Source organism: Rhodococcus sp. BP-241, assembly GCF_019836145.1.
In the GTDB taxonomy this organism is placed as follows: Bacteria; Actinomycetota; Actinomycetes; order Mycobacteriales; family Mycobacteriaceae; genus Rhodococcoides.
On the sequence record NZ_JABUEI010000004.1, the window covers coordinates 511,150 to 564,592 of the forward strand.

Below are 53,443 nucleotides of genomic sequence, written 5' to 3' on the forward strand. Positions count from 1 at the left end.
ATCCGCATCATCCACTGGCGCAGGTTCTTCCGGAACACCGGGAAATTGCCGCGGTCGCTGCGACCGTCGGCGGTGACCTCCTCGTTGGCCAGCACGGTGCCCAGACCGGGGCACCAGTTGACCAGCGAGTTGGACTGGTAGACCAGACGATGACCGTCGATGACGTCGCGACGCTCGGAGACCGAGAGATCGGCCCACGCACGCCCGTCGTCCAGAGTCCGAGCACCGGAGGTGAATTCCTCCTCGAGCTCGACGATCCGTCGTGCTTTACCGGCCTCGGTGTCGTACCAGGAATCGAAGATCTGCAGGAAGATCCACTGCGTCCAGTGATAGAAGTCGACGTCCGTCGTGGCGAGCGAGCGGCGGGTGTCGTGACCGAGTCCCAGCCGCCCCAGCTGCCGGCGCATGTTGGCGATGTTCGCCTCGGTGGTGGTGCGCGGGTGCGTGCCCGTCTGCACCGCGTACTGCTCGGCGGGCAGGCCGAAGGCGTCGTAACCCAGCGTGTGCAGCACGTTGCGGCCCTGCATGCGGTGGTAGCGGGCGAACACGTCCGTCGCGATGTAACCGAGCGGGTGGCCGACGTGCAGACCGCTGCCGGACGGGTACGGGAACATGTCCTGCACGAACAACTTGTCGGTCGGAACCGGATCGCCGGTGCTGAGCTCGCCCACCGGATTGGGTGCGTCGAACGTGCCCTCGGCGGCCCACCGCTCCTGCCAGCGCGACTCGAGGGAACCCGCCAGATCCGCCGTGTAGCGGTGGCCGGGGGTCGTGTCGGGGGAGATGTCGCCGTGTTCACTCACCCGACCAGCGTAAAGCGTGACGATCCGCACGCGGACGCCCGGCCACGACGCCGTAAAGTGGTGCTCGTGATTGTCGTGTCCGTGATCCTTCTGCTCGTACTCCTCGTCGGCGCCGTGGCGCTGGGCGCGGTGGCGTTCCTCGGTCTGACCGGCCGCTTGAAGCGCAACTCCGTCGCCGGAGTCCGAACGGAAGCGAGCATGCGCTCGGACGAGACGTTCACCGTCGCCAACCGAGTCGCCGGCCCGACGACGGCCGCCGCCGCGGTCTTCCTGCTGGTCGGCGCAGTGGCGACTCTCGCGCCGGGCGGCATCTTCGGCGTGGTCGCCGCTGTGCTGACCACCGTCGCCGCGCTCGTCACCGCTGCGTACGGCGGTGCCATGGGCACCCGCGCCGCGGCCGCAGTGCCGGTCGAGGAGACCGGTGGATGCGGCCACAGCTGCATCTCGTGCAGCCTCAAGGACGCGTGCCAGCCGTCCTGACGTGGCGTTCTCCCTGACAGGCACCATCAGAGCGCTCGACGGCTTCGTCCTCGCGATCTTCGCTGCTGCCATCGCGGCCACCGTGTTCCCGGTCTCCGGCACCGCAGCGGACGTCCTGTCGTGGGTCACCACGATCGGCATCGCCCTGCTGTTCTTCCTGTACGGAATCAGACTGTCTCCGCGTGACGCCATGGACGGAGTCCGGCACTGGCGACTGCACGGGGTCGTTCTGGCCTGCACGTACCTGCTGTTCCCGGTCCTCGGGCTCGGAGTACGGGTGCTCGCGCCGGGGCTGCTGACCGACGACCTCTACACCGGGATGCTCTACCTCTGCCTCGTTCCGTCCACGATCCAGTCGTCGATCGCCTTCACCTCGATCGCCCGCGGCAACGTCGCCGGCGCCGTCGTCAGCGCGTCGCTGTCCAACATCATCGGAGTGTTCGCGACGCCGCTGCTGGTGGTCCTGCTGATGAGCACGACCGGCGGAGCGAGCATCGATGCCGGATCGATCGTCGACATCATGCTCCAACTCCTGCTGCCGTTCGTGGCCGGACAGTGCGCGAGGCGATGGCTCGCAGGACGGGTGGCGCGGCACCGGTCCACCACGCTGCTCGTCGACCGCGGATCGATCCTCCTGATCGTCTACGCCGCGTTCAGCGCGTCGCGCGTCGACGGAGTCTGGGCTGCCACCACGCCGTGGCAGATCGTGGCGGTGGTACTCCTGTGCGGCGCCCTGCTCGTTATCGTCCTCGCCGCGACTGCCGGGATCGCGCGCGCGCTCCGCATGACGCGTGACGACCGCATCGTCGTGGTGTTCTGTGGCTCGAAGAAGAGCCTGGCCAGCGGCATCGCGATCGCCTCCGTGCTCTTCGTCGGGCAACCCGTGGGAGTGATCGTGCTTCCCCTGCTGATCTTCCACCAGATCCAACTCGTGGTGTGCGCAGTCCTGGCGGGCCGCTACGAGCGCGAGGCGATCAGGGACGCTGCATCGACTTCCTGATCTCGTCGAGGCGCGCCTTGCCGGCCCGCTCCCGCTCGGCGAACTTCTCCGCCTCGGTGCGTCCGACCGCGCTCTCGGCGTCCAGCTCGGTGGAACCCACCGCGCGCCCCGAACGCCCGTCGATGCGTTCGCGCACCGCGTCGAAGGTGGGCACTCCGGCGTCGGTGAACCCCGGGTCCGTCGGAACCTGGGGGATGTCGGTCACCGACGGCGTGCGCGGCACGATGTCGGGATCGACGGACGCTTCCGGGGTGAGGCCCAGCGCGGCGTCGTACACCGCCCGCAGCGCCGGGCGAGCACTCGTGAGTGCGACGACGAGATCGAGTACCTCCGCATCGGGCAACGACGCGGCCTGGTCGGACGAGAAGTCGGTCATGTCACCAGGGTAGGCCTGAGGGCTCCGGAGATCGTGGACTCCCGACCCCGGAATGCGGGGCCGGAAGTCCACGATCGGGCGACTACGGCGTCGGCATGCCGCCGTTGACGTTCAGCGTGTCGCCGGTGACGTACCCGGACTCGGCCGACGAGAGGTACACGTAGGCACCGGCCAACTCGGCGGGCTGACCCGCACGACCGAGCGGCGTCTCCTGGCCGAACTCGGGCAGCGCCGACGTGGGCTGTCCACCGGACGCCTGCAGGGGCGTCCAGAACGGGCCGGGAGCAACGACGTTGACGCGGATCCCACGAGGAGCGAGTTGCTGCGCCAGCGCCTTGCTCATCGTGTTGATCGCCATCTTGGTCGTCGCGTAGTCCACGAGTCCCGGTGACGGCGTGTACGCCTGGATCGAACTGGTGTTGACGATGGTCGATCCTGCCGGCATGTGCGGAACCGCTTCCTGGATGATCCAGAACAGCGCGTACACGTTGGTCTTGAACGTGGCGTCGAACTGCTCCGGGCTCAGATCCTCGAGCTTCTCGACGTACTGCTGCTTGCCGGCGACGTTCACGAGAAGGTCTATGCCACCGAACTTCTCGACGGTGGTGCGCACGATGCCGCGAGCCGCGGACTCGTCCGTGAGGTCGGCGGGAGCGAGTACCGCGGTCCTCCCGGCGGTGCGCACCAGGTCGGCCACCTCCTGCGCGTCCTTCTCCTCCGACGGCAGGTAGTTGAGAACGACGTCGGCGCCCTCGCGGGCCAGCGCGATGGCGACGGCGCGGCCGATGCCGCTGTCCGCACCGGTGACCAGTGCCTTGCGCCCGGTCAGCCGGCCGGTGCCGCGGTAGCTGCCCTCACCGTGGTCGGCCTTGGGCTCGAGTTCCGCGGCGAGGCCCGGCGGATCCTGGTGCTGCTCGGGGTACCCGTCCTGTCGGTACTGGGTGACGGGATCGGTGAACGTGTACTGGTCGGTCATCGCCGTGGCATGCCCCGGCCGTGGGGGGTGCCAAACAGGTGTCACCGGGTCCGTGGCGGGTACCACCGAAGACATGGCCCCGAAGTTTCCCGGCGCAGGCACCTTCGTGCCCGAGTCCGACGATCTCCGCGTTCTCGCCGACGCCGCCCGCAGTTGCCGGGGATGCGACCTGTGGGAGCCCGCGGAGAACACGGTGTTCGGAGCCGGTACCCCGTCCGCTCGCATGATGCTCATCGGCGAGCAACCGGGGGATCAGGAGGATCGACGGGCACAGCCCTTCGTCGGCCCGGCGGGTGCGCTCCTGAATCGTGCTCTGGCGCAGGCGGACATCGACCGGGAGCTGACCTACGTCACCAACGCGGTCAAGCACTTCAAATTCACGCGTGCCGACCGCGGCCCGCGGCGCATCCACAAGAAGCCGCTGCGCTCGGAGGTCGTCGCGTGTCACCCGTGGCTCGAGGCGGAGATCCGCGCCGTCGACCCGTCCGTCGTGGTCCTCCTCGGCGCGACGGCGGCACAGGCGATGCTGGGGACCTCGTTCCGGATCGGTGTCGACCGGGGGCGCGTCCTCGAGGTGGGCGAGGCGAGAGCTGTTGCCACCGCGCACCCGTCGGCCGTCCTCCGAGCGCCGGACGACGAACGCGATGCCGCGTTCGACGCACTCGTCGCCGATCTGCGAGTGGCCGCATCACTTCTGGAATGACACCGGAAGTTCACAGGCACCGCCCCGGTCACCGCAGTAGCGTGGCGTCGTGACGAGAATCCCGCGCGACGGAACGATCTCTCCTGCCTACACCGGGCGCTTGGCCAACGATCCCGTTCCGGCGCTGCGACTGCCGGACGACCGCATGGATCCCGACGTCACCTACCGCTTCATCCACGACGAGCTGATGCTCGACGGCAGTTCCCGCCTCAACCTCGCCACGTTCGTCACCACGTGGATGGAGCCCGAGGCCGAGAAGCTGATGGCCGAGACGTTCGACAAGAACATGATCGACAAGGACGAGTACCCGGCCACCGCGGCGATCGAGGAGCGGTGCGTCAACATGGTGGCGGATCTCTGGAACGCGCCCGGGCTCGACCCGACCGATCCGTCCAGCGCGACGGGCGTCTCGACGATCGGTTCGTCCGAGGCCGTCATGCTCGCCGGTCTGGCACTGAAATGGCGGTGGCGCGCACGTCGGACCGCGGCCGGTGCGGACACCGGTCGGCCCAACCTCGTGTTGGGGACGAACGTCCAGGTAGTCTGGGAGAAGTTCTGTCGCTACTTCGACGTGGAGCCGAAGTACCTCGACATGGAGCCGGGCCGCTACGTCGTCACGGCCGACCAGGTGCGCGACGCCGTCGACGAGAACACCATCGGCGTGCTCGCGATCCTCGGGACCACGTTCACCGGCGAACTCGAACCGGTCGAGGAGATCTCGGCCGTGCTCGACGAGATCGCCGCGGCCGGCGGGCCGGACGTCCCCATCCACGTGGACGGTGCCAGCGGCGGTTTCGTGGTCCCGTTCCTGAACCCGGATCTGGTGTGGGACTTCCGGTTGCCGCGCGTGAAGTCCGTCAACGCCAGTGGTCACAAGTACGGACTGACCTACCCCGGCCTGGGATTCGTCGTGTGGCGCGAGAAGGAGGACCTCCCCGAGGACCTCGTGTTCCGCGTCAACTACCTCGGCGGTGACATGCCGACGTTCACCCTGAACTTCTCACGCCCGGGCAATCAGGTGATCGGTCAGTACTACAACTTCCTCCGCCTCGGCCGCGCCGGCTACACGGATGTCATGACCTCGCTGCGCTCGACCGCGACCCGCGTCGCCGACCACCTGCGCGAGCACGGCGACGTCGACGTCATCTCCGACGGGTCCGACATCCCGGTGGTGGCATTCGCGCTGCGGGAGAACTGCGGCTTCACCGTCTTCGACGTCTCTCACGAACTCCGCGCCCGCGGGTGGCAGGTTCCCGCGTACACCATGCCGGCCCGTGCCGAGTCGGTCTCGGTCCTGAGAATCGTTGTGCGAGAGGGCTTCTCGGCAGACCTGGGTAGGATGCTGTGCGAAGCGATCGACGCCGTCCTGGCGTCGCTCTCCACCGACGGCGACGGGCACTCGCACGCTCGGCACTTCGCCCACTGACGAGAACTTCGGTCTCAGTTCCGGTCGACGTCGATCGGGTGGGTCGCCAGCATCGCCAGCGGCAGCGGCTGACGGCGCAACACCTGCGCCCACAGATCGACGCGCGGCGGGCCCACGACGTCGGACGGCAGCGCGGACACCACCATCCAGTCGTCCCGCTCGAGTTCTCCCTCGAGCTGTCCGAGCGTCCATCCCGAGTAGCCGGCGAAGATGCGCATGCCCTCCACCAGCGGGGCGATCGCAGCCGGGTCGGAGTCCAGGTCGACCATCACGACACGGCCGTCCACTCGACGGATGCCCCGCACGTCGTCGACGTCCACGCCGGACCGCAGCGTGGCCAGACACAGTGCGGAGTCGCGTTTGACGGGTCCGCCCACGTAGAGCGCTTTCGGGGACGCCGCGAGATCCGACCACTGCGGGAGCACGTTGTGCACAGCGGTCTCGCTCGGCCGATTGATGACGACGCCCAGGCTGCCGGCGTCGTTGTGCTCGATGATGTAGACCACGGTGCGACGGAACGTCGGTTCGACGAGTTCCGTGGACGAGACCAGCAGCGATCCCGGCCGCACCACCTGATCGGCCGACGCGGTCCGGTCCTCCGGTTCTTCTGCGTGTGCCACCTCCTCATCATGGCACCGGCAGCCTCGACAGTGCGAGAGATGACGCGCCGAGGCGGCGGTTAGTGTCACCCGCGTGACCCGAACGGAGCGGACCGGCGCCGTCGACGCGCTGCGATCCGTCCGACACGAGCCCGGAGCACCTCGTCTGGTCGCGCTGCGTGTCGCCTCTCAGTTCGGCGACGGCATGTTCCAGGCCGCCCTCGGAGGCGCGATTCTCTTCGACCCACAGCGCGGTGGTGATCCCGCTGCGATCGCCGCCGGCTTCGCGGTGCTCTTGTTGCCGTACTCGCTGATCGGCCCGTTCGCCGCGCGGATCCTCGACCGCGTCGATCGAGCGACCGTGCTCGCCCGCGCAGGCATCGTGAAGTCGCTCCTCATCCTCTGCGCCACCGGGCAACTCGTCGCGGGCGCCTCGACGACGGCCGTCCTGATCACGGCCCTCGCCGTCGTCGGAGTGAGCCGGTTCGTCCTCGCAGGCCTGTCCGCGTCGCTACCGCACGTCGTTCCGGTGCGATCGCTCGTCGCGACCAACGCCGCCCTGGTCACCGTCGGCGCAGTCGTCTCCGCCGTCGGCGCGTCGGTGGCGGTCCTGGTGCTCGGACTCGTCGGGCCGTCGGATCGGGCCACGGCCCTCGCGACGGCCGTGTCCGCCGTGGGTGCCGTCGCGGCGACTCTCCTCGCGCGCGGCTTCGCTTCCGGACGGCTGGGTCCCGGCGCCGCCTCGGTGTCCGCCCCGACCCGCCGCGTTCTCGCCGACTGGGTGTCCGGCTTCGTCGCGGTGCGCCGTACCCCGTCCGTCGCCGCCGCGCTGGTGGGAGTGGGTGCCCACCGTGTCGCCTTCGGCATCGACACCCTCGTGATGGTGCTGGTGCTGCGCGAGGGCGCGCGCTCGTCCGTCCTGCCCGGCGGTGTGGCGGGCTTCGGGTTGACGGTGGGTGCCGCCGCGGCGGGCATGTTCCTCGCCGCACTCGGCACTCCCGTTCTCCTGCCGCGCCTCGGCCGCACGCGCACAGTGGTCGGTGCGCTGGTCCTGGCCACGCTCACCCAGGCCACCCTGGTCGTCGGGCTGGTGCCGGACCTGCTGATCCTCGCGGCCTTTCTCCTGGGGTTCGCAGGTCAGACGGTCAAGCTGACCGCCGACGCGGCCATGCAGACGGACATCGACGACGACACCCGCGGACGCGTCTTCGGAGTACAGGACACCGTGTTCAACGTGGCGTTCGTCGGCGCCGTGGCGGGCGCGGCCCTCGTGATCGGTCCGGGGTCGACCGCGGTCGACACGTCCGCAGCCATCGTCTGCGTGGTCGCCGGCGTCGTCGCCTACGCGGCGGCAGCGGCGATCGCGCTCCGGATCGGCGTCAGGACCTCGCGGCCCACCACGCCAGGAGCTCCTTCTCCGCATCCTCACGACTGAGCGGCCCGCGGTCGAGACGAAGCTCCTTCAGGAACTTCCACGCCTCTCCCACCTGCGGGCCGGCCGGAATGCCGAGCAGTTCCATGATGGCGTTGCCGTCCAGATCCGGACGCACCCTGGCCAGGTCCTCCTGCTCGGCGAGTGCCGCGATACGCCGCTCGAGATCGTCGTACGTCGCCTGCAGGGACGCTGCACGGCGCTTGTTGCGGGTGGTGCAGTCGGCGCGGACCAGCTTGTGCAGCCGGGGCAGCAGATCGCCGGCGTCGGTGACGTAACGACGCACGGCCGAATCGGTCCACTGACCCTTGCCGTAGCCGTGGAAACGCAGATGAAGGAAGACGAGCTGCGCGATGTCATCGGTCAGCTTCTTCGGGAACTTCAGTGCGCGCAGGCGGCGACGCACCATCTTGGCGCCCACCACCTCGTGGTGGTGGAAGCTCACCCCGCCGCCGGGCTCGTTGCGTTTGGTGTCGGGCTTGCCGATGTCGTGGAGCAGCGCCGCCCATCGGAGCACCAGGTCCGGATCGCCGTCCTCGAGGTCGATCGCCTGCTGCAGAACCGTGAGGGAGTGCTGATAGACGTCCTTGTGCTGGTGATGCTCGTCGATCTCGAGCGTCATCGCCGGCACCTCCGGGAGGATGCGTGCCGCGATCCCCGTCTCGCACAGGGCGTCGATGCCGTCGACGGCGAACTCGCCGAGAATCAGCTTGTCCAGCTCGGCGGTGACGCGTTCGACCGTGATCCGGTCGATCTGCTCCGCCATGTTCTCGATCGCCGCGCGGACCCGCGGCAGCATCGTGAAGCCGAGCTGGGCGACGAACCGCGCAGCGCGCAGCATCCGGAGCGGATCGTCGTCGAAGGACGCCTCCGGGGTGGTCGGCGTGTCAAGGACTCCCTCGAGCAGCGCGTCCAGGCCACCCAGGGGATCGACGAACTCGCCGGCCCCGTCCGGCCCGATCCGCACGGCCATGGCGTTGAGCGTGAAATCGCGCCGGACCAGGTCGTCCTCGAGCGTCGAGCCGTACTGCACGATCGGATTCCGGGACACCCGGTCGTATTTGTCGCTCCGGAACGTCGTGATCTCGATCTGCCGACCGTGCTTGACCGCACTGACGGTGCCGAAGTCGATGCCGGTGTCCCACTGATGGTCGGCCCAGCCCGCCAGCAGCGCCTGCACGTGCTCGGGCAGAGCGTTCGTCGTGAAGTCGAGGTCACTGCTCAAGCGGCCCAGGAGAGCGTCCCGGACGCTCCCGCCGACGAGGTACAACTCGTGGCCCGCCGCAGCGAACAGCGACCCCAGTGGACCGAGGATGTCGTCGTGCGCGCGCAGGGCCACGGCACCCGACGCGAGGAGCCGTGCGCGGCGGTCCGGATCGGTGGCAGGCGGGGGAGGCACGACGTCACACCCTACCGAGGCGCGCACTTCGCGGTGCGTCCCACCGGGAGCAGGGCGGACGGAACTAGTATCGATCGGGTGTCCGGTGCCGAGCGAGCCAAGAGAACACGTCGCGGTGTGCGACGGCGTCCTCGTGCCGCCGCCGACCCCGGAACACGAGGGGCCGACAAACCCACACTGCGCACCGTTCGGGAGACCTCGGCCGGCGGCCTGGTCGTCGACGGACTCGACGGACCCCGCGACGGCCAGTGCGCCGCCCTCATCGGTCGCACTGACCGACGAGGCCGACTGCTGTGGTCGCTGCCCAAGGGTCACATCGAGCAGGGCGAGACGCCTGAGCAGACGGCCGAGCGAGAGGTGGAGGAGGAGACCGGCATCACCGGGTCCGTCCTCGCGCCCCTGGGAAGCATCGACTACTGGTTCGTGACCGAGGGACGACGCGTCCACAAGACCGTCCACCACTACCTGCTGCGATCCCTCGGCGGCGAACTGTCGGACGAGGACGTCGAGGTCACCGAGGTGGCCTGGGTGCCGCTCAGCGAACTGCACTCCCGGCTCGCGTACGCCGACGAGCGCAAGCTCGCCGAGCGAGCCGGCGAGATGATCGACTCGATGGCGCGCGAGAAGTCCGCCGACACGCAGAACCCCCGACCGGTCTCCGACCTTCCCGCCGCCGAATGACCCGGTCCGCACCGACGGCCCGGCGCCTCGCCGTGGTCATGGCGATCCTCGCCGTGCTCGCCTGGCTGACCGTCCCCGCGGGAGCGCAACCCTCCACCCCGCCCAGCGACCCCACCACGACGCGGAGCACACCGTCGCCCTCGGCCACGCTGGCGCCACCGGACACCTCGATCGACGGCACGTTCCTGTCGATCTCCGTCGACGAGGTCACGCCGACCACCGTCTCCACCAGCAGTGCGCCGGTCGTCACCGTCACGGGAACGGTGACCAACGTCGGGGACCGCGCGGTCAGCGACATCTCGGTCCGGCTGCAGCGAGCACCCGCGGTACGCACGGCCGACGAGCTCCGGACCTCGCTCACCGAGGATCAGGACCGCTTCGACACGGTCGGGCCCTTCGAGTCGCTCACCGGCGACGGATCGGACACCGCGCTGCAACGCGGCGACACGCTGCCGTTCGAGCTGACCCTGCCGCTGCGCTCGACCACCGGACCGTCACTGGGTCTGGATCGGCCGGGTGTCTATCCGATGATGGTGAACGTCAACGGCAACCCCGAGTACGGGCAGGAGGCACGGCTCGACGACGCCGCGTTCCTGCTTCCCGTCGCGGGTCTGCCGCGGGACACCACGGTGCTCGATCCGGCCGCTCCCGATGCCGTTCCGCTTCCACCGGACACGGGACGCCCCGTCGCCACGACGCTGCTCTGGCCGCTGGCCGACCGCCCACACCTGGCGGCGGGCCTGCCCGGCACCGTCGACGAAGAGGTGCGACTGAACGACGACGACCTCGCCGCCTCGCTCTCCGCCGGCGGTCGACTCGAAGGACTGGTGTCGGCACTGGAGTTCGCGACCGGACCGACCGTCGACACCGAGGGCGCACTCGCGTCCTCGACGTGTCTCGCCGTCGATCCCGACCTGCTGGTCACCGTCTCGAGCATGACGCGGGGTTACCTCGTGGTCGACGACCCGGCCGATCCCACCGGCCCTGCCTCCGAGGGCAGCGGCGCCGTCGCCGCCGCGTCGTGGCTCGATCGCGTCCGCACCCTCGCGTCCTCGATGTGTGTCACCGCGGTGCCGTTCGCCCAGACCGACCTCGCGGCCGTCGCCGCCGTGGCCGACCCAGTTCTGACCTCTGCCGCGATCACGACTCCGGCGGACGTCGCCGACTCGATCCTCGGAGTCACGTCCCGCCGCGACGTCCTGTGGCCGGACGCGGGTGCTCTCGACGATGCGGGGGCGGCCATGGTCGCGGCGTCGGGCCGGACGGTCGCACTGCTCGCACAGGACGCCGTGCAGACCGTCAGTACGCCCGACACGGTGACCCTCGCGACCGATGCGGGCACCCCTCCGCTGCGTGCCGCGCTCTACGACACCGAGGTCTCCACCGCGCTGTCCGCGGTGGGCGAGCACCCGACGACCCCGTCCGTGACACCGCGTGAGCAGGTGTACGACGTCGCCGAGGACTCGCGCACGGCCCGATTGCAGGACGCGCTCGGCGCGTTGCACTTCGATGCGCTGAACGCCGGCGCCCCGGACACGGTCGCTGCCACGGACGGCCCACGATCACTCACCGTCGCGCCGCCACAGACCTGGACTCCCGACCGCGACGAGGCCTCCGCGGTGCTCGGCACCATCGCGGGCCTGTTCCGCAGCGGACTCGCGACGCCGCGCTCCCTGTCCGACCTGCTGGCGGTCCCGCCTCCGCTGGAGGCGGCCGAGTCGGACTACCCGGACGCGGCCGTGGAGGACGGCGCACCGGCCGATGTCCGCGATGTCGTGGCTGCCCAGAACGCCCGCATCGGTGCGCTGGCGGCCGCGCTGATCGACGATTCGCGTGCCGCGATCTCGCCCGCGCTGTACGTCGCTCCGCTGCGGGAGGATCTCCTGCGGGCGATGACCACGTCGGACCGTCGAGGCGGGCAACGCGGGGAGTCGGATCAGGCCGCGCGCCGCCGTGCCGCCGACGTCACCGCCGGCTTGGACCGGCTGTACGGATCCGTGACGATCCTCGCGCCCGGCGGTGTCTTCACCCTCGCCTCGGAGGCCAGCCCGCTGCTGTTGGTCGCGCGGAACGATCTGCCCATCGGCATCACCGTCGACCTGGCGGTCGACGCGCCCGACGCGATGCAGATCGAGAACATCGGCCCGCAGCAGCTGCCCCCACGGGGAAGTCGTTCTCTGCAGATCCCCGCTCGAGTGAGCGATTCGCGCAAGATGGTGGTGGAGTTCTCCCTGAGCACCACCGACGGGACGCGACTCGGGCAGGCTGCGACCGTCAACGTGCGGTCCAATGCGTACGGTCGTGCTTTGGCGATCATCACAGCAGGCGCCGGTGCGCTCCTGCTGCTGCTCGCGGGCCGACGGTTGTGGCACCGGTTCCGGGGCCAACCGGATCCCGCCGACGAACAGTAAGGATTCTCGATGACGGGGAGCATTCCTCACGGGCGACGGGACGCCGTACCGCGGGCGCCTCGCGCGCCCTGGGAGCGCAGCTCCGATGGGGCGCAGCAGCGCAGCTCCGATGGGGCGCAGCAGCGCAGCTCCGACGCGGCTCAGGATCCGATGATGGTGCCCACGAGCGTCGCGCCCCCGGTCCGTCCTGCCGCCCCGACCCGCATCCCCCCGGCCGCGGCGTCACCGCAGCCGGCGTCCGGCTCCAGCTCCTCCCGCCTGCTCTCCGCGACGGGTGCGATCGCGTTCGCGACATTGATCAGCCGCATCACCGGATTCGCCAAGCAACTGCTGCTGGTGACGGTGCTGGGCACCACCGTCGCCACGTCGTACACCGTCGCGAGTGTCATCCCCAACATGATCGCCGAGCTCGTCCTCGGTGCCGTGCTGACGGCCATCGTCGTGCCGGTGCTGGTGCGGGCGGAGAGCGAGGACGCCGACAACGGCCGTGCTTTCGTGCGCAGGCTCTTCACGGCTGCGCTGACCATGCTGATCCTCGCGGCGGTGCTGGCGACGGCCGCGGCGCCACTGCTCACGCGCTACGTCTTCCTGTCGGAGGACGGCCAGGTGAACACGGGCCTCACCACCGCACTCCTTCTCCTGCTGTTGCCCGCGATCCTGTTCTACGGCCTCTCCGCACTGTTCACGGCGATCCTGAACACTCGGCAGAACTTCAAGCCCGGTGCCTGGGCACCCGTGCTCAACAACCTGGTGGTGCTCGCCGTCCTGGTGATCTACCTCGTCGTACCGGGCGAGATCTCTCTCGATCCGGTGCGCATCAGCGACCCGAAGCTGCTGGTGCTGGGCGTCGGCATCACGGTCGGCGTCGTGGTCCAGGCCCTGAGTCTGGTGCCCGCGCTGCGGCGAAACAAGATCGATCTGCGCCCGCTGTGGGGGCTCGACGACAGGCTGCGTCAGTTCGGCGGCATGGCCGTCGCGATCGTGCTCTACGTCGTCATCAGTCAGGCCGGCATGGTGTTCGCGACGCGCATCTCCTCGCACGTCGACCCCGCCGGCCCGCTCATCTACAACCAGGCCTGGATCCTGCTGCAGCTGCCGTACGGCGTGCTCGGCGTGACGGTGCTGACGGCGATCATGCCCCGGCTCAGCCGCAACGCCGCCGCCAAGGACACCCCGGCCGTTGTCGACGACCTGTCGGTGGCCACCCGGATGACCATGCTCGCGCTCATCCCGGTCATCGGCTTCCTCACCGTGGCCGGCCCGCAGGTCGGCGAGGCTCTGTACGGCTACGGCAACTTCGGCGCAGCCGACGCCGAGCGACTCGGTGAAGCCGTCAGCTGGTCGGCCTTCACCCTCGTTCCCTACTCGCTCGTCCTGATCCACCTGCGCGTCTTCTACGCCCGCGAGCAGGCGTGGACGCCCACGTGGATCGTTCTCGGCATCACCGGCGTCAAGATCGCGCTGTCCGCCCTGACGCCGTTCCTGGCGACGTCGGATCGATCCGTGGTCCTGTTGCTCGGCGCGGCCAACGGTCTCGGCTACATCACCGGGGCGATCATCGGATGGATGCTGCTGCGTCGCAGCCTCGGCGAACTACGACTCGCGGGAGTCCGGCGCACGGTCGCGGCGACGCTGATCTCCACCGCGATCGGCATGCTCGCGGTGTTCGCGGCCGACACGGCCCTCGGGCTCGACCGTCTGACCGGACCGAGCGCGCTGCTCCGCGTCGCTTTCGACGGCGCAGTCATGCTGCTGATCACCGGTCTGTGCCTGTACCGGGCACGGATCCCGGAAATCGAATCCATCACCGTCGCGGTGGCGCGTCGCCTCGGCCGCGCCCCGGCCGTGACGTCCGGACCTGTGACGACAGCGCATGTCGGAACCGATCCGATGTACGCGGAGACCGAGTTGATCCCCGCGATCGGCGGCCCCGACATGCCCCCGGTGGGTCGGCCGACCGAGGGGTTCGGTCGGGCCACCGGCGCGGGTCGGCTCCCGTACCCTGACAGGCGAGTGGACCCGCGAGCACACGGCGGTTCCCGCGCGCCGATGTACACCGGAGACGAGTCGGAGACGACGATCATCCCCGCGTACACCGGCGCGTTCACGACCAGTAGTGACGAAGGAGTGTCAGTGACCGACGACGAGGGTGCACGGGGGCGTACGCCGTCCGAGGCCGAGGACGCCGCTCAGCCCGGTGGCGTGTCCACCGACGACCGTCGCGTCGCCGACTCCGATGCCGCCACCGGGTCGTCCGAGGACACCGACCGGCAGCACGACGCGTCCACCACGGATCCGATCGAGTCGAGCCCCGACGTGTCCGGCCAGGGCGACGTCACCGAGACCGAGCGCACGGCCGACGAGACCGAGTCCGGACTCGTCGACACCGGTGTCATGCCGGTCGGATCGCCCACGCTGCCCCCGGCCGTCCCCGTCGCCGAGTCGCCCCGCACACCGTTGCGCGGACCGAAGCTCATCCCCGGCGCGTCAGTCGCCGGCGGGCGCTACCGCCTTCTCGCACCGCACGGCGGCGCACGCGGCCTCAAGTTCTGGCAGGCCCACGACGTCAAGCTCGACCGCGAGGTGGCCCTGACGTTCGTCGACGCCGACCAACGATCGACCGGCGACGCCCCCGAGCGCGCCGACGGCCCGCAGGCCGTGCTGTCCCGGACTCTACGCCTGGGCCGGATCAACTCGCCCGGCCTCGCCCGCGTCCTCGACGTCGTCCGCGGCAGCTCGGGCGGCATCGTCGTCGCGGAGTGGACTCGCGGACGATCCCTGCGCGAGATGGCCGACACGGAACCGTCGCCCCTGGGCGCCGCCAACGCCATCAAGTCGCTGGCCGCTGCGGCCGAGGCCGCCCATCGCGGCGGCGGCGCACTGTCCATCGACCACCCGGACCGTGTGCGCATCAGCATCAAGGGTGACGCCGTTCTCGCGTTCCCGGCCACCTTCGGTGATGCCGATCCCGGCTCCGACGTACGCGGACTGGGCGCGATGCTCTACGCCCTGATCACCGCGCGGTGGCCCCTGGGCGACCCGTCGGGCCCCGCGACCGTCGGCGGGATGCGCATCGCCGATCGCACGGCGTCCGGTGCGGCCGTCGAGCCCCGCGAGATCCGCCCCGACGTACCGTTCGAGATCTCCGCCGTCGCCGTGCGTGCCCTCGAGCAGAACAGCGGCATCCGGACCGCCGCCACCGTGCAGCACATCCTCGGCCAGGCCGCGGTGGTCAACGAGAAGACCGAGATGATCCCCGCACTGCGGCTGGGTCAACGGCCGCCCGGATCGACCGGTCACGCACTCGCCGACCCCGACGACGAGCCGCCCGCGGACCGCTCCAACGTCATGGTCGCCGCGTTGGTGGGCCTCGGAGTCCTCACTGTCGTGGTGCTCGGCCTCGTCGGCTGGTGGCTCGCCAACCTGTTCGCCGGCGGCGGTTCCGACGAACCTCTCACCGAGCAGAACTTCGGGCTCACGACGTCCGCGTCGGCTCCGGCCGCGCCCGGAGAGGCGGCACCCGCGCCGACCACCGTGCCCGTCGCTCTGTCGTCCGTCGACGTCTTCTCACCGCAGGGCACCCCGGACAACCCGGGCACCGTCGACAACGTGGCCGACAACGACGCGGGGACGGTGTGGGAGACGGACTCGTACTTCAACCCGTTCCCGTCCCTCAAGTCCGGCGTCGGCATCATGGCGACGCTCGACCAGGAGACCACTCCCGCCAGCGTCTACGTGAACTCGCCGTCGCCCGGCACGGTCGTCGAGATCCGGTCGGCCACCAGCGCGACACCCAGCCTGGACGAGACCCAGGTGATCGGGTCCGCGACGCTCGGCAACGGCCTCACCGACATCGCCGTCACACCCGACGGACCCGTCCGGTACGTGCTGTTCTGGATCACGGATCTCAGCACAGCCGGTGGCGGCAACCAGAGCACCATCGCGGACATCGGGGTCTCCGCAGCATCCTGATCGCCGCGTGTCGTGCGCTGTCACAACAGATTTCGTGACCAGCTCGGACGGTTCGTTTCTGGGCTAGCCTCCGCGGGTGCGACAAATCGGGGGAGTCGCGGGTGGTGAGGCCACGGACGGCGAGCTGCTCGCGGCGCACATCGCGGGGGACGCGACGGCTTTCGCCGTGCTCGTACGGCGCCACCAGGACCATCTCTGGCTCACGGCACGGAGGGCCAGCTACTCCGCGGAGGACGCGGCGGACTCCCTCCAGGAGGCGCTGCTGTCCGCGCACCGCACCGCCGCCTCGTTCCGTGCGGACGCCGCCGTCCGCAGTTGGCTGCACCGGATCGTCGTCAACGCGTGCCTCGACCGCATCCGCCGCAATCGCGTCCGACCCACCGTGCCGCTCGGGGAGGAGACCCGCGAGCCACGTGATCCCTTCGACCGCTACGCCGACGTCGATCTCTCCCTCGTCGTCGAGAAGGCACTGTTCTCACTCCCTCCCGACCAGCGCGCCGCGATCGTCGCCGTCGACATGGAGGGGTACTCCGTCGCCGATGCCGCCGCGGCGCTCGGGGTTCCCGTCGGCACGATCAAGAGCCGTTGCGCTCGGGGCCGTCAGAAGCTCGCCGTCGTCCTCGCCTCCGTCCGTGTGCAGAACTCGGACGAGTGAGGGGAACCGGGGACCCTCCGCGGGCGTCCAATCTGTCATGGCGACAGACGAGGCGGTGACGTGTCCGTGACCGACCGCGCTCCCCTCACTCCCGACCTCCTCGCCGACCTGCACGCGGGCCTGCTCCCGGAGGACGAGGCCGCCCGCATCCGCGAGCGCGTCGAGACCGATCCCGAGGCAGCGGCCCGTCTGGCCGACCTGGACGCCGTCGTCGACATGGTGCGCGCACGGGGCGCCGATCTCACCGCCGGTGTCACGATGCCGCCCGACGTCGCCGCGCGACTGCAGGGCGCACTCACCGGAGTACCGCGGGACGAGTTGGCGGCACGACGCTCGGGCCGACGCACTCGGATCCCGATCGTCGCGGCGGCCGCGGCGATCGTCGCGCTGGTGGGGGCCGGTGCGGGCCTGGCACTCGCGTCCATCGAGACGGTCGAGGGCGGTGATCAGGTGATCGCCTCCGCCCGGCCACTCGACGACCGCACGGTGTTGTCCGTCGTCGGGTCGGTCGATCGAGGCCGCTTCGTCGATGCCGCCGTGCTGGCCGGTTGCCTCGAGGCCAACGGCATCCCGGCGTCGGCCACGGTGGTCGGATCCGGCCCGGTCACCCTGGACGGCATCGAGGCGACCCTTCTCGTCACGGCCGGGACCACGCCCGGTTCGCTCGTCGCGGTCGCTGTGGGCGACTCCTGCGGTCCGGACGATCCGGACACGGTCTCGCGCGCGGAGATCGGCTGACACGCCCGGTGCCGTCGCCTCGGGCCGCCTGCCTCGAGTGAGGGAACAACGTCTCCTGACCTAGTGTTGAGGGCATCAGAGGGCGAGCGCTGGAGCGCCGACCCTGGTTCCACACACGATCTCGGAAGGCGAAGATGACTACTTCGGACATCCACGACCTGATCATCGTCGGGTCCGGTCCCGCCGGCTACACCGCTGCGGTGTACGCCGCTCGCGCGGAGCTGAAGCCCCTGGTGTTCGAGGGCACCCAGTTCGGCGGCGCGCTGATGACCACGACCGAGGTGGAGAACTTCCCCGGCTTCCGTGACGGCATCATGGGCCCCGACCTCATGGAGCAGATGCGCGAGCAGGCCATGCGTTTCGGCGCCGACATCCGCACCGAGGACGTCGAGGAGCTGTCACTGACCGGTGACGTCAAGACCGTGACCGTCGACGGCACCGAGTACCGTGCCCGCGCGATCATCCTGGCCATGGGTGCCGCCGCACGCTACCTCGGTGTTCCCGGAGAGCAGACGCTGCTCGGCCGCGGCGTCTCCGCGTGTGCGACATGCGACGGCTTCTTCTTCCGCGACCAGGACATCGCCGTCATCGGTGGTGGCGACTCCGCCATGGAGGAGGCCACCTTCCTCACCCGTTTCGCGCGCTCGGTCACCATCGTGCACCGCCGCGAGGAGTTCCGTGCGTCGCGCATCATGCTCGAGCGCGCCAAGGAGAACGAGAAGATCACGTTCGTCACCAACGCCGACGTCGTCGAGGTGCAGGGTGAGTCCGGCGTGACGGGTCTGAAGATCCGTGACACGGGATCCGGTGAGGAGCGCGTCCTCGATGTCACCGGCGTGTTCGTCGCCATCGGCCACGACCCCCGCTCCGAGCTCGTCCGCGGACAGGTCGAGCTCGACGACGCGGGCTACGTGGTGGTTCAGGCGCCCACCACGTCCACCTCCATCGACGGTGTCTTCGCGGCCGGCGACCTGGTGGATCACGTCTACCAGCAGGCCATCACCGCGGCCGGTACCGGCTGCGCCGCGTCCATCGACGCCGAGCGCTGGCTCGCCGACCAGGGCGACATCACCGAGAACACGCTCGAGAACGCCGACCGCGACGTCGACGTCGTGAGTGTCTGAGCACCGTCCATCCCGCTACGTCCGGCACACGAGAGGCACGAGAACATGACCGACAAGAACACCGTCACCATCAGTGACGACACCTTCGCCACCGAGGTCCTGCAGAGCGAGAAGCCCGTCCTGGTCGACTTCTGGGCGACGTGGTGCGGACCGTGCAAGATGGTCGCACCGGTGCTCGAGGAGATCGCCGGAGAGCACGCGGACAAGATCACCGTCGCCAAGCTCGACATCGACGCGAATCCGCAGGCAGCGCGTGACTTCAAGGTGATGTCCATCCCCACCATGATCCTGTTCCAGAACGGTGAGCCCGTGAAGACCATCGTCGGAGCCAAGGGTAAGGCCGCGCTGCTGCGCGACCTGGACGGCGTCCTCGCCTGACCTGACATTCCCGCACCACCACACGCCCGGCCTGTGCATGACACGCCGGGCGTGTGTGCGTTCTGCGGCCGGGACGATTGTGGGAGGAGCATGATCTTCTGAGACAATCGTCCATCAGGAACACCCACCGGGGACGTGTACCGCCGGTCGCCGTTGCGACCGGTCACGAAGAAGGGTCGACGACAGTATGAAGCCACTCCGCCACGGCGATCGAGGTCCAGCCGTCGCGGAGGTCCGGGACATCCTCTCGGGTCTCGGCTTCCTGCCTCCCTCGGCCGCGGTGGACGGCGACACTGCCTGGGCGGAGCCGGACGTCCTGTTCGACGCCGCTCTCGACGAGGCCGTCCGCGCGTTCCAACAGCAGCGCGGTCTCCTGGTCACCGGCGAGGTCGACACCGCCACGTACCGCTCGGTGAAGGAGGCATCCTTCCGACTCGGCGCCCGCACCCTGATCTACCAGCTCTCCGCTCCGCTGTACGGCGACGACGTCGCCACCCTGCAGCGTCGCCTGCAGGACCTGGGGTTCTACAACGGACGGGTCGACGGCTACTTCGGTGGCGAGACGCACGAGGGTCTGTCGTCCTTCCAGAGCGAGATCGGACTGTCGTCCGACGGCATCTGTGGACCCGCCACCCTGCGTGCCCTCGACCTCCTCGGCACCAGGGTCACCGGCGGATCGCCGCACGCGATCTCCGAGGAGGAGCTCGTCCGTCGGTCGGGACCGCAGCTGACGGGCAAGCGCATCGTGATCGACCCGGGACTGGGTGGCGTGAACTCCGGCATGGTCGTCCAGACCCCCGACGGTCCGCTGACCGAGGAGGCGATCCTGTGGGATCTCGCCGGACGGCTCGAGGGGCGCATGGCGGCGACCGGTATGGAGACGTACCTGTCGCGTGCCCGGTCCGCGGATCCCAGCACGGCTGAGCGTGCCGAGACCGCCAACGGTATCGGCGCCGACCTCATGATCTCGCTGCGCTGCAGCAGCTACCCGTCGCCGGTGGCGCACGGTGTGGCCAGCTTCCACTTCGGCAATTCACACGGCTCCGCGTCGCTCATCGGTCAGGTGCTCACCAGCTACATCCAGCGTGAGATCGTGGCACGGACCTCGTTGCAGGACTGCCGGAGTCACGGTCGCACGTGGGACCTGCTGCGTCTGACCAACATGCCGACCGTGCAGCTCGAGCTGGGTTACCTCACCAGCCACGAGGACGTCGAGGTGCTCGCCGATCCGCGGATGCGCGACATCATCGCGGAGGCCGTCCTCGTCGCGGTGAAGCGCCTGTATCTCCTCGGCCAGGACGATCAGCCGACGGGAACGTTCACCTTCGCCGAGCTGCTCGCCTACGAGCTGTCTGTCGCCGAGGGCGCCTGACACTCCTCCGTCCGGCCGGCCGGACGTCGCTCAGCGAGCCCCGACGGGCACGCGAGCATCGGCTTCCACCACGGTGAGTGCTGCAGCCTCCAGCAACCGCTCGAGCGCAGCCTCCACGTCTTCCTTCCACCCGTGGTCCCGATCGAGCTCCAACCGGAGCCGCGGGAACCGGTGATGCGGAGCCACGACCTCGAAGCCGTACTTCTCGAGGAAGTCGGCGTCGATCATGCAGGTCGCCTCCCCGCACGGTGGGGTGTCGATGAGGGACCGGCGTTCGTCGACCTCGTTATCCTCGAGCCGGACTCCGAACGCCTCGAGAGCTCGCACACCACGGTTGACGAGATCGCGCACCACTGCGTGCAGGAGCGTGTCCCGAATTCCGTCACCGTCCTCCGCGGACAGCGGTGAGTAGAGCGACGTCAACAGGACTGCATCCGGGCTGACCGGTGCGGTGGGGAAGTGCGCGACTCGGGGCACGGCGCCGGGAGGTGCGTACAGAGCGCACCCCACCGAGTCGGAGGACGCCGGTACATCGGCGCCCGCGACATCGGTGGCGACCTGTCCGCACGGACCCCACTCGAGCATGACCATCGACAGCCACGCTTCCTTCTCGAATTCGGTGTCGACGAGAGTTGCCGTGGAGGGGGCCGCGGGATCCATGGTCCAGAAGACGCACTGGCGGTCGTGTGCCGGCAGCGCATCGAATCCGCCGAGGGTGAGTGTGGAGACGACGATCGACACGCGTTGACTCAGCCTCCGTACCCCGACTCGCGGCGGCGACGAGCCTCCGCGACTGTGTGTGCCCCTTCAGGATAAGCGATAGGCCTCTCCCGAGGACACCACGTCGCCTGCCAGACGAAAGTCGAAGCAGTGCACTGACTTTCGGTTTCGATGGCGAAGTTACGTCACAGTGACGAAAAGAGCGTGGGTGGCCGTACCCGCGATCGACGCGGTCACGACGACTTCTGGCGTTCCATCATCTCCACGATGCGCTGAAGGTCGTCCACGGAGCCGAACTCGACCACGATCTTGCCTTTACGCTTGCCGAGGCTCACGGTGACACGGGTGTCGAACGATTCGGAGAGCCGCTCCGCGACGTCCTGCAGACCCGGCATCTGGATCGGCTTGCGTTTCGGAGCCGGGGCCGGCGCAGCCGGGTCCTCCCGATTCGCGAGAGTCACCGCCTCTTCGGTGGCTCGCACCGACATGCCCTCGGCCACGATGCGTGCCGCCAACTCCTCCTGTGCCGCGGCGCCCGCCTCGAGCGACAACAGTGCTCGAGCGTGACCGGCGGACAGAACGCCCGCCGCCACGCGCCTCTGTACGGGAATGGGGAGCCGTAGAAGCCTGATCATGTTCGTGATGACGGGGCGTGATCGACCCAGCCGCGCAGCGAGCTGATCGTGCGTCACGTCGAACTCCTCGAGGAGCTGCTGGTACGCAGCCGCCTCTTCGAGTGGGTTCAGCTGGACCCGATGAATGTTCTCGAGGAGCGCGTCGCGGAGGAGCGTGTCGTCGGCTGTCTCGCGCACGATCGCCGGAATCGCGTCGAGTCCGGCTTCCTGGCTCGCCCGCCATCGGCGCTCACCCATGACCAACTGGTAGCGATCGTCGCCGATCTGGCGGACCACGATCGGCTGCATGAGGCCGAACTCGCGGATCGAGTGCACCAGTTCGTCGAGCGCTTCCTGCTCGAACACCGAGCGCGGCTGCTTCGGATTCGGTTCGATCTTGCTGGGTGCGATCTCCCGATAGACCGCGCCGGCGGGCGAGAGGTCGTCCTCCACGATGGACGGCGGAGTGGGGGACGGAGCCGTCGCCGTGCGGGACTCGCCACCGATGACGACGTCCGCGGCCGCCGATCCCAGGCCGGAACTCTGACCGGGGGATGTCGGTATGAGAGCCGCCAGACCGCGGCCGAGACCGCCCTTCTTGGTCGAACTCATGCCGTTCCCTCCGTTGCTGCGTTCATGCTCGCGCTCCGCGCTGCCATCTCACGCCCCGCGTCGAGATAGGACATGGCGCCACGTGAACCCGGGTCGTAGTCCAAGACGGTCATTCCGTATCCGGGAGCTTCGGAGACCTTCACGCTGCGAGGAATCACCGACTTGAGTACGGCATCACCGAAGTGCTTGCGCACCTCGTCGGCCACCTGGTCGGCGAGCTTGGTTCGGCCGTCGTACATCGTGAGGATCACGGTGGACACGTGCAGACGCGGATTGAGGTGTGCCTGGACCAACTCGATGTTGCGCAGCAGCTGACCGACGCCTTCCAGTGCGTAGTACTCGCACTGGATGGGGATGAGCACCTCCGTTGCCGCGACCATCGCGTTGACGGTCAGGAGTCCGAGCGACGGCGGGCAGTCGATGAGGACGAAGTCGATCTGCAGATCGTTGAGCGCCGCGCTGGACAACGCAGTCTTGAGTCGACCTTCGCGAGCCACCATGGAGACCAGCTCGATCTCGGCGCCTGCCAGATCGATCGTCGCCGGGATGCACATCAGGCGATCGTTCTTCGGGCTGCGTTGAATGGCCTCCACGGCGGTGATCTCACCGAGGAGCAGCTCGTAGCTGGACGGGGTGCCCGACGTGTGGACGGCGCCGAGAGCCGTGGACGCATTGCCCTGGGGATCCAGATCGACGACCAGAACAGACAGTCCCTGCACAGCGAGTGCCGCGGCGATGTTCACCGCCGTCGTCGTCTTGCCGACGCCGCCCTTCTGGTTGGCGATCGTCAGCACTCTCCGGACCGGGGGGCGCGGCAGAGCGACGCCGCTCTTGTGCAGAACCTGGCTCGCGCGCTGCGCCGCCGCACCGATGGGGGTGTCGTCCGACGTGATGGGGGAGTAGCCGTAGGACTCCGATGCCGATCGTGTTTCACGTGAAACGTCGACGGCGGGTGTTTCACGTGAAACAGCGGCTTCGGATTCACCCGACATGACTTGCTCCTTCGACAACGATCGATCCACGCAGACGTCAGCGTGAGCCGGCGGAGAACTTGGGGACGCGGTTACCACGCACAGCGCGCTCCGCGCGTACAACGATAGTCGGTGTGGGAACGACGCCCTCACCACACTGCAACACCTGGAAGTTCTTCGCGCCTATCCGCGTGAGCGTCCCGGAGTCGCGATCGATCTCCTCCTGCGCCGTGCTGCCCTTCAAGGCGAGCATCACGCCGCCCTCGTGCACGAGGGGCAGGGACCAGCGCGCCAACTTCTCCAACGGGGCAACCGCACGCGACGTGACGATGTCACAACCGCCGGCTTCTTTGATGACGCCCGGCTGCTCGGCTCGTCCGCGCACCACCGTCACGTCGAGACCGAGTTGCTCCACGATCTCTGCGAGATACACCGTGCGCCGTAGGAGCGGCTCGACGAGGAACACGGACAGATCCGGTCGAGCGATCGCGAGAGGGATCCCTGGCAGCCCGGCGCCACTGCCGACGTCGACAACGCTGGCGCCCTCGGGGATGAGTTCTCCGACCACGGCGCAATTCAGGAGATGACGCTCCCACAGCCGAGGGACCTCGCGCGGACCGATCAATCCTCTGACGACACCGTCACCCTTCAGGGAGTCGTAGTACGCCCGAGCCGTATCGGCACGGTCACCGAACACTCGAACGATGGCATCGTCGACCCATGCTGGAGTCGCGGACTCTTCCTCATGTTCCACGTGAAACATCCTCTCGCGTCGTCCTGAGTGGTCGTGAACCACACTCGTGTAATTCTGCTGACGCCGGGCGCCACGCGCTGGAGGCAGTCTAGTGACGACCGCAGACATTCCTCACCCGCCGAAACGTCGTCCGACCCCGGGCACGAGAAAGGGGCGCGGTCCGTGGACCGCGCCCCTTGTCGACTCCGTCGTCAGATCACTCCTTGACAACGACCACGTGTCGATTCGGCTCGACGCCGTCACTCTCACTCGTCACACCGGCGATCGTCGCCACAGCGTCGTGCACGATCTTGCGCTCGAACGGGGTCATCGGCTCCAGAGGTTCGCTGTCACCGGACGCCGCGACGCGCTCGGCGGCCTCGGTTCCCAGTCGCGTCAACTCCTCGCGGCGGCCCGCACGCCATCCGGCCACATCGAGCATCAGCTTGCTGCGGTCGCCCGTCGACTGCTGCACAGCGAGACGCGTCAGTTCCTGCAGTGCGTCGAGTACCTCACCCTTGCGACCGACCAGCTTGTTGAGATCCTTGCCGCCGTCGATGCTGACGACTGCACGGTCACCCTCCACGTCGAGGTCGATGTCGCCGTCGAAGTCGAGGACGTCGAGCAACTGCTCCAGGTAGTCGCCCGCGATCTCGCCCTCTTCGACGAGGTAGTCCTCGGCGTCACCCTCGGGCTCGTCCGCCTGTGTGTCTGATTCCGGGGTCACGGGAGCAGCGGCCACCACGGTGTCGTCTGCCGAGGCCTCGACCTCGGGTGTGCTCTGCTCGTCCGTCTTCGAATCGATGGTCACGTTGTCGTCCATTTCCGTTCGCACTCGTATCACTTCACGTGGTTCTGGTCCGCGGGCGGACCGGCAGGGTCACGACGGCCGGATCAGCGGCGCTTCTGCTGCTTGGGTCGCACCTTGCCGGGAGGAGTCTTCTTCTTCCGAGGAGTGGTGGCGCCGTTGGTGGCCGCGGTGCCCGGTGCCGGGTTCGACTCCGATGATGCCGTGTCACTGCCGGTGTCCGTGGTCGATTCTGCCGCGACGGCGCGGGTGGGCTTGGCTCCCGGTGCCGGCTTCTTCTTCAGAGCGTCAGGGCGCGCACCGGGCTTCGGAGCGTTCTCGTTCCGGCGCTCCAGAGCGGCTTCCTTCTTCGCCGCCTCTTCCTTGTCGATGCGACCGAAGACGAGGTGCTGCTGCGCGTAGGTCCACACGTTGTTGCTCACCCAGTACAGGAGGATGGCCACGGGGAGGAACGGGCCACCGACGAGCACGCCGAGCGGGAACACGTACAGGGCGAGCTTGTTCATGATCGCGGACTGCGGGTTGGCCGCAGCTGCCTCGCTCTGACGCGCCACCGACGCGCGCGAGTTCAGGTGGGTCGCGATGCTGGCGATGATCATCAGCGGGATCGAGACGGCGAGGATCGGACCGATCGACGGGATGCCGCCGAACGGCTCGAACGCGCGCAGCTGCGACTCGGGTGACGTGATGGCCGCCGAGATGGGCGCACCGAACAGACGTGCCGACAGGAAGGACTGGACGTCCTCGACGCTGAAGAAGTAGTTCGGAGTCTCGGCGTTGACCTCCGGGCTCAGACCCAGCTGCCCGATTCCGGTGCCGGTGCGGTTGAACGACCGGAGCACGTGGAACAGGCCGATGAACACCGGCGCCTGTGCGAGCACGGGGAGGCAACCCATGATCGGGTTGAAGCCGTGCTCCTTCTGGAGCTTCTGCATCTCCACGGCCAGCTTTTGACGGTCCTTGCCGTACTTCTTCTGCAGAGCCTTGATCTGCGGCTGAAGTTCCTGCATCTGGCGCGTCGTCCGCACCTGCTTGACGAAGGGCTTGTAGAGGATCAGACGCAGTGTGAAGACGAGGAACACCACGGACAGCGCCCAGGCGAAACCGCTGTCCGCGCCGAGCACGGCGCCGAACACTTTGTGCCAGACCCAGAGAATTCCGGATACCGGGTAGTAGATGAAGTCGAGCACGGCTCTATGTACTCCTCTGTTGATTCACCCTCACGGGGTCACGAGACTGCGGGCAAGCGTGGTCGGTGTCGGTGGGCACCGCGTCGGCACCACCCCGGAGACGACGCGGGGGTGGAACGGGATCCCACCCACCAGGGTGCCAGGGCGCGCACTTCAGGAGGCGGACGACCGCCAGAACGGCACCGACGACGAACCCACGGGTGCGGAGCGCCTCCACGGCGTACTCACTGCACGTCGGCGTGAATCGACACGTCGGAAGGCGAAGAGGGGAGATGTAGGACCGGTACCCCTCGATGATGAGGATGACCGATCGGGCCGGGAGAGACATCAGCCGACGCAGGAGGCTCCGGTCGGACGCAGGCTCGACCGGGACCGGATTCGCGGACTCCGTCATCACGTCTCGGACCGGCCGAGGGCGCGGGGGCGCTCGGCGGGAACCGGGTGAGAGGAGTTCATCGCGCGCATCGCTCCGAGTCGTCGCAGACCCGACGCCAGCTGGCGTTCGAGTTCGGAGGACGCCGCGGTCGCTGCTCCGGGCAGTGCCCGCACGACCACGTCGACATCCGACTCGACGAGAGAAAGCATCGAGCTGCAGATATGACGAAGCCGGCGTGCGACTCTGTGTCGAGTCACCGCCGGCCCCACTGCTTTACTGACCACGAGCCCGAAACGCGGGTGTCCGGAAGAGACGAGAGCGTTCTCGTCCCCCCGGAACCTCAGGTGCACGACGATGTCGTGGCGTCCTGTACGGCGGCCGCGGCGCACCGTCGCCTGGAAATCCGACGACTGGTGCAGCCGATGCTGCTCAGGTAACACCCGAGCGTTCCGGTTACCGGGAAATCAGGCGGTCAGCGACGCGCGGCCCTTGCCGCGACGAGCCGACACGATCGCGCGACCGGCACGCGTGCGCATGCGCAAACGGAAACCGTGCACGCGTGCACGACGACGGTTGTTCGGCTGGAACGTCCGCTTGCCCTTGGCCACGGTGGTACTCCTCGAGATATCGGCAGTCCCGAGGACTGCCGGTGGTGTGCTGATGGTCGCGAGTTCGGCGAACTCGAGTTCGGTGGCCACTCGCGCAGGAGAACGGCAGGACCGATCCACGCATGTCGCGGGTGACCGTTCGAGGGTACTGACGGCGTCGAACGAGGTCAAACCGCGCTACCCCGGGGACGGTGCTCCTGTCACGATGACACGCCTCGAGCACGACGACGACCTCGCGGCGGCAGGAGAGGACCGTTCGTCTTGTTGTGCGCCGACGAGCCTGCTAACTTCGCTGTGCGGGTGACGACGTCTCGCCCCGTCGGTGGGGATCTCTCACCAAGGCTCTGCATCGCCGCAGGTCAGAACGCCGTTGCTCCGGCACGTCTCCGTGCGAGATGCCGTCGAGCTACACCGGTGTCGTTTGTCCACAGCTGTGGATAATTATGTGGAAACACAGGTCGGGTGGCATATTCGTGTCGTCGGCGGGGCCCTCGAGGCACCGCAGCATCATCGACGGCCGCGGTCACGCCACGGCCCTGGGGAGGCACCGTGGAGGACGATCCGGACGTCTTGGCCGCTGTATGGCCGAGCGTCGTCGCCGAGCTCACCGCGGAGTCGAATTCCGGGTCCTCCCTGTCTCGCGCCCAGAAGGCGTGGCTCGCTCTCGTCCGCCCCATCACTCTGGCGCAAGGTTTCGCTCTGCTCTCGGTTCCGTCGCCGATCGCGCAGGAGGCGGTCGAGCGCGGTCTGCGTGAACCCATCCTCGCGGCCCTCGGTCGCCACCTCGACCGCCCGGTCGAGGGGCTCGGTGTCCGGCTGGCGCCCGGAGCCGACGCCGACCTCTCGGACGTTCCCACGCCCGTCGACACCGAACGTCGCCCCGACACCGCACACAGTGCACCCGTGTATCGCCGGCGCCTGCTCACCGAGTCCACCGCGGGCGAGCCGTCCGACTCCGAGAGCAGTGACTACGGCGATCACGAGGAGGTCGACGACGACCGGGACGCTCTGACCAGCGTCCAGAACTCGTGGCCCACCTCGTACACGGTGCCGCCGCGCTCGACGTCCACTCCGACGGGCAGCACCAGCCTCAACGCGAAGTACACGTTCGACACCTTCGTCATCGGCGCCTCCAACCGGTTCGCCCACGCGGCCGCCGTCGCCATCGCGGAGGCTCCGGCGCGGGCGTACAACCCGCTGTTCGTCTGGGGTGCGTCCGGACTGGGGAAGACGCACCTGCTGCACGCCGCCGGCCACTACGCCCAACGTCTGTTTCCCGGCATGCGTGTGAAGTACGTGTCCACCGAGGAGTTCACCAACGACTTCATCAACAGCCTTCGAGACGACCGCAAGGTGGCGTTCAAGCGCCGCTACCGCGAGACGGACGTCCTGCTGGTCGACGACATCCAGTTCATCGAGGGCAAGGAAGGTATCCAGGAGGAGTTCTTCCACACCTTCAACACGCTGCACAACGCGAACAAGCAGATCGTGGTCTCCTCCGACCGGCCGCCCAAGCAGCTCGCGACCCTCGAGGAACGACTGCGCACCCGCTTCGAGTGGGGCCTCATCACCGACGTGCAACCGCCCGAGCTCGAGACGCGTATCGCGATCCTGAGCAAGAAGGCGCAGATGGACCGCCTCGACGTGCCCCACGAGGTGCTCGAACTCATCGCCAGCCGGATCGAGCGGAACATCCGTGAGCTCGAGGGCGCGCTCATCCGAGTCACGGCCTTCGCGTCGCTCAACGGGCACAACCTGGACACCGCGCTCGCCGAGGCCGTTCTCCGAGATCTGATGCCGGACTCGACGGGACTGGAGATCACGGCGGCGACGATCATGGCCGTCACCGCGGAGTACTTCGACACCTCGATCGAGGAACTGTGCGGCCCCGGCAAGGCCCGCGCGCTGGCGCAGGCGCGACAGATCGCGATGTATCTGTGCCGCGAGCTGACCGATCTATCGCTGCCCAAGATCGGTCAGACGTTCGGCCGTGACCACACCACCGTCATGTACGCCGACAAGAAGATCCGCAAGGAGATGGCCGAGCGGCACCGTACGTACAACCAGGTGCAGGAGCTCACCGCTCGCGTGAAGCAGCGCTCCAAGCGCTGACCCCTCCGAGTGTTCACGGCCGTTCGACTCGCCCCCGCGGCGATGCGGGCGGCCGTTCTCGTCGGTACGGAGCCCCGAACGGAGACGAGTTCGGCCGTAATCCGGGCCGGTTCTGCTCGATACACACCTGTGGACAACTGTGTGAATAACGTGGATACCCCGGGGATGAAATCTGTAGTTCGCGCCGAGTCCACCGTCCGTCCACATGTGACCCGCACCGAGCCCGTCGTGATGCCCGGGTTCATCCTCGAGCCGCCACGCCGTGCCACCAGCACCGGACAGGGTCGGTCCACAGATTCCACAGGACCTATGACTACTGCTTGTATTTCTTCCTAGGAACATCTCTTTGAAAACAGGGTGGGGACGGATCCATTCACAACCGCCTCCGAGGCCTCGGATCGAGACGAACCCCGACTTTTCAGCACGCGCTCGAGGGCATACGGTGTGGTTTGCCCACCGACTCGTGTGGAGCAGGTCAGCGAGAGGATCAACCGGGCGATGGAGCTTGGCAGTGTGAAGTTTCGAGTTGCTCGAGAAGATTTCTCCGATTCGGTGGCCTGGGTGGCGCGTTCACTCCCGTCCCGTCCCGCCGTTCCCGTCCTCGGCGGTGTGCTGCTGTCGGTCGACGACTCCGGACTGACGGTCTCCGGCTTCGACTACGAGGTGTCGGCCCAGGTACGCGTTCCCGTGGAGGTCGCCGGTGGAGGCCAGGTGCTCGTGTCGGGCAAGCTGCTCGCCGACATCACGCGTTCGCTGCCGAACAAGCCGGTCGACGTCTCGGTCGACGGGACCAAGGTGCTCATCACGTGCGGCAGTGCCAAGTTCTCTCTTCCCACGATGCCGGTGGAGGACTACCCGCAACTCCCCGAACTGCCGTCGCAGACGGGCACCGTCCCGGTCGACGTGTTCGCCGAGGCCATCAGCCAGGTGGCCATCGCCGCGGGCCGTGACGACACGCTCCCGATGCTCACCGGTATCCGCATGGAGATCGACGGCGACTCCGTGGTGCTCGCCGCTACCGACCGGTTCCGTCTCGCCGTGCGCGAACTCGACTGGACTCCGGCCGCACCCGGCACGGCCGCCGCGGTCCTCATCCCCGCCAAGACCCTGTCCGAGTCCGCGAAAAGCATTGGTGGCGGCGCGGAATCGGGCGTCGAGCTCGCTCTGGGCTCCGCATCGCACATCGGCAACGACGGCCTCCTGGGCATCGTCAGCGACGGCCGCCGCACCACCACCCGTCTGCTCGACGCAGAGTTCCCGAAGTTCCGGCAGTTGCTGCCGTCCGAGCACACCGCGGTCGCCAGCGTGCCCATCGCTCCCCTCCTCGAGGCCATCAAGCGTGTCGCTCTGCTCGCCGAGCGTGGGGCGCAGGTCCGCCTCGAGTTCTCGGCCGACACGGTCACTCTGTCCGCCGGCGGCGACGATGCAGGCCGGGCCGAGGAGTCGATCGAGGCGAACTTCCAGGGCGAGCCCCTGGTGATCGCGTTCAATCCCGGGTATCTCATCGACGGTCTCAACTCGCTGCACTCCGAGCGGGTGTCCTTCGGGTTCACCACACCGAGCCGGCCCGCAGTGCTGCGCCCGGCGGGTGAGGACGAGCTCGAGCCGGACGAGACCGGAACGTTCAGCGCACCGAAGAGTGCGTACACGTACCTGCTCATGCCGGTACGCCTTCCGGGCTGAGTCGCTCGCGAGGCACCGGCGCAGGTCCATCGAAAGGAAGCCACGCATGAACATCGGGTTGGTCGGTCTCGGCAAGATGGGCTTCAACATGCGTGAGCGCCTGCGGCGCCACGACATCGAGGTCACCGGTTACGATCCGCGGCCGGAGGTCACCGACGTCGAGTCGCTCGAGGCCCTCGCCGCCGCGCTCCCCGCTCCCCGCATCGTCTGGGTGATGGTGCCGTCCGGCCCCGTCACACGCGACACCGTCACCACTCTGGCCGGCGTGCTGTCCGAGGGCGACCTCGTGATCGACGGCGGCAACTCGCGCTTCACCGATGACGCGGTGCACGCGGAACTGTTGTCCGCGAAGGGCATCGGCTATGTCGACGCCGGCGTCTCGGGCGGCGTCTGGGGCCTGGAGAACGGGTACGGCCTCATGGTCGGCGGTGCTGCTGCGGACGTCGAGCGCGCCATGCCCGTGTTCGATGCGTTGCGTCCCGAGGGCGAGCGGGCGGACGGCTTCGTCCACGCCGGCCCGGTGGGCGCGGGTCACTACGCGAAGATGGTGCACAACGGTATCGAGTACGGCCTCATGCACGCCTACGCCGAGGGGTACGAGCTCCTCGCCGCGGAGGATCTCATCGAGGACGTCACCGGTGTGGTGCGTGCGTGGACCAAGGGCACCGTCGTACGGTCGTGGTTGCTCGATCTCCTGGTGAAGGCTCTGCAGGAAGATCCGGGATTCACCGACATCTCCGGCTACACACAGGATTCCGGTGAAGGACGCTGGACCGTCGAGGAGGCGATCCGACACTCGGTGCCGGCTCCCGTCATCTCCGCGGCACTGTTCGCGAGATTCGCGTCGCGACAGGTGGATTCGCCCGCCATGAAGGCGGTGTCCGCGCTGCGCAACCAGTTCGGTGGACACGCGGTGCAGCGTGCCCCCAACACGGAGAGCACCGGCGCGTAAGTGTTCGTCCGCTCGGCGACCCTGGTCGATTTTCGTTCCTGGCAACAACTCTCGGTGGATCTCGCGCCGGGGGTGACGGTGTTCGTCGGTCCCAACGGCCACGGGAAGACCAACATTCTCGAGGCACTGGGGTACGTCGCGACGCTGTCGTCGCACCGGGTGTCGGCCGATGCTCCGCTCATCCGGACGGGTGCGGAACGCGCTCTCGTGCGGGCGTCCGTCGTCAACCTCGGTCGCGAGCTCACCGTCGACGTGGAGATCAACGACGGGCGGGCGAATCGCGCTCGCATCAACACTTCTCCGGTGCGGCGGACACGGGAGGTGCTGGGCATCCTGAACACGGTGCTGTTCGCACCCGAGGATCTGGCGATGGTGCGCGGCGATCCGAGCGAGCGGCGCCGCTACCTCGATGAGCTGATCGTCGCGCGGTCTCCTCGAATGGCCGCTGTCCGTGCGGATTACGACCGCGTTCTCCGGCAGAGGTCCGCGCTACTCAAGAGCGCGAGCGGGGTTCTGCGACGCGGATCGTCGTCGAGCGACGGCGCGAACGCGTTGGCCACGCTCGACGTGTGGGACGGGCAGCTCGCCGGCTTCGGTGCCGAGATCGTGGAGCACCGGCTGCGCGCGGTACGCGACGTCGGTCCCTTCGTCGTCGACGCCTACCGCCGGATCGCACCGTCGTCGCGGCCTGCGGCCATCGCGTACCGGAGCAGTCTCGCCGACGCCATGCCCCCCGAGATGCTCGCGCTGGATCGAACGGAGGAACCGGATGACGTCGAGGTGCTCGAAGCAGCCTTCCTGCAACAGCTCTCGGTGATGCGGACACGGGAGATCGAACGCGGTGTCACCCTCGTCGGCCCGCATCGTGACGATCTCGACCTCGTACTCGGAACCGATCCTGCCAAGGGGTTCGCGAGTCACGGCGAGTCGTGGTCCTTCGCACTGTCCCTGCGGCTCGGCGCTTTCGAGTTGCTGCGTTCCGAGGGTTCGGATCCCGTGCTCCTCCTCGACGACGTCTTCGCCGAACTCGATCGTGCGCGGCGGACCGCCCTGGCGGGGGTCGCGGTGACGGCGGAGCAGGTGTTGGTGACCGCGGCAGTGCCCGAGGACGTGCCGCCCGAGTTGCGAGCGCGCCGCATGGACGTGCGTGCCCACGAGACCGAGGGTGCACGCAGATCGGAACTGACCGAGGTGTCCGGGTCGGAGTCTGTCGGAGGCACGTCCGATACTGATGTCGACACGAGTTACGTGGAGGAGGAGTCATGACGGACGAGACGCCGTCCGGCAGCGATCCGGCCGAGCCCCCGCTGCGCGGAGCGGACATCGCGCGGCGTGCGCTCGAGAACGCGCGTGCGGCGGCCAAGGCCAACGGCAAGGCCGTGGGGCAGGGTCGCGCGTCGACGCAACGCCGGCCGCGACGGTCGCGCACCTGGTCCGGCTCGAGGCCCGACGACCGTGATCCGCAGGCACTCGGGTCGCTCGCGAAGACGCTCGCCGCGTCGCGTGGCTGGTCGGCGAAGGTGGACGAGGGCACGGTGCTCGGCCGGTGGCCCCAGGTGGTGGGTGAGGACATCGCGGCACACGCGGAGCCGGTGTCCGTCCGGGACGGCGTGCTGGCGGTGTCGGCGGAGTCCACGGCGTGGGCGACCCAGTTGCGGTTGATGCAGTCGCAGATCCTCGCGAAGATCGCCGCGTCCGTGGGCCACGGTGTGGTCACGTCGCTCCGTATCACCGGCCCGGCTGCGCCTAGTTGGAAGAAGGGCGACCGTCACGTGTCGGGTCGCGGACCTCGTGACACCTACGGGTGAACCCCCGGGCCCATTGATCGATGTCACGAGGGTGCGTAGCGTTTCACGGGGAAACGACCGGACGTGGTGATCGGGGACAGCGTCACGGTGGATCCGATCCGAACTCGCGCTCTGCGGCGAATGATCGAATGATCAGCCACGAAAGGACCCGATGATGAACGACGATCCAGGACCCGTCGTCCTGCAGGCGCGCAACGTCTCGTTCGACTGGGAGTCCATGCGCATGCACTACATGGACGGTGACCCCCTGGCCACGCACCTCATGAACGTGATGCACCTGTTCCTCCCCGAGGGCGAGGAGTGGTTCGTGCGCGTGTTCAAGGAGGCGCTGCCGTTGATCCACGACGAGAAGCTCCGCGCCGACGTGATCGGCTTCATCGGCCAGGAGGCCATGCACGCGCAGGCGCACTCCGGCATCCACACGTTCCTGGCCGACCAGGGCCTGGACCCGGCGCCGTACGTGAAGCAGATGGAGTACGTCTTCCGGGTCGCTCTCGACAAGAGGTCGACGAACACCAAGAACAGCCTCGTCGAGCGCCTGGCCCTCATCGCCGCCATCGAGCACCTCACGTCGTTCCTCGGCATGTGGGTGCTGACGGAGAAGGGCCTGGACGAGGCGAACGTGGATCCCCGCATGTTGGACCTCGTGCGCTGGCACGGGGCCGAGGAGGTGGAGCACCGCGCCGTGGCCTACGACGTGTTGCAGTACTTCGACACGCGTCGGTTCCGCCGTACGCGTACCTACCTTCTCGTCGCACCGACCGTCGTGGTCATGTGGGGCCGCGGTCTCCGCTTCCTCATGAAGAACGATCCGACGCTGACGGACGATCAGCGCAGCTACACGCTGAAGCAGATCAGGGCCGTCACGCAGCGCGGGTTGTTCCCCACCGCCAAGGCCGTCGGCAAGGCGTCCGTGCGGTACCTGCGGAAGGACTACCACCCGTCCAAGGAGGGATCCACCTCGTTGGCAGTCGCGTACCTCGCCACCTCCCCGGCGGCGAGGGCCGCCACGGTCTGATGGGCGATCGCACGTTCGCACGAGCCATGGCGGCCGTGCGCGAGTACCGCGCGTCCCGGACGATTCCCGAGGATCTGCTCGGCAAGGGCGGCATGGACGAGTCGCTGGCGCAGATCACGGACGGGCTGGACAAGCTGTTCGCCATCCTGGATCACTCGAAGTACAAGGCGCGTGCGGCGCCGGTCCAGACGCGGACGCACACGATGGCGGTCTCCGAGCGTTTCACGCTGTGCCGGGACGAGAACGTGGTCGGGCTGACGCTTCGTCGAGTCGACGGCGGCGACGTCCCGCCGTGGCATCCGGGCAGCCACCTCGACCTCGTGCTCCCCTCGGGGCGTCGCCGGCAGTACTCGCTGTGCGGTGACCCGCTCGAGAAGGACGCGTACTCGATCGCGGTGCGACTGGTACCGGACGGCGGCGGCGGTTCGGCCGAGATGCACACCCTCGAGGTGGGAGACAGACTCTCGGTCACCGGTCCGCGCAACGCTTTTCCGTTCTACGCGTCCGGATCCGCGTTGTTCGTGGCCGGCGGTATCGGCATCACCGCGATCATCCCGATGGTGCGGCGGGCCCGTGCCCTCGGCATGGACTGGCATCTGGTCTACAGCGGACGCTCACGGCAGTCGATGCCGTTCCTCGACGAGGTGTCGACGTGGGACCAGGAGCGTGTGACCGTCCGGACAGACGACGTCGACGGGTTGCCCACCGCAGCGGATCTTCTCCGCCACGCGCCGGACGGCGGATCCGTCTACTGCTGCGGTCCGCCGCCGATGCTGGCTCTGGTGCGCGAGGGTGTCCCGGCGACGGGGGCGACGCGTCTGCACTACGAGCGGTTCTCGCCGCCGCCCGTCGTCGCCGGATCCCCGTTCAGTGTCGAACTCGCGTCGTCCGGGACGGTGCTCGACGTCGCGGCGGACCGGACGGCACTCGACGTGATCCGCGAGGTCGTCCCGGGTGTGCCGTACTCGTGCCGCCAGGGCTTCTGCGGAACGTGCAAGGTGAAGGTTCTGGCCGGCGCTCCCGAGCACCGGGACCGACGCCTCGCCGACGACGAGCGCGAGGATCACATGCTGATCTGTGTGTCGCGCTCCGCGGGCGAGCGGCTGACGCTCGATCTCTGACGCGCGGAGCCCTCGTACCCACGAAATGAGCCGCGGAACACGAGAAAAGTCCGTCTCCGACGCAATGAGGGGCCGTTTCGGGTGTCGACGTGAGCCGCGACCCACGCTTTACCGGTACGATGGACCGGTAAAGACCACCGAGCGCGAGGGGCATGCGTCCCCGAGCGCATTTTTTCGGGTCGAGGTCCTCTGCCGTCCTCACCGAGCGAGGTGAGTGTCGGGGGAGCGTAGTCGAGAAGGAGAACAGCTGACCGTGGCTGACCCCAAGGCAGGCAAGAGCGACAAGCCGAAGGAATACGACGCGTCGTCGATCACCGTCCTCGAAGGACTCGAGGCGGTACGCAAGCGACCCGGTATGTACATCGGTTCCACCGGAGAGCGCGGCCTGCACCACCTGATCTGGGAGGTCGTCGACAACTCCGTCGACGAGGCGATGGCAGGTCATGCCACCACGGTGGAGGTCACCCTTCTCGCCGACGGCGGCGTGAGGGTCGTCGACGACGGTCGCGGTATCCCCGTCGGCATGCACTCCTCGGGCATCCCGACCATCGAGGTCGTCATGACTCAGCTGCACGCCGGCGGCAAGTTCGACTCCGACTCCTACGCGGTGTCCGGCGGCCTGCACGGCGTGGGTATCTCCGTGGTCAACGCTCTGTCGACGACCCTGCTCGCGCAGGTCGACAACGACGGCTTCCACTGGGAGCAGACCTACACGCGATCCGTCCCCGGCGAGCTGATCAAGGGCGAGCCGACGAAGCGTACGGGTACGGCGATCTCGTTCTGGCCGGACGCGGACATCTTCGAGGAGACCGTCTTCAAGTTCGACACGGTCGCGCGTCGCCTGCAGGAGATGGCGTTCTTGAACAAGGGACTCACCATCGTCCTCACCGACGAGCGCGCCTCGGACATCGAGCGCATCGCCGACGAGGCCTCGGAGAGCGAGCTGGCGGAGACGCCCAAGGCGGACGCCGAGGAGCCGTCGGGAGCACCGGCCAAGATCAAGACCCGGACCTACCACTACCCCGGTGGTCTCGAGGACTACGTCCGCTACATCAACCGTGCGAAGACGCCGCAGCATCCGTCGGTCATCGGTTTCTCGGCCAAGGGCCCGGGCCACGAACTCGAGATCGCGATGCAGTGGAACTCGACGTACGCGGAGTCCGTGCACACGTTCGCCAACACGATCAACACGCACGAGGGCGGTACGCACGAAGAGGGTTTCCGCTCTGCGCTGACCAACGTCGTGAAGAAGTACGCCAACGAGAAGAAGCTCGTCAAGGAGAAGGACGGCATCCTCACCGGAGACGACATCCGCGAGGGTCTCGCCGCCATCATCTCCGTCAAGGTCGGTGAGCCGCAGTTCGAGGGCCAGACGAAGACCAAGCTCGGCAACACCGAGGTGAAGTCCTTCGTGCAGAAGGCCGCCGGCGAACATCTCACGCACTGGTTCGAGGCGAATCCCGCCGAGGCCAAGCTCATCATCTCCAAGGCCGTCGCCTCGATGCAGGCGCGCACGGCTGCTCGTCGTGCGCGAGATCTGGTGCGGCGCAAGAGCGCCACCGACATCGGTGGACTGCCGGGCAAGCTCGCGGACTGCCGTTCCAACGATCCGTCGAAGTGCGAGATCTACATCGTGGAGGGCGACTCGGCCGGCGGCTCCGCCAAGTCCGGTCGCGACTCGATGTATCAGGCCATTCTTCCGTTGCGCGGCAAGATCATCAACGTCGAGAAGGCCCGCATCGACCGTGTCCTCAAGAACACCGAGGTCCAGTCGATCATCACGGCGTTCGGCACCGGCATCCACGACGAGTTCGACATCGCGAAGCTGCGCTATCACAAGATCGTGCTGATGGCCGACGCCGACGTCGACGGCCAGCACATCTCGACTCTGTTGCTCACCTTGCTGTTCCGCTTCATGCGGCCTCTCGTGGAGCACGGCTACGTCTACCTGGCCATGCCGCCGCTGTACAAGCTCAAGTGGCAGCGAGGTGCGGATCCCGAGTTCGCCTACTCCGATCGGGAGCGCGACGGACTGATCGAGGCCGGCCTGGCGTCGGGCAAGAAGATCAACAAGGACGACGGCATCCAGCGCTACAAAGGCCTGGGCGAGATGAACGCGAAGGAACTGTGGGAGACCACGATGGATCCGAGCGTGCGCGTGCTGCGTCAGGTGACTCTGGACGACGCTGCCGCCGCCGACGAACTCTTCTCCATCCTCATGGGTGAGGACGTCGAGGCCCGCCGCAGCTTCATCACCCGTAATGCCAAGGACGTTCGTTTCCTCGACGTATAGGCGCTCCGCGCCCCGAGCGCCGCGCTAGGAGAATGCAATGACAGACACCACCCTGCCCCCCACCGGCGGCGACGGACCCACGTCCGACCGCATCGAGCTGGTCGACATCCAGCAGGAGATGCAGAACAGCTACATCGACTACGCGATGAGCGTCATCGTCGGTCGAGCACTCCCGGAGGTGCGCGACGGTCTCAAGCCCGTGCACCGCCGCGTGCTGTACGCCATGTTCGACAACGGATATCGGCCCGATCGCGGATACGTGAAGTCGGCTCGACCGGTGGCCGAGACCATGGGTAACTACCACCCCCACGGCGACAGCTCGATCTACGACACCCTCGTGCGCATGGCGCAGCCGTGGTCCATGCGGTACCCGCTCGTCGACGGTCAGGGCAACTTCGGTTCCCGCGGCAACGACGGCCCGGCGGCCATGCGGTACACCGAGTGTCGGCTCACTCCTCTCGCGATGCAGATGCTCGCGGACATCGAGGAGGAGACCGTCGACTTCATCGCGAACTACGACGGCCGCACCCTCGAGCCGACCGTGCTGCCCGCCCGCTTCCCCAATCTGCTCGCCAACGGCAGTGGCGGAATCGCGGTCGGCATGGCGACCAACGTTCCGCCGCACAACCTTCGGGAACTCGCCGAGGGTGTGTACTGGATGTTGGACAACTACGAGGCCAGTGAAGAGGTCGCCCTCGAGGCGATGATCGAGCGGATCAAGGGACCGGACTTCCCCACTCACGGTCTCATCGTCGGATCGCAGGGCATCGAGGACGCGTACCGCACCGGTCGCGGATCGATCCGCATGCGCGGCGTGGTCGACATCGAGGAGGGGGAGCGCGGCGGCACGCAGATCGTCGTCACCGAGCTGCCGTTCCAGGTGAACCCGGACAACATGATCGCCTCGATCGCCGAGCAGCTCAAGGACGGCCGCATCGCCGGCATCTCCGACATCGAGGACCAGTCGTCCGACCGCGTCGGTATGCGCATCGTCATCAAGCTGCGTCGCGACGCGGTCGCGAAGGTGGTGCTGAACAACCTCTACAAGCACAGCCAGTTGCAGACGAGCTTCGGCGCCAACATGCTCTCGATCGTCGACGGCGTTCCGCGCACCCTGCGGATCGACCAGATGATCAAGCTGTACGTGACCCACCAGCTCGACGTGATCGTCCGTCGTACGCGGTACCGGTTGCGGAAGGCCGAGGAGCGGGCCCACATCCTGCGCGGACTGGTGAAGGCGCTCGACGCCCTCGACGAGGTCATCGCGTTGATCCGCCGGTCCGCCGACGCCGATGTCGCACGCCAGGGCCTGATGGACCTGCTCGACGTCGATCAGATCCAGGCGGACGCCATCCTCACGATGCAGCTGCGTCGCCTCGCCGCCCTCGAACGGCAGCGCATCGTCGACGAGCTCGCCGCGATCGAGATCGAGATCGCAGACCTGCAGGACATCCTCGATCGTCCGGAGCGTCAGCGGGAGATCGTGCGCTCGGAGCTGAAGGAGATCGTCGACAAGTTCGGCGACGATCGTCGTACCCGGATCATCGCGGCCGACGGCGACGTCAGCGACGAGGACCTGATCGCACGTGAGAACGTCGTGGTCACCATCACGGAGACGGGGTATGCCAAGCGCACGCGGACCGACCTCTACCGATCGCAGAAGCGCGGCGGCAAGGGTGTGCAGGGCGCGGGTCTCAAGCAGGACGACATCGTCAGTAAGTTCTTCGTCTGCTCGACGCACGACTGGATCCTGTTCTTCACCACGAAGGGCCGGGTCTACCGGGCCAAGGCGTACGAGCTCCCCGAGGCCAACCGCACGGCCCGCGGACAGCACGTCGCCAACCTGTTGGCGTTCCAGCCCGACGAGCGCATCGCGCAGATCATCCAGATCAAGACCTACGACGACGCGCCGTACCTGGTGCTCGCGACGAAGGCCGGTCTGGTGAAGAAGTCCAAGTTGGCCGACTTCGACTCCAACCGTTCCGGTGGCATCGTGGCCGTCAACCTGCGTGGCGACGACGAGCTGGTCGGAGCCGTGCTGTGCACCAATTCGGACGACCTGCTGCTCGTGTCCGCTCAGGGCCAGTCGATCCGCTTCTCGGCCACCGACGAGGTGCTGCGCCCGATGGGCCGCGCCACTTCGGGTGTCCAGGGAATGCGCTTCAACGGCGAGGACGCACTGCTCTCCCTGAACGTGGTGAAGGACGGCACGTACCTGCTGGTCGCCACGTCCGGTGGCTACGCGAAGCGCACCGCGATGGAGGACTACCCCCCGCAGGGCCGCGGTGGCAAGGGCGTGCTGACCATTCAGTACGACCCGCGTCGTGGCACCCTGGTGGGAGCGCTCATCGTCGAGGACGACGACGAGCTCTACGCCATCACCTCGAGCGGCGGTGTCATCCGCACCGCGGCTCGTCAGGTTCGCAAGGCAGGACGCCAGACCAAGGGCGTTCGGCTGATGAACCTCGGCGACGGCGACAACCTGCTGGCCATCGCACGCAACGCGGACGAGCCGGAGGACCTCGCGATCGCCGAGGCCGACGGATCCAAGGAGTCATGAGCGCAGTGAGTACTCCCGAACAGCCCGGGTCCACCGGAAACGGACGCCCCGCGCCGAGCACCACGTCCGACCGTCAGGCCCCACGGCCTGCCGGCGGACCCCCGGCACCTCGCCCGCCCGCGGCGTGGCCGCCTGCCCAGCAGGACGGCGCACGCCAGGACGGGGTGCAGCAGGACTCCGCTCGACAGGACCCTGCTCGGCAGGACCCCGGCCATCAGGGTCCCCGTCCGGCTCGGACACCGGACTCCCAGCAGGCTCCCGTGCGGGAGCAGCAGCCACCTCAGCGGCAGCCGCAGACGAACCTGCAGAGCCGTCCCTCTCCGACGGGCCGCGCTCCCGAGCAGGCTCGTCCGGACCAGGGTCAGGCCCGGACGACCGTGCAGCCCGCTGCACGTCCGACGGACGGTCAGGACCGTCCCCGCCAGGGGCGTCCCGCCGAGGCGACGGCCAAGGCTGCGGTGATCGACGGGCCGACGCGCAACATCGCGCGAAACGACCTGCCCACCGACATGCCGGACCTCTCGACGGTCCGTCACCCGCAGCAGGAGGAGCAGCGCACCGAGCGCGCCACCCCGATGATGACGGCGCGACCGTCGGAGTCCGGTGAGCCGCTGCGCGCGACCGTCCAGGTGCGCAAGATCGATCCGTGGTCGATGTTGAAGCTGTCGCTCGTGATCTCCGTGTCGCTGTTCTTCGTCTGGATGGTGGCCGTCGGGCTGCTGTACATGGTGCTCGACGGCATGGGCGTGTGGGATCGACTGAACAATGCGTTCTCCGACATCGTCGCCACGTCCGGCGAGTCCGGGTTGGTGTCGGCCGGCCAGATCTTCGGCTACGCCGCCGTCATCGGTCTCATCAACGTGGTGCTGTTCACAGCACTGACGACCATCGGCACGTTCATCTACAACCTGTGCTCCGACCTCGTCGGCGGCCTGGAAGTGACGCTGGCGGACCGGGACTGACCCACCGCACACCGGCGTTTTGGTCTCGCGCCGTGTGTGCGGTAATCTCGTTCCTCGGTCAGCACAGCACGTTCCACCGTGCTCTGCGAGCCGAGTGCGGGCCTATAGCTCAGGCGGTTAGAGCGCTTCCCTGATAAGGAAGAGGTCGGAGGTTCAAGTCCTCCTAGGCCCACGAACGAGAGCGAGAAAGGATGTCCGTGAGGATTCTTCTCCCCGCCCTCGTGACGTCGGTGGTCGTTGCCGTCACTGTTCGCGCGATCCGCGTGGAGAGTACGCGGTGGCATCGTCTGCCGGATGTCGATCCGGGGCCTTAGCTCAGTTGGTAGAGCGCTGCCTTTGCAAGGCAGATGTCAGGAGTTCGAATCTCCTAGGCTCCACAGTCACGACCACACCCTGTTCCGCATGCCGGAGCAGGGTGTTCTCGTCTCTGGACATGTCACCATGCCCACCGGCGATGCTTCGTCCACCACTGCGCGCCTCATCGTCGATACTTGACGCGTGAACCCCGGACGAGGAACAGAAGCGAGCACCGCGATGGTGGTCTATCTGTGTCCCACCGCCGTTCTCTTCATCGCCGGTGCCGTCGCGTTCTCGGGCACGACCACCGGAACCGTGGTCATGGTCCTCGCGGCAGGTCTCCAACTCCTCGGTGCGGCCGTCCTGCACTTCGGCCCGCGTCCGACCTCGCCTCGCACGCTGGGCATCGTGACGGGCGGCGCCGTCGCGTCGCTGTGCGCGATGTTCCTCACGTCGGACGGACCGGTGGCGTACCTGCTGCTGAGCCAGGCGGCGATGTTCCTGGGCATGCAGCTCGCGGGGTACTGGAGCGAGCGCGGCGGCTGGGTGTGGGTGAGCGTGCTGACGGTGGGATCGGTCGTGGCGGCCGCGCTGTCGCCGTCGACCATGCCGATGGTGGGTTATGTCCTCACCGCGCTGGGCATCGTGGCCGCCGCCGAGTTCTTCGGCTCGCACTCGCGGCGCATGCGGCACTCGGCGTCGCGGGACGCCCTGACCGGACTCCTCAACCGCCAGGGCCTCGAGGACCGCGTCGAGAAACTGCTCCCGGTCTTCGCCTCCCGTGGTCTGCCGGTGAGCATGGCGGTTCTCGATCTCGACAACTTCAAGACCGTGAACGACATCTACGGGCACATCGCCGGCGACGTACTGCTCGAGCGGGTCTCGGCAGCGTGGCGCGGTCAGCTGCGCAAGGGCGACGTCCTCGGCCGTCTCGGCGGCGACGAGTTCGTGCTGTTCATGCCGGGAACCGGTGAGGGCGAGGCGGCGACCCTTCTGGAGCGGCTGCGGGCAGCGCACTCGGCCGAGTGGAGCGTCGGACTGGTCTGCATGCCCACCGTGCGCAAGTGGTCGGAGATCTACCGGGCCGCCGACGCCGAGCTCTACAAGGCCAAGCGCAGCCGAGGTGCCCAACAGATGTCCACGCCGGTGCCCAGGGCCGTTGTCGAGGACACCGGAGTGCCCGCCGAGCGGCGCTGACGGCTCGTTCCCCGGGCTGTGGACGACGCAGCCAGGCCCGCCGTCTCCATCTGGTCCACTGTCCGCTCGAGGCGGCCACCACGTGCCGTCCGGGAACGACGGGGGTCGGCGTGAGCGAGTCGGTGGTCTGGACAGCACCGGACATGTGGAGCATGCACACGAGGGTGGTGTGGCGCACTCCTACGGCACCGTCGTCGCGGCGCAGGCCATCGAGGCCGGTGCCCCCGTCGACGCCGTGGTGGTGATGGGCTCGCCAGGATGGAGCGACCGCGCCGCCGCAGCCGCGCCGGGCCCGGTGCACGTCGCCGAGGCGGCGTGGGACCCCGTCGCCGACCTGGGACGGTTCGGGCCCGATCCCAGCGAGCGACCCGAGACCGAGGCGCTGGACACGGCGGGCACCGTGGGCCATGCCGACTACCTGGAACCGGGAAGCGTGTCGGCGCGGGCCGTGGCCGAGGTGGTGGCCGGAGTGCCGAGCCCACCCGGCCCACGAGCCATGGACCTGGCCGACGTGGCGCGGTTCGTGCTCGGGATGCTCTGACCGGCGGAGCAGTGTCAGGGCGCCTGGTGACCGTTGGTCGTCGGCGTGCCCAGGCTCGGCGGCTCGGCGGCGGGAGGGGGCAGCTCGGTGCGGCGCGAGCGGGAGAACGCGACAGCGCCGGCGCCGAGGAGGACGAGCACTCCGATCACGCCGGCGCGGCGGCCGGGCACGAACCGACCGCGTCGAACGGGCGCCGCCGCACGCACGGGTGCGGGACGAGCGGCACGCTGCTGGGCGCGTCGTGACCGGAGGACCGACACCCCCTTGCGAGTGACGACGAAACCTGTTGCTGCGGGGCCCTTAGCGAGCGTGAGGGCGGTGTCACGGGCGATGCCGAGCGCCTTCTTGGCGGTGGCACTGTCGGGTGTTGACGTCATCCGTTCACCCTTGCACATTCCCCGGGTGGCACGATGGTGTTGTGACCTCACCTCTACAGACTCAGACCGCGACCCTGCACACGAATCACGGCGACATCGTGATCGCCCTCTTCGGCAACCACGCGCCGAAGACGGTCGAGAACTTCGTCGGTCTCGCGCAGGGCACCAAGGACTACAGCACGAAGAACGCGTCGGGCTCCTCCGAGGGACCTTTCTACGACGGCGCGATCTTCCACCGCGTCATCGCGGGCTTCATGCTCCAGGGTGGTGACCCCACCGGCACCGGCACGGGTGGTCCCGGATACAAGTTCGGTGACGAGTTCCACCCCGAGCTGTCGTTCGACCGTCCGTACCTGCTCGCCATGGCGAACGCGGGCCCCGGCACCAACGGTTCGCAGTTCTTCATCACCGTCGGCCCGACGCCGCATCTCAACCGTCGTCACACCATCTTCGGCGAGGTCATCGATCCCGCGTCGCAGAAGGTCGTCGACGAGATCGGCTCGACCGCGACCGGCCGCGGCGATCGCCCCGTGAACGACGTCGTCATCGAATCCGTCACCATTGCCTGATTCGACCGACACGGTCCCCCGTCGCGAGATCGGTGTGACATGACAGGACCAGGATGGGGCGGCGCTCCGGTGCCGCCCCTCCCTACCTGCGTGCGCCACCCCGATCGGCCCACCGGCCTGTCCTGCACCCGGTGCGACCGACCGGCCTGCCCGGAATGCCTGCGGCCGGCCGCGGTGGGTCAGCACTGTGTCGAGTGCGTGGCACAGGCTGCGGGGTCGATCCCGCGTGCCCGCACGATGGCCGGTGGTGTCAGCAGGACCGTCTCCACCCCCGTCGTCACCTACGCGCTGATGGCACTGAACATCCTCGTGTTCGCCCTCACGGCCGCTCAGTCCGGCGGCCTGGCGAACCAGTCGAGCTCGCTGTTCCGCAGCTGGCAGCTCGTCCCGCTCCTGGTGGCCGACGGCGATGTCGTCCGCATCCTGGGCAGTGGTTTCCTGCACTCCGGCATCGTGCACCTCGCCGTGAACATGTTCGCCCTGTACGTCATCGGGCGCGATTGCGAACTGGTGCTCGGACGCTCGCGATACCTCGCCGTGTACGTCGTCGCGCTGCTGGGCGGCGCCGCGGCGGTGATGTGGCTGTCCAGCCCCCTGGTGGCGACGGTCGGAGCATCCGGCGCCGTGTTCGGCCTCCTCGGTGCACAGGCCGTGATCCTCGTCCGGCTGCGCCGCAGCCCCACCCCGGTGCTCGTCGTGATCGGGCTCAACGTGGTGCTGAGCATCGCGATCCCCGGTATCTCCCTGTGGGGACACCTCGGCGGGCTCGCCGCCGGTGCCGCCGCCACGGCCGCGGTGCTGTTCGTCACCGGTTCGGACGCCCGTCGGTCACGCCGACTGGGATGGTTCGGCATCGCCGGCGTCGGGCTGCTCGCCCTGGCGCTGATCGGTCTGCGTGCCGCGACGCTCGCTCCGACTCTCGTGGTGGGCTAGTCCCGCTGCGACCAGCCCGCGTCGACCCACCCGTGCAGCTCGAGGGTGTCGAACACGGCGCGCGGATCGGCCCCGAGGTCCCAGCGACCGAAGATGACGAGTCGCTCGTCGTCGCCGTCGGTCACGTCCATCTCCAGCATCGGAACCCGTCGACCGAGCCGCGGGTACGGGACCAGACGCAGTGAGAGCACGTCGTCGCGCCCGTAGTCGCGGGTTCCGCGCAGAGTTCTGATGCGCAGGACGTCGCCGTCGACACTCAACTTCGGACGTTGGACCGCGGCCAGCACAGCCAGCGCCAGGGCTGCCAGTGCGGCGAGTCCGATGAGCGCGCGGCCGGCCGGATCACCCGTCGTGGCGACGGCAGCGGCGGCGAGTGCAGCGGCTCCCACCCCCAGCGCGGCTACGGCGGCGAGGGGTGTGGACCAGGACTGCGGTGCCTCGCGGCCACCTGTGGACAAGTTATCCACAGAAGTTATCCACAGTGTGGATGAACAACACGCGTGTAATTTCGGCGCGCATGGCGGAGGAAGCCCCGGTCAGCGCCATTTCATCGTCATGACGAGACCGACGATCCAGAAACCGAAGCCGATCAGCAAGTTGTAGGCACCCAGATCCGACATCCAGCCGATGCTGTCCTGGGCGAGGTAGTACACGATGAGATACACCAGACCGAGCACCATGAAACCGAACATGACCGACAGATACAGCGTGCTCGACGGCGCGGCCTTGACCTTGACGGGCGTCCGCGACGCCGGATCGATCGTGTAGTCGGGCTTCTTGCGGACCTTCGACTTGGGCATGGATGACCTCGAACTCTCGTACCGGACTGCAGGCGGGCGGGTGTGAGCCACGGTGGGGACGCTCACTGCTCACGTCCACGATAACCTGCAGCCGAGCTCCCACCCGTGCGGCATTAGTCTTGTGACATGCGCATCCTCGTCGTCGACAACTACGACAGCTTCGTGTTCAACCTGGTCCAGTACCTCGGCCAGCTGGGGACACGGGCCCGAGTGCTGCGGAACGACGACCCCGGGGTGCTCGATGTCGAGGCCGCAGTGGCGGAGGTGGACGGAGTGCTGCTCAGTCCCGGACCCGGCACGCCGCAGCGTGCCGGCGTCACCATGGACATGGTGCAGGCCTGCGCCTCGTCGGGAACGCCCCTGCTGGGCGTGTGCCTCGGACACCAGGCCATCGGTGCCTCCTTCGGCGGCGTGGTCGAACGCGCGCCGGAACTTCTGCACGGCAAGACCAGCGTCGTCCACCACTCCGGAGACGGCGTGCTGGCAGGGTTGCCGGATCCGTTCACCGCGACGCGCTACCACTCGTTGACGGTGCGGGAGGACACGATCCCGGACGACCTCGAGGTGACCGCGCGCACCGAGAGCGGCATCGTCATGGCGATGCGCCACCGGGAGCTGCCGATCCACGGCGTGCAGTTCCACCCCGAGTCGGTCATGACGCAGGGTGGTCACCGCATGCTGGCGAACTGGCTCGCCGTGTGCGGCGAGGCTCCCGAACCGGGCCTGGTGGCCGAGCTCGAGAGCGCCGCCCGCGTCTGAGCACGGCGCCGCGTCGGGTCAGAGCCCGAACTTGCCGACGGTCACGTTGACGCGCGCCGTCTTGGCGATGGCCGTCCCCGGCGCGACCGCCTGCTGCTGAACGCGGTTGACCTGCGTGAGGTCCGACGTCTGGACGTCGACCTGGTCGATCTCGGCGATGGTGCCCTCCCAGCCGGCGGCGCGGAGGAGGTCGACGGCCTGGACCGGGGTCTGGCCTGCCAGGTCCGGGATCTCGAACTGCGATCCGTTGGACACCCGCACCACCACGGTGTCGCCGTCGGTGGCGTTGCTGCCGCCCGCGGGCGTCGTGGCGACCACCTGACCGGCCGGGAGCGTCGAGTCGACGTTCTGGCGGTCGACGAGGAAACCGGCACCCGCGATGTTGGGCTGAGCGACCTCGATGTTCTGACCGACCACGTCGGGTACCCGCACCTGACGCGGTCCCGATCCGAGCGTGATGCGTACCGACGAGCCCTGAGCCATCGACGATCCGCGAGCCGGCTCCTGACCGATGACCTTGTCGACGTCCGCGCGAGACGACGCGGCCCGGCCGATCGACGGGTCGAGAGCGAGACCGGCCTGCACCAGTGCCTGTTCCGCAGCGCTCTGCGTCAGTCCTGCCAGCTGGGGGACCTGGATCTGCTCCGGACCGGTGGACACCTCGAGAACGAGGGTGCTGTTCTCGTCGACCGTCGTGCCGGACACGGGTCGCGTGCCGATGACGGACCCCTCGGGCACCGTCGCGTCGGAGCGTTGCTGGACGTCGACGCGGAAGCCCGCGTTCTCGAGGGTGGTGCGGGCGGCGTCGGCGGTCTGCGCGGACACGTCCGGGACGGTCACCGAACGGGCCTCCGCACCGGGGCCGAGATTCCACAGGAAGACGCCGACGATGCCGACGACCACGAGGGCGGCGAGCGCCATGACGGCGACGCGCACGCCCTTGCGGCGCGGTCGGTCCCCGTCGTCGTCCGCGTCGGGATGCGCGTGGCGGGCGATCCGGCGAGGCTCGCCGGAGTTGTCGGACGCCGGCCGAGCGCCGGACCGCGGCGCATCCATCGAGCCGAGGATGGTGGTGCGATCCTCGTCGTTCATCACCATCGGCGCACTGGGCCGCTGGCCACCGAGGACGCGGATGAGATCGGTGCGCATGTCCGCGGCGCTCTGGTACCGATTGGCCGGGTTTTTGCTCATCGCCTTGAGAATGATCGAGTCCAGCTCCCGCGGGATGTCCGGATTCACCGACGACGGCAGTCGCGGATCTTCCCGGACGTGCTGGTACGCGACCGCGACCGGGGAGTCACCCGTGAACGGCGGCTCGCCCGTCAGAATCTCGAACAGCACGCAGCCCAGCGAGTAGACGTCGGATCGCGCATCGACCTGTTCGCCGCGAGCCTGCTCTGGCGACAGGTACTGGGCGGTACCGATGACGGCAGCGGTCTGCGTCATCGGAGACGAACTGTCGGCGATGGCCCGCGCGATGCCGAAGTCCATGACCTTGACCGCACCGGCGCGGTTGATCATCACGTTGGCCGGTTTGACGTCGCGGTGCACGATTCCGTTGCGGTGGCTGAAGTCGAGGGCGGCGCAGACGTCGGCGATGACCTCCATCGCACGCTTGGGAGCCATCGGCCCCTCGGCGCGGACGATGTCGCGCAGCGTGTCGCCGTCGACGTACTCCATGACGATGTAGGGCAGCGGACCCGTCTCGGTCTCCGCCTCACCCGTGTCGTACACCGCCACGATCGCCGGATGGTTCAGTGCCGCAGCGTTCTGTGCCTCGCGGCGGAACCGCAGGTAGAACGTGGGATCGCGTGCCAGATCCTGACGCAGCACCTTGATGGCCACGTCGCGATCGAGACGGCCGTCCTTCGCGAGGTGGACCTCCGACATGCCACCGAAACCGAGGATCTCCCCGAGGTCGTACCGGGACGAGAGCTTGCGCGGTGTGGTCATCGCGATCCTCCCGGTGCGTAGTTGAAGGGGTTGCCGTCCCCGTTGCCGTTGCCGTTCCCGCCGCCGAGACCGGGGATGGTGAACAGTCCCCCGTCGGTCGTGGTCGTGGTGGTGGTCGTCGGCTCGGTGGTCGTGGGCTCGGTGGTGGTCGTCGTCGGTTCCGTCGTCGTGGTGGTCGTGGTGGTGGTGGTGGTGGTCGTCGTCGTGGGCTCGGTGGTGGTGGTCGTCGGCCGCGTCGTGGTGGTGGTCGGCTCCGTGGTGGGCGCCGCCGTGGTGGTCGAGGTGACGACGGGCGTCGAACCGTTGCTCTCGGTGAAGACGAACAGCCCGAACGCGACGACGGCGGCGAGCAGGAGCAGTCCACCGGCAGCCCAGGCCAGGGCCTTCTGCCCGGGGGTCATGCCCGATTTGCGGTCACGATCAGGTTCCGGTGATCGTGGTGTGGCCGCTGCCGCGGCGGCGTAGCCGGTGGCGGACGTGGTCATCATGCGGGTGCTGGACGGCCCACCGACGGCGCCGACGGGCGGGGCGACCCGACCGGTACCGGACGCCGTGCCCGGGGCGGGCGGGCGCCGGCCGGCGCGCACGGCAGCGACCGCGTCGGCGAACTCCCCGCCGTTCTCGTACCGTGCGGCCGGGTCCTTGGTCATGGTGATCTCGATGAGCTCCCGCACCGGCTGCGGCAGATCGCCGGGAAGCGGCGGCGCGGCGTCCCGCACGTGCTTCATCGCGACCGTCAGCGCGCCGTCGCCGACGAACGGACGGGTCCCGCTGATGGCCTCGTAGCCCACGACGCCGAGCGAGTACACGTCGGACGCGGACGTCGCGTCCTGACCCAGCGCCTGTTCGGGGGCGATGTACTGCGCGGTGCCCATGACCATGCCGGTGCGCGTGACGGGCGAGGCGTCCACGGCCTTCGCGATGCCGAAGTCGGTGATCTTCACCGTCCCGTCGGGCGTGATCATGATGTTGCCCGGCTTCACGTCACGGTGGACGATGCCTGCGCGGTGCGCGGCCTGCAGGGCGCGGCCGGTCTGCTCGAGCATGTCCAGTGCGTGGACCAGCGGAAGCCGACCCATGCGCGTGAGCACCGTGTTGAGGGGCTCGCCGATGACGAGCTCCATGACGAGATACGCGAGCGACTGCCCGTTGGCGTCCCGCACCTCGCCGTAGTCGTAGATGTTGGCGATGCCGGGATGGTTCAACAGCGCGGTCGTGCGCGCCTCGACACGGAACCGTTCGACGAACTCGGGGTCGTCCGAGAACTCCGGCTTGAGGATCTTGACGGCGACGCGGCGATCGAGCCGGTTGTCCGTCGCTTCCCAGACCTGTCCCATTCCACCGGTCGCGATCAGTCGGAGCAGTCGATAGCGGTCGGCGACCACTGCTCCGTTACCCAGGCCTCCACTCATGCGGGGCTCACCTCCCCTGCAATCCGGCGCCGAGCACTGCTCTCGCCACTGGTGCCGCGACGGACCCACCGGTGGCGGCGAGTGCGCGGTCACCACCGTTCTCGACGATGACCGCGATGGCGATCTTCGGGTCCTGTGCCGGCGCGAACGCGATGTACCAGGCGTGCGGAGGGGTGTTGCGCGGATCGCTGCCGTGCTCGGCGGTGCCGGTCTTGGATGCGATCTGCACCCCCGCGATCTTGCCCTCGCCGCCGGAGTTGTTCTCCGAGCCGACCATCAGATCGGTGAGCGTGGACGCGACCTCGGGAGAGATCGACTGGCCCAGTGACGTGGGCTCGGTGGTGTCGAGGGTCGACAGATCCGGACCCTGCAGCTGGGCCACCATGTGCGGCGCCATGCGCACGCCACCGTTCGCGATGGTGGCCGCGATCTCGGCGTTCTGCAGCGGTGTCAGTGCGACGTCGCGCTGGCCGATGCTGCTCTGACCGAGGGCGGCGTCGTCCGGGATCTCCCCGACGGTGCTGTCGGCGACCGGGATCGGCACGGCCTGGTTCGCCTCGCCGATGCCGAACGCGGACGCGGCGTCCTTGACGTTCTGGGTGCCGGCGTCGATACCGAGTTCCACGAAGGCGGTGTTGCACGAGCGCGCGAACGCCTCGCGCAACGACGCGGTGGCGCCGCCGCCGCACGTGGAGCCGTTGTAGTTCTCGAGCGTCGTCGACGTGTCGGGCAGCGTGATGGTCGGCGCCGCCGTGAGCTGGGTGTCCGGGGTGGAGCCGGCCGCCAGCGCGGCCGCGGTGACGACCACCTTGAACGTCGAACCGGGCGGGTAGGTCTGGGAGACCGCGCGGTTGACCAGGGGCTCGCCCGGATCGCTGCTCAGTCGCTCCCACGCCTGCGTCGACGTCTCGCCGTCGTGCGTCGCGAGCTCGTTGGGGTCGTAGCTCGGCGTGCTCACCATCGTCAGGATCTTGCCGGTGGACGGCTCGATGGCCACGACGGAGCCGGTGTAGCCCTTCGACGTCAACTGGTCGTAGGCGACCTGCTGCATCACCGGATCGATCGTGGTGACGACGTTGCCGCCGCGGGGGTCGCGACCGGAGAGCAGGTCGAAGAACCGCTTGCCGAACAGTCGGTTGTCCGAGCCGTTCAACACTGCGTCCTCGGACCGTTCGAGAGCGGTGCTCGAGTACAGCATCGAGTAGAAGCCGGTGACCGGTGCGTTGGCGGCCGGGCTGGACGGTGCCGCGGGGTTGGCGGGGTACGTCCGCAGGTACTTGTAGCGATCGTCGGTCGCGACGGAGGCCGCGAGCACCTGGCCGCCGCTCGAGATCTGCCCACGCTGGCGTGCGTACTCGTCGAGCAGCACCCGCGAGTTCCGCGGATCCGTTCGGAGGTCGTCCGCCTTGATGACCTGGACGTACGTCGCGTTCGCGAGCAGGACGACGATCATCGCCATGACGCCGATGGCGACTCTGCGCAGAGGTGTGTTCACGGTCGCTTCACCACCTCGGTGGGAGCGTCACCGATCGGAGCCGCCGGTCCGCGTCTCTGCGGCACGACAGGCGCCCGCGCGGCGTCCGAGATCTTGATGAGCAGGGCGACCAGAGCGTAGTTCGCGAGCAGCGAGGATCCTCCGTAGGACATGAACGGTGTGGTGAGACCGGTGAGCGGGATGAGCTTGGTGACGCCGCCGACGACGACGAACAGCTGCACCGCGATGGTGACGGACAGTCCGGCGGCGAGCAGCTTGCCGAAGCTGTCGCGCACCGCGAGGGCGGTGCGCAGCCCACGCAGCACGAAGACCAGATAGAGCATCAACACGGCGGCCAGGCCGATCAGGCCGAGCTCCTCGCCGATGGTCGCGATGATGAAATCGGTGCTCGCGAACGGCACCTGCGACGGCCGGCCACTGCCGAGCCCGGTACCGCCCATGCCGCCGGTCGCCAGACCGAAGAGCGACTGCGAGATCTGATAGCCGGTGTCGTTGTAGTCCGCGAACGGATCCAGCCACGTGTCGGTGCGGATCTTCACGTGCCCGAAGAACTGATACGCGAGCAGGAAGCCGAGCAGGAGCAGCGCCACACCCACGACGATCCAGCCGACGCGCTCGGTGGCGACGTAGATCATCACCAGGACCGTGCAGTAGATCAGCAGCGACGTGCCGAGATCCTTCTCGAACACCAGGACGCCGATGGACACGATCCACGCGACGACGATGGGGCCGAGATCGCGGGCGCGCGGGAAGTCCATGCCGAGCACGTGCTTGCCCGCGGTGGTGAAGAGCTCGCGCTTCGCCACGAGCACCGAGGCGAAGAAGATGAGCAGCAGGATCTTCGAGAACTCACCGGGTTGGATGCTGAAGCCGGGCAACCGGATCCAGATCTTCGAGCCGTTGACCTCGGACAACGAGGAGGGCAGGACGGCCGGCAAGGCCAGGAACACCAGACCGCCGAGGCCCAGGGTGTAGCCGTACCGCGCGAGGGTGCGGTAGTCGCGGATCAGCACGAGGACAGCGATGAACCCGGCGATGCCCAGGGCCGTCCACAGCACCTGCTGCGTGGCGTCGGCCGACGGCTCCTCGATGCCGAGGTACACCGCCGACTGCTGCGCCGCGAGGTCGAGCCGGTGGATGAGCACCAGTCCGAGCCCGTTCAGCATGGCGACGACCGGGAGCAGCAGCGGATCCGCGTGGGTGGCGAATCGACGGACCGCGGCGTGGGCGACCGCGAACATCGCGAGGTAGGCGAGGCCGTACTTCGCCAGGTCCCAGGTGATGGCCTGCTCCTGGCTCGCCTCGACGAGCACCAGCGACACCGTGGTGATGACCGCGGCCGCGCCGAGCAGTGCCGCCTCGACACCGCGTCTCGTCGACTGCGGCGGGGCGGGGGCGAACCCACCGGGCGGGCTGGGGAACGAGGCGGACGACTGGCTGGGGG

49 protein-coding genes and 2 tRNA genes (1 of these 51 cut by a window edge) are annotated in these 53,443 nt (G+C 68.4%); 30 read left to right on the plus strand and 21 right to left on the minus strand.

Going from position 1 to position 53,443, the window contains the following annotated elements; genetic code table 11:
• Positions 1 to 803, minus strand: partial view of a leucine--tRNA ligase gene (gene leuS, locus HQ308_RS11620; protein ID WP_222646448.1) — the 5' portion only. 2,053 nt of this gene lie to the left of the window's left edge; only the first 803 of its 2,856 coding nucleotides appear in the window; it begins with the start codon at positions 801 to 803; its stop codon lies off the left edge, out of view.
• 66 nt (positions 804 to 869) lie between these two features.
• On the opposite strand from leuS, the gene HQ308_RS11625 reads away from it, so the two are divergent.
• Together HQ308_RS11625 and HQ308_RS11630 are read left to right on the plus strand one after the other, a co-directional pair.
• Entirely contained in the window at positions 870 to 1,283 is a 414-nt protein-coding gene (locus HQ308_RS11625) for an SdpI family protein (protein WP_027505979.1), read from the plus strand.
• Between the two features lies 1 nt (position 1,284).
• A complete protein-coding gene (locus tag HQ308_RS11630) occupies positions 1,285 to 2,283 on the plus strand; it encodes a bile acid:sodium symporter family protein (protein WP_308115758.1) in 999 nt (332 codons plus the stop codon).
• On the opposite strand, the gene HQ308_RS11635 is transcribed toward HQ308_RS11630, so the two are convergent.
• Together HQ308_RS11635 and HQ308_RS11640 are read right to left on the minus strand one after the other, a co-directional pair.
• A complete protein-coding gene (locus HQ308_RS11635) occupies positions 2,258 to 2,659 on the minus strand; it encodes a hypothetical protein (RefSeq protein WP_027505977.1) in 402 nt (133 codons plus the stop codon). The two genes, HQ308_RS11630 and HQ308_RS11635, sit on opposite strands and share 26 nt — an antisense overlap.
• Before the next feature lie 82 nt (positions 2,660 to 2,741).
• Positions 2,742 to 3,635, minus strand: a complete 894-nt coding sequence (locus HQ308_RS11640; RefSeq protein WP_204869424.1) for a glucose 1-dehydrogenase — start codon at positions 3,633 to 3,635, stop codon at positions 2,742 to 2,744.
• Between the two features lie 73 nt (positions 3,636 to 3,708).
• Between HQ308_RS11640 and HQ308_RS11645 the strand changes: the two genes are divergently transcribed.
• Positions 3,709 to 4,338 carry a UdgX family uracil-DNA binding protein gene (locus tag HQ308_RS11645; RefSeq protein ID WP_027505975.1) on the plus strand — a complete coding sequence of 210 codons (630 nt, stop codon included), beginning with the start codon at positions 3,709 to 3,711 and terminating at the stop codon, positions 4,336 to 4,338.
• A gap of 49 nt (positions 4,339 to 4,387) precedes the next feature.
• A complete protein-coding gene (locus HQ308_RS11650; RefSeq protein WP_222632460.1) occupies positions 4,388 to 5,764 on the plus strand; it encodes a glutamate decarboxylase in 1,377 nt (458 codons plus the stop codon).
• Positions 5,765 to 5,778: 14 nt separating this feature from the next.
• On the opposite strand, the gene HQ308_RS11655 is transcribed toward HQ308_RS11650, so the two are convergent.
• On the minus strand, positions 5,779 to 6,384 hold the full coding sequence (locus tag HQ308_RS11655) for a YqgE/AlgH family protein (RefSeq protein WP_027505973.1): 606 nt from the start codon (positions 6,382 to 6,384) through the stop codon (positions 5,779 to 5,781).
• 73 nt (positions 6,385 to 6,457) lie between these two features.
• On the opposite strand from HQ308_RS11655, the gene HQ308_RS11660 reads away from it, so the two are divergent.
• Positions 6,458 to 7,798 carry an MFS transporter gene (locus tag HQ308_RS11660; protein ID WP_308115759.1) on the plus strand — a complete coding sequence of 447 codons (1,341 nt, stop codon included), beginning with the start codon at positions 6,458 to 6,460 and terminating at the stop codon, positions 7,796 to 7,798.
• On the opposite strand, the gene HQ308_RS11665 is transcribed toward HQ308_RS11660, so the two are convergent.
• Positions 7,743 to 9,194: a CCA tRNA nucleotidyltransferase gene (locus HQ308_RS11665; protein ID WP_222629431.1), complete on the minus strand. Its 1,452-nt coding sequence runs from the start codon at positions 9,192 to 9,194 to the stop codon at positions 7,743 to 7,745. The genes HQ308_RS11660 and HQ308_RS11665 overlap by 56 nt on opposite strands.
• A gap of 78 nt (positions 9,195 to 9,272) precedes the next feature.
• Between HQ308_RS11665 and HQ308_RS11670 the strand changes: the two genes are divergently transcribed.
• The 8 genes from HQ308_RS11670 (at position 9,273) to HQ308_RS11705 (ending at position 20,525) form a co-directional block, all read left to right on the plus strand.
• Positions 9,273 to 9,875 carry an NUDIX hydrolase gene (locus tag HQ308_RS11670; protein WP_222646449.1) on the plus strand — a complete coding sequence of 201 codons (603 nt, stop codon included), beginning with the start codon at positions 9,273 to 9,275 and terminating at the stop codon, positions 9,873 to 9,875.
• Positions 9,872 to 12,286 (plus strand): DUF6049 family protein, encoded by a 2,415-nt coding sequence (locus tag HQ308_RS11675; protein WP_261775957.1) that lies wholly within the window; start codon positions 9,872 to 9,874, stop codon positions 12,284 to 12,286. The genes HQ308_RS11670 and HQ308_RS11675 overlap by 4 nt, the downstream gene beginning before the upstream one ends.
• A 150-nt stretch (positions 12,287 to 12,436) precedes the next feature.
• Positions 12,437 to 16,258, plus strand: coding sequence for a murein biosynthesis integral membrane protein MurJ (gene murJ / locus HQ308_RS11680; RefSeq protein WP_374198528.1), 3,822 nt, complete (start codon positions 12,437 to 12,439; stop codon positions 16,256 to 16,258).
• Positions 16,259 to 16,334: 76 nt separating this feature from the next.
• A complete protein-coding gene (sigM, locus tag HQ308_RS11685; protein WP_056440861.1) occupies positions 16,335 to 16,913 on the plus strand; it encodes an RNA polymerase sigma factor SigM in 579 nt (192 codons plus the stop codon).
• A gap of 60 nt (positions 16,914 to 16,973) precedes the next feature.
• Entirely contained in the window at positions 16,974 to 17,651 is a 678-nt protein-coding gene (locus HQ308_RS11690; RefSeq protein WP_222646451.1) for a hypothetical protein, read from the plus strand.
• A gap of 134 nt (positions 17,652 to 17,785) precedes the next feature.
• A complete protein-coding gene (gene trxB, locus HQ308_RS11695) occupies positions 17,786 to 18,775 on the plus strand; it encodes a thioredoxin-disulfide reductase (protein ID WP_056440853.1) in 990 nt (329 codons plus the stop codon).
• A gap of 45 nt (positions 18,776 to 18,820) precedes the next feature.
• The gene (gene trxA / locus HQ308_RS11700; protein WP_027505953.1) at positions 18,821 to 19,153 is read left to right on the plus strand and encodes a thioredoxin; all 333 of its coding nucleotides are present in this window, start codon (positions 18,821 to 18,823) and stop codon (positions 19,151 to 19,153) included.
• 187 nt (positions 19,154 to 19,340) lie between these two features.
• Positions 19,341 to 20,525, plus strand: a complete 1,185-nt coding sequence (locus HQ308_RS11705; protein WP_222646452.1) for an N-acetylmuramoyl-L-alanine amidase — start codon at positions 19,341 to 19,343, stop codon at positions 20,523 to 20,525.
• Positions 20,526 to 20,555: 30 nt separating this feature from the next.
• Here HQ308_RS11705 and HQ308_RS11710 read toward each other — a convergent pair whose 3' ends face one another.
• The 9 genes from HQ308_RS11710 to rpmH all read right to left on the minus strand — a co-directional run bounded on the left by HQ308_RS11710 (position 20,556) and on the right by rpmH (position 27,157).
• Entirely contained in the window at positions 20,556 to 21,266 is a 711-nt protein-coding gene (locus tag HQ308_RS11710; RefSeq protein WP_222646453.1) for a GNAT family N-acetyltransferase, read from the minus strand.
• Positions 21,267 to 21,478: 212 nt separating this feature from the next.
• Entirely contained in the window at positions 21,479 to 22,471 is a 993-nt protein-coding gene (locus HQ308_RS11715) for a ParB/RepB/Spo0J family partition protein (protein WP_222632466.1), read from the minus strand.
• On the minus strand, positions 22,468 to 23,463 hold the full coding sequence (locus HQ308_RS11720; RefSeq protein ID WP_222646454.1) for a ParA family protein: 996 nt from the start codon (positions 23,461 to 23,463) through the stop codon (positions 22,468 to 22,470). Before HQ308_RS11720 ends, HQ308_RS11715 begins: the two co-directional genes overlap by 4 nt.
• A gap of 37 nt (positions 23,464 to 23,500) precedes the next feature.
• Positions 23,501 to 24,205, minus strand: coding sequence for a 16S rRNA (guanine(527)-N(7))-methyltransferase RsmG (gene rsmG / locus HQ308_RS11725; protein ID WP_222629407.1), 705 nt, complete (start codon positions 24,203 to 24,205; stop codon positions 23,501 to 23,503).
• 187 nt (positions 24,206 to 24,392) lie between these two features.
• On the minus strand, positions 24,393 to 24,998 hold the full coding sequence (locus tag HQ308_RS11730) for a protein jag (RefSeq protein WP_222646455.1): 606 nt from the start codon (positions 24,996 to 24,998) through the stop codon (positions 24,393 to 24,395).
• 71 nt (positions 24,999 to 25,069) lie between these two features.
• Positions 25,070 to 26,173 carry a membrane protein insertase YidC gene (gene yidC / locus HQ308_RS11735; RefSeq protein ID WP_222646456.1) on the minus strand — a complete coding sequence of 368 codons (1,104 nt, stop codon included), beginning with the start codon at positions 26,171 to 26,173 and terminating at the stop codon, positions 25,070 to 25,072.
• 4 nt (positions 26,174 to 26,177) lie between these two features.
• Positions 26,178 to 26,501, minus strand: a complete 324-nt coding sequence (gene yidD, locus HQ308_RS11740) for a membrane protein insertion efficiency factor YidD (RefSeq protein ID WP_037186004.1) — start codon at positions 26,499 to 26,501, stop codon at positions 26,178 to 26,180.
• 65 nt (positions 26,502 to 26,566) lie between these two features.
• The gene (gene rnpA, locus HQ308_RS11745; RefSeq protein WP_222646457.1) at positions 26,567 to 26,989 is read right to left on the minus strand and encodes a ribonuclease P protein component; all 423 of its coding nucleotides are present in this window, start codon (positions 26,987 to 26,989) and stop codon (positions 26,567 to 26,569) included.
• A 24-nt stretch (positions 26,990 to 27,013) separates the two neighbouring features.
• The gene (gene rpmH / locus HQ308_RS11750; protein ID WP_027505944.1) at positions 27,014 to 27,157 is read right to left on the minus strand and encodes a 50S ribosomal protein L34; all 144 of its coding nucleotides are present in this window, start codon (positions 27,155 to 27,157) and stop codon (positions 27,014 to 27,016) included.
• Between the two features lie 549 nt (positions 27,158 to 27,706).
• Here rpmH and dnaA point away from each other — a divergent pair.
• From dnaA to HQ308_RS11820, 14 genes are all read left to right on the plus strand, one after another.
• Positions 27,707 to 29,269, plus strand: coding sequence for a chromosomal replication initiator protein DnaA (gene dnaA, locus HQ308_RS11755; protein WP_027505943.1), 1,563 nt, complete (start codon positions 27,707 to 27,709; stop codon positions 29,267 to 29,269).
• Between the two features lie 498 nt (positions 29,270 to 29,767).
• Positions 29,768 to 30,952, plus strand: a complete 1,185-nt coding sequence (dnaN, locus tag HQ308_RS11760; protein ID WP_027505942.1) for a DNA polymerase III subunit beta — start codon at positions 29,768 to 29,770, stop codon at positions 30,950 to 30,952.
• Between the two features lie 46 nt (positions 30,953 to 30,998).
• A complete protein-coding gene (gnd, locus tag HQ308_RS11765; RefSeq protein ID WP_027505941.1) occupies positions 30,999 to 31,904 on the plus strand; it encodes a phosphogluconate dehydrogenase (NAD(+)-dependent, decarboxylating) in 906 nt (301 codons plus the stop codon).
• A complete protein-coding gene (recF, locus tag HQ308_RS11770) occupies positions 31,905 to 33,170 on the plus strand; it encodes a DNA replication/repair protein RecF (RefSeq protein WP_222646458.1) in 1,266 nt (421 codons plus the stop codon).
• A complete protein-coding gene (locus HQ308_RS11775; protein WP_027505939.1) occupies positions 33,167 to 33,712 on the plus strand; it encodes a DUF721 family protein in 546 nt (181 codons plus the stop codon). Before recF ends, HQ308_RS11775 begins: the two co-directional genes overlap by 4 nt.
• 154 nt (positions 33,713 to 33,866) lie before the next feature.
• The gene (locus HQ308_RS11780; protein WP_235578854.1) at positions 33,867 to 34,730 is read left to right on the plus strand and encodes a metal-dependent hydrolase; all 864 of its coding nucleotides are present in this window, start codon (positions 33,867 to 33,869) and stop codon (positions 34,728 to 34,730) included.
• Positions 34,731 to 34,756: 26 nt separating this feature from the next.
• A complete protein-coding gene (locus tag HQ308_RS11785; protein ID WP_222632697.1) occupies positions 34,757 to 35,851 on the plus strand; it encodes a PDR/VanB family oxidoreductase in 1,095 nt (364 codons plus the stop codon).
• A 253-nt stretch (positions 35,852 to 36,104) separates the two neighbouring features.
• Entirely contained in the window at positions 36,105 to 38,144 is a 2,040-nt protein-coding gene (gyrB, locus tag HQ308_RS11790; protein WP_027505936.1) for a DNA topoisomerase (ATP-hydrolyzing) subunit B, read from the plus strand.
• Positions 38,145 to 38,181: 37 nt separating this feature from the next.
• Positions 38,182 to 40,704: a DNA gyrase subunit A gene (gyrA, locus tag HQ308_RS11795; RefSeq protein WP_222646459.1), complete on the plus strand. Its 2,523-nt coding sequence runs from the start codon at positions 38,182 to 38,184 to the stop codon at positions 40,702 to 40,704.
• A complete protein-coding gene (locus tag HQ308_RS11800) occupies positions 40,701 to 41,666 on the plus strand; it encodes a DUF3566 domain-containing protein (RefSeq protein ID WP_222632471.1) in 966 nt (321 codons plus the stop codon). The genes gyrA and HQ308_RS11800 overlap by 4 nt, the downstream gene beginning before the upstream one ends.
• 98 nt (positions 41,667 to 41,764) lie before the next feature.
• Positions 41,765 to 41,838, plus strand: a tRNA-Ile gene (locus HQ308_RS11805).
• A gap of 132 nt (positions 41,839 to 41,970) precedes the next feature.
• A tRNA-Ala gene (locus HQ308_RS11810) sits at positions 41,971 to 42,043 on the plus strand.
• Positions 42,044 to 42,164: 121 nt separating this feature from the next.
• The gene (locus tag HQ308_RS11815; RefSeq protein ID WP_308115761.1) at positions 42,165 to 43,160 is read left to right on the plus strand and encodes a GGDEF domain-containing protein; all 996 of its coding nucleotides are present in this window, start codon (positions 42,165 to 42,167) and stop codon (positions 43,158 to 43,160) included.
• A gap of 145 nt (positions 43,161 to 43,305) precedes the next feature.
• Positions 43,306 to 43,701, plus strand: a complete 396-nt coding sequence (locus tag HQ308_RS11820; RefSeq protein WP_222646460.1) for an alpha/beta hydrolase — start codon at positions 43,306 to 43,308, stop codon at positions 43,699 to 43,701.
• Between the two features lie 14 nt (positions 43,702 to 43,715).
• On the opposite strand, the gene HQ308_RS11825 is transcribed toward HQ308_RS11820, so the two are convergent.
• Positions 43,716 to 44,078, minus strand: coding sequence for a hypothetical protein (locus HQ308_RS11825; RefSeq protein WP_222646498.1), 363 nt, complete (start codon positions 44,076 to 44,078; stop codon positions 43,716 to 43,718).
• 41 nt (positions 44,079 to 44,119) lie between these two features.
• Here HQ308_RS11825 and HQ308_RS11830 point away from each other — a divergent pair, with 41 nt between their 5' ends.
• Together HQ308_RS11830 and HQ308_RS11835 are read left to right on the plus strand one after the other, a co-directional pair.
• The gene (locus HQ308_RS11830; protein ID WP_027505933.1) at positions 44,120 to 44,647 is read left to right on the plus strand and encodes a peptidylprolyl isomerase; all 528 of its coding nucleotides are present in this window, start codon (positions 44,120 to 44,122) and stop codon (positions 44,645 to 44,647) included.
• Positions 44,648 to 44,686: 39 nt separating this feature from the next.
• Positions 44,687 to 45,580 (plus strand): rhomboid family intramembrane serine protease, encoded by an 894-nt coding sequence (locus tag HQ308_RS11835; protein WP_222637832.1) that lies wholly within the window; start codon positions 44,687 to 44,689, stop codon positions 45,578 to 45,580.
• Here the strand turns inward: HQ308_RS11835 and HQ308_RS11840 are convergent.
• Positions 45,577 to 46,038, minus strand: a complete 462-nt coding sequence (locus tag HQ308_RS11840) for a PH domain-containing protein (RefSeq protein WP_027505931.1) — start codon at positions 46,036 to 46,038, stop codon at positions 45,577 to 45,579. The genes HQ308_RS11835 and HQ308_RS11840 overlap by 4 nt on opposite strands.
• Positions 46,039 to 46,116: 78 nt before the next feature.
• Positions 46,117 to 46,380, minus strand: coding sequence for a cell division protein CrgA (gene crgA, locus HQ308_RS11845; protein WP_027505930.1), 264 nt, complete (start codon positions 46,378 to 46,380; stop codon positions 46,117 to 46,119).
• A 126-nt stretch (positions 46,381 to 46,506) separates the two neighbouring features.
• On the opposite strand from crgA, the gene HQ308_RS11850 reads away from it, so the two are divergent.
• Positions 46,507 to 47,139 carry an aminodeoxychorismate/anthranilate synthase component II gene (locus HQ308_RS11850; RefSeq protein ID WP_222632479.1) on the plus strand — a complete coding sequence of 211 codons (633 nt, stop codon included), beginning with the start codon at positions 46,507 to 46,509 and terminating at the stop codon, positions 47,137 to 47,139.
• Between the two features lie 18 nt (positions 47,140 to 47,157).
• On the opposite strand, the gene pknB is transcribed toward HQ308_RS11850, so the two are convergent.
• The 4 genes from pknB to HQ308_RS11870 all read right to left on the minus strand — a co-directional run.
• The gene (gene pknB, locus HQ308_RS11855; protein WP_222646461.1) at positions 47,158 to 49,092 is read right to left on the minus strand and encodes a Stk1 family PASTA domain-containing Ser/Thr kinase; all 1,935 of its coding nucleotides are present in this window, start codon (positions 49,090 to 49,092) and stop codon (positions 47,158 to 47,160) included.
• On the minus strand, positions 49,089 to 50,504 hold the full coding sequence (locus tag HQ308_RS11860; RefSeq protein WP_222646462.1) for a serine/threonine-protein kinase: 1,416 nt from the start codon (positions 50,502 to 50,504) through the stop codon (positions 49,089 to 49,091). The genes pknB and HQ308_RS11860 overlap by 4 nt, the downstream gene beginning before the upstream one ends.
• 7 nt (positions 50,505 to 50,511) lie before the next feature.
• Positions 50,512 to 51,999 (minus strand): penicillin-binding transpeptidase domain-containing protein, encoded by a 1,488-nt coding sequence (locus tag HQ308_RS11865; RefSeq protein ID WP_027505927.1) that lies wholly within the window; start codon positions 51,997 to 51,999, stop codon positions 50,512 to 50,514.
• Positions 51,996 to 53,443, minus strand: a 1,448-nt coding sequence (locus HQ308_RS11870) for an FtsW/RodA/SpoVE family cell cycle protein (protein ID WP_261775963.1), incomplete at its 5' end; no start/stop codon positions are given. The genes HQ308_RS11865 and HQ308_RS11870, both read right to left, overlap by 4 nt.

Excerpts from the sequence above, each read along its gene's own strand:
- pknB (WP_222646461.1), bottom strand. The coding sequence starts at position 49,092 with ATGACCACACCGCGCAAGCTCTCGTCCCGGTACGACCTCGGGGAGATC.
- HQ308_RS11785 (WP_222632697.1), top strand. The coding sequence starts at position 34,757 with ATGGCGGCCGTGCGCGAGTACCGCGCGTCCCGGACGATTCCCGAGGAT.
- trxB (WP_056440853.1), top strand. The coding sequence starts at position 17,786 with ATGACTACTTCGGACATCCACGACCTGATCATCGTCGGGTCCGGTCCC.
- HQ308_RS11635 (WP_027505977.1), bottom strand. The coding sequence starts at position 2,659 with ATGACCGACTTCTCGTCCGACCAGGCCGCGTCGTTGCCCGATGCGGAG.
- HQ308_RS11780 (WP_235578854.1), top strand. The coding sequence starts at position 33,867 with ATGAACGACGATCCAGGACCCGTCGTCCTGCAGGCGCGCAACGTCTCG.
- HQ308_RS11730 (WP_222646455.1), bottom strand. The coding sequence starts at position 24,998 with ATGGACGACAACGTGACCATCGATTCGAAGACGGACGAGCAGAGCACA.
- gnd (WP_027505941.1), top strand. The coding sequence starts at position 30,999 with ATGAACATCGGGTTGGTCGGTCTCGGCAAGATGGGCTTCAACATGCGT.
- HQ308_RS11850 (WP_222632479.1), top strand. The coding sequence starts at position 46,507 with ATGCGCATCCTCGTCGTCGACAACTACGACAGCTTCGTGTTCAACCTG.
- HQ308_RS11720 (WP_222646454.1), bottom strand. The coding sequence starts at position 23,463 with ATGTCGGGTGAATCCGAAGCCGCTGTTTCACGTGAAACACCCGCCGTC.
- HQ308_RS11715 (WP_222632466.1), bottom strand. The coding sequence starts at position 22,471 with ATGAGTTCGACCAAGAAGGGCGGTCTCGGCCGCGGTCTGGCGGCTCTC.
- HQ308_RS11775 (WP_027505939.1), top strand. The coding sequence starts at position 33,167 with ATGACGGACGAGACGCCGTCCGGCAGCGATCCGGCCGAGCCCCCGCTG.
- HQ308_RS11825 (WP_222646498.1), bottom strand. The coding sequence starts at position 44,078 with ATGACGTCAACACCCGACAGTGCCACCGCCAAGAAGGCGCTCGGCATC.
- yidD (WP_037186004.1), bottom strand. The coding sequence starts at position 26,501 with ATGTCTCTCCCGGCCCGATCGGTCATCCTCATCATCGAGGGGTACCGG.
- HQ308_RS11800 (WP_222632471.1), top strand. The coding sequence starts at position 40,701 with ATGAGCGCAGTGAGTACTCCCGAACAGCCCGGGTCCACCGGAAACGGA.
- HQ308_RS11705 (WP_222646452.1), top strand. The coding sequence starts at position 19,341 with ATGAAGCCACTCCGCCACGGCGATCGAGGTCCAGCCGTCGCGGAGGTC.
- dnaN (WP_027505942.1), top strand. The coding sequence starts at position 29,768 with ATGGAGCTTGGCAGTGTGAAGTTTCGAGTTGCTCGAGAAGATTTCTCC.
- HQ308_RS11860 (WP_222646462.1), bottom strand. The coding sequence starts at position 50,504 with ATGAGTGGAGGCCTGGGTAACGGAGCAGTGGTCGCCGACCGCTATCGA.
- gyrA (WP_222646459.1), top strand. The coding sequence starts at position 38,182 with ATGACAGACACCACCCTGCCCCCCACCGGCGGCGACGGACCCACGTCC.
- HQ308_RS11645 (WP_027505975.1), top strand. The coding sequence starts at position 3,709 with ATGGCCCCGAAGTTTCCCGGCGCAGGCACCTTCGTGCCCGAGTCCGAC.
- crgA (WP_027505930.1), bottom strand. The coding sequence starts at position 46,380 with ATGCCCAAGTCGAAGGTCCGCAAGAAGCCCGACTACACGATCGATCCG.
- HQ308_RS11675 (WP_261775957.1), top strand. The coding sequence starts at position 9,872 with ATGACCCGGTCCGCACCGACGGCCCGGCGCCTCGCCGTGGTCATGGCG.
- murJ (WP_374198528.1), top strand. The coding sequence starts at position 12,437 with ATGATGGTGCCCACGAGCGTCGCGCCCCCGGTCCGTCCTGCCGCCCCG.
- HQ308_RS11640 (WP_204869424.1), bottom strand. The coding sequence starts at position 3,635 with ATGACCGACCAGTACACGTTCACCGATCCCGTCACCCAGTACCGACAG.
- HQ308_RS11835 (WP_222637832.1), top strand. The coding sequence starts at position 44,687 with ATGACAGGACCAGGATGGGGCGGCGCTCCGGTGCCGCCCCTCCCTACC.
- trxA (WP_027505953.1), top strand. The coding sequence starts at position 18,821 with ATGACCGACAAGAACACCGTCACCATCAGTGACGACACCTTCGCCACC.
- rsmG (WP_222629407.1), bottom strand. The coding sequence starts at position 24,205 with ATGTTTCACGTGGAACATGAGGAAGAGTCCGCGACTCCAGCATGGGTC.